This window comes from Salinigranum halophilum (assembly GCF_007004735.1).
GTDB lineage: Archaea > Halobacteriota > Halobacteria > Halobacteriales > Haloferacaceae > Salinigranum > Salinigranum halophilum.
Window position 1 is genome coordinate 529740 of the sequence record NZ_ML660182.1, and the last position, 56002, is coordinate 585741.

The following is a 56002-nucleotide window of genomic DNA, read 5'->3' on the forward strand; positions in this document are numbered from 1 at the left end:
CCCCTCCGGCATGTGCTGGACGACGAGGATGCGGAGCCCCGCCTCCCGTGGGAGGCCGGTGAGCACCTCCTCGACCACGTTCGGCCCGCCCGTCGACGCACCGATGATGACCGTCCCGCCGTCGGGGAGCGACCCGGGGGCGACAGCACCGCCCGCCGGGCCCGCTGCCGACGGTGTCCGTGTCACTTGCGTCGGCGCGGCCGTCCGCTCTCGGGCCGTGAGGTCGACGGCAGCGGCCGACCGGACCTTGTCGACCAGTTCGCGCTTGACCCGCGGCATCTCCGAGGTGACCTCGCCACCCGGCTTCGTGACGAAGTCGACGGCCCCACGGTCGAGCGCCTCGAACGTCACGTCGGCGTTCTCCTCGGCGTGCGCCGACAGCATCAGTACGGGCGTCGGGCGGGTCGACATGATCTCCTCGACGGCCTCGATTCCGTTCTTTCGCGGCATCTCGATGTCCATCGTCACCACGTCCGGGTCGTGTTCGGCGACGACATCGACGGCCGCGACACCGTCTTCGGCGTCGGCGACGACGTCGATTCCGCCGTCTTCGAGGAGTTTCGTGATGAGCGTCCGCATGAACCGCGAGTCGTCGACGACCACCGCCCGCGTCGTCCCCGCAGCCACGCTCATCGACACCTCTCGACAGCGCGTCCAGTGTGCCGGCCGCTCCCATGCGGGAGCGCTCGGCGTGACGGTCCGATTCGCATCTCTGTCCGTGCTTCGACGATACGCTACATAAACACACCTCGGCGACAATCAGTTGTGATAACGCTAGGGGTAGGTTTAGGTAGCGACTCACCGACCGCTGCGATAACAGGCGCGCCGACGCGTCAGACAGCCAGACCCATGCACTCCCAGAAGACCCCGACGAACCCCCAGCCCGCGGCGCACGACCACGAGGAGGCAGAGAGCGCGACGGAGATTCAGGTGCTTGAGTTCAAACTCGGTTCCGAGACGTACTGCGTCGACATCGACTACGTCTCCGAGATCGTCGACAAGGGCTCGCTCACCACGGTCCCGAACGCGCCCCACTACGTCGACGGCGTGATGGACCTCCGCGGGCGGACCACCTCCATCGTCAACCCGAAGAGCCTGCTGAACATCCGCGAGGAGAGCGAGGCCAAGCGGATTATCATCTTCGACTCCGGTGGCTTCGAAGACGACGCCGCCATCGGCTGGGTCGTCGACGAGGTGTACCAGGTCGTCCGTGTGTCGATGAACGACGTGGAGAAGCCGCCGCTCGACAACGACCCGTCCATCGAGGGAATCATCAAACGTGACGACGAACTCGTCATCTGGATCTCACCCGTCGCGGCGCTGGGGTGAGCCGGCGCGATCAGCCGAACAGCACACCGCGAACCGCCTCCTCCGTGACCCAGACGAGCGCCGCGGCCGCCGCGGTGAGCACGACGAGAGAGACGAGGTCGACCTCGCTCTGGCGGTGCTGTGCGACCTTCGCCCGGACGGCGGCCGCGAAGTACCCACCCAGCGCGACCACGAGGACGAACACCGTCGTCGGCGCGATGGACGCGACGCCCGTCCCGGGTAACGCGACGAGCGCGAGCGACGTCCCGAGCCACTGGACGACGAACGCCGTCGGGAGCGCGAGGCGGTCCGGAACGCGGGGGAGACGCGTCGTCACGCTATCGAACGGCGGGGCTTCGAGCAGGCGGCGCGGTGCAAGGGACAGTGCCGTCAGCCCCACCATCGCGACGAGCGGCACGACCGGGCTCGACCCGGGGGCCGACCCGGGATAGAGGACGAACACCGCGGCCACGAGCGCGAGCGCCTGCGGGACGAGGACGCCCGGCGGTCGGTCGAGCCGCGATGGTTCGGCTCCCGCCTGCCGACCCGCCTCGGCGAACGTCGGAAGCCACCGCGCCGCACGCGTCCAGAAGTGTCCGACGGTCGCCGCGTACACCAACAGCGCGACGACGACGACTCCCTCCGTGAGGACGCCCCAGGGCGACAGCGAGAGCGTCGCGCCGAACGCGACGGCGCGCCGGACAGCCGAGGCGGCGACCGCGACGGCGAGAACGGTCACGCTACTGCCGAGGAGGAAGCCGGAGGTGACGAGGAGCGTCGCCGCCATCCCCCGAAGCGAGGTGAGGAGGCTTCGGACGAGCCACCCCAGTCGCCGGACACGCCGGGTCGACCGCCGCCATCGGAGCCGCCACATCGGCGGCAGGTGTGCGAACAGTCGTCGCCCGGCGACGGCGGCGAGCCCTCCGAGAACGAGCAGTTCGAGCGCGGGGAACACGAGCGTCGGAAGCGCCGCGAGTGTCCCGGTCACGAGGACGAACCCGGCCGTGACGAGGCCGAACACCGCCTGGAGACCCACTCGTGCGCGCGGGTCGACCGTCGCGGTCTGAAAGAGCGCGGCGAAGTCGGTGAGTCGGTTCGTCGGGACGAACGACGAGAGCACTGCGAACGCGGGGCTGACGTACGGCGTCGTGAACGCCCAGTCGTTCGTCCACGAGGTCGCGACGACGGTGACGACGACCGTCGCGACGACGACTCCAGCGAACGCGACGGCCGGGACCCGCCCGGCGACGACGAACCGCGCGAGCGCCGCCGTCACCGTCGTGAGTGTGGCCACGCCGACCCGGAACGGGAGCGCCGCGGTCAGCCCACGAGCGCGCTCGGGATACAACTCGGGGAGCACGAGGAAGGCGACCACCCAGATGAGAAGGAACTCGAGGCCGACGCCGACCGGCGACAGCAACGGCTGTGTGGGTTCCAGCCAGCCGAGCAACGCGCCGACGAGGGGGACGTCCTCGGTCGAGAGACCGGCACGTCCCCATGGGAGACGCACGAGGAGCGCACTCGTGGCGAGGACGGCGAGCACTGGCCCGCGTATCGACGCCGCTGTCCGTCCTGCATCGTACGCCATCGAGTAGCCGGATTCGACGGAGATGTATCAAACTTTTTACGGAACTACTGAAAGTCAACGACACTGATATCGCACCCTCGGCTCACGCGCCACGATACCGGCTCACAGCGACGAGCAGAAGGTAGCCGACGAGACCCAGACCGAACAGTGCGACGGGGATGAGAAACGGTCCGAACGTCGAGACGAGCGTGTCGACGACCATATCCGTGCTGTGTGGCCGCGGGTAACAGGTCTTCCGCCTCGGTCGTCTCGTTTGGTTCGTCCCCGTTCCAAACGAAACAAGTCCCTGGAGCGACGACCGCCGACCGAGATGGACGAAGCACTCGAAGCCGCCGAACTCGTCGCCGAGTCGGAACTCGAGGGTGCCGTCACCTGGCTCCTCCGCGTCGTCGGCCTCCTCGCCGTCGTGGCCGGGGTCGGGCTCTGGCTGTTCACCGAGATGGGTCTCCTGGTTCTCCCTGCGCTTCTCATCGCGGGTGGGCTGGTGCTCGTCGTCGCACCGACCGTCCTCCTCGCGCTCGCCCAACTCGGCTGAGCTACCGTTCTTCGCGTCCGCCGTCGGTCTCGCTCGGCACGCCGTCACCGGCCTCGCCGTCGAACGGTGCCGTCGGAGTCACCGGGTTGTCTGTCCCACCCGGCGTGTTGGTGACCGTGAGGTCCCGCTTCGGGTACGGGATTTCGATGCCACTGGCGGTGAGTTCCTTGTAGATGGCCCGGTTGAGTTCGTGCGTCGCGCGGGCGCGGCGGGTCGGACTCGCCACCCAACAGAGGAGTTCGTACTCCAGCGCCGAATCGCCGAACCGACGGAAGCGCATCCGTGGTTTCGGCGACTCGAGGACGAGCGGTTCTTCCTGGGCGATCTCGGTGACGAGGGTCTCGAACGCGTCGACGTCGGTGCCGTAGGCGACCCCGATCGGTACTCGGATACGGCGACGACGCTGAGGGGCCGACTCGTTGATGATCTTCGCGGCGTTCAACGCCGAGTTCGGAACGGTCACGAGCACCTCGTCGCGTGTCATGAGCGTGGTCGAACGAATCCCGACCTCGACGACCGTTCCGGCCTCGCCGGAGTCGAGCACGATGTAGTCGCCGATCTTGTACGTGTCGTCGAAGTACAGCGCGATGCCACCGAAGAAGTTGGCGACGGTGTCCTTCGCGGCGAAGCCGACGGCGATGCCGGCGACGCCGGCGGCACCGAGGAGCGGCGTGATGTCGATGTCGTACAGTCGAAGGAGCGCGGCACCGGTGCCGACGGCGACGACGAGCGTCCAGACGTTCGAGAAGACGGGTGCGAAGTCGAACCGACTCCCCCGCTCTTTCACCTCCTCGACCGCTTCGGTGACGAGGGTGTTGAGCGCCCACGCCCACGTGACGATGATGACGACGAGCGACGGCCGCCCGAAGAAGGTGTTCAACTGGTCGGCGGTGACGAGCGTGCTGTCGACGACGGCCGGGGTCCGGGTCAACACGTAGATGCCCGCGAGGCCGACCGAGATGACGAGCGGCCACCGGACGTTCCGCACGAAGATGTTGTCGAACTGCGTGTCCGTCCGCTTCACGAGGCGAGACGCCCCACGGATGACGACCATCTCGACGACGAACGCTCCCCCGACCGAGAGCGCGAGGACGACGAGCGTCGCTTGCCACGCCGTCAGTCCGTCGAGGAGCCGGGTTACCGCATCTAACACGAACCCAATCATGAACGCCGACTGACTAACCGTTTTCGCCTCGTTCACACCGCCGAACACCGGATAGAGCGGCGGTACGGGAATCGACGGCGTCCCGAACGTGTATGAACGAAGACGACCCCACCCGCGGCCCGTGACCTGATACGAGCCACGGGACGCTCAGCGGTCGTGTGGCACCTCGTCCCGTGTCGGCACTGTGCCGCCTGTTCGCGAGAAGTCGCCCCGTCGCCCCTCAGTCGCTCTCGACGTCGTCCGCGCCCCGGACGGCCTCGAGTGTCTCACGGGCGTTCGCCAGCGCCGCCTCGCGCTTTGCAGGGTACGCCTCGACCTTCGCGCGGAAGGTGATGCCGCTCCCGAGGCGGACCTCACCGCGGAACGCCGCCTGCTTGTCGAATCGGAGGAACAGCTCGCAGTTGTCGGTGATGCGGTCGTCGAGTTCGTCGAAGATGCGGTCGTACTCGGGCGCCGCCCCGACCTGCGCGAGGACGTGTCGGACGTCGTCCGCGCGCTCGACGCGTGCCGAGCGGACGACGATTCGGTCGCCGTGGTGCCCACGGCTCTCTGCCCGCTCCACCTCGAACTCCTCCGGGAGGAACGTCCGAAGCGCCGCTTCGACCCGCGCTTCGTCCTCCGTCTCGTAGGAGAACGCCCGGAGGTCGATGTAGTGGAACGGGACGCGAGCCACGGTTACGCGTCGTCTTCCTCGGCCGCTTCGAGCTGGTCCTCGGGCACGCCCGTCTCCTGTCCGTCCTCGAAGCTCACGGTGTAGGTCGCGTCGCCGAACATCGTCTCCATGACCTGTGTCACCGTCCCCTCTTGGCCGTCGAACTCGCTGTGTTTGTCGTTCAGCACGACTGTATCGTCTTTCTCGAAGCTCATACCAACTCCTCGGCGTGGCCCGAATAAAAACTCGGTGATACGGTGACGTGTGGCCGTCGAGCCGACGGGGAACGAAGGGCTTTGGCCCACCCGGTGACTACCACCGGTATGGAACTCGTCTCCGTCGCTGCGCTCACCGACGACCACGTCATCGGGAAGGACGGCGAACTGCCGTGGCCGAGCATCCCGGCCGACAAGAAACAGTACCGCGCACGTATCGCTGATTCCCCCGTCATCCTCGGGCGACGGACGTTCGAGTCGATGCTCGACGACCTCCCCGGCGAGCGACAGATCGTCCTCAGTCGTTCGACCCGGTCGTTCGACGTCGACACCGCCGTCCACGCCGCCGACGTCGACGAGGCAATCGAACGCGCCGCCGAGACGGGCGCCGAAACCGCCTACGTCATCGGCGGTGCCGGCATCTACGACCTGTTCCAGCCGCACCTCGACCGGATGTTCCTGAGCCGCGTGCCTGGCACGTACCCCGGCGACACCCACTATCCGCAGTTCGACGAGTCGGCGTGGACGCTCGCGGCGGAGACCGCATACGAGGGGTTCACGCTCGAAGAGTGGGTCCGCTCGGACTGACTACCGCCGAACGTTTAAGTTCGCCATCATCTAAGTTGAAGCGCATGTGTCGCCTGTTCGTGTCTGTGTTCGTGTCCGTGGTCGAGGTGCAGCCGTGACGACGAGCACGCTCTGGTTCTTGGCCGACCAGGCGACGAGACGAGCGGAGGCCGCGTACTACCGCCTGCGTGACGATTACGCGGGGTTCTTGGAGTGGAACCGCTCCCGCCGCGTCTCGCGGTCGTACTTCCGCACCCTCGCCAACCGGACGCGGCAGTCAGGCGCGCCGTTCGGCTCGCACACTGTCGTCCGCGACGACGACCGGCTCCTCCTCGTCCGTCACGAGGGCGTCGACCGGTGGGTCGTCCCCGGCGGCGAGGTGGAGTCCGGCGAGTCGTACCGCGCGGCGGCCGAGCGCGAACTGCTCGAGGAAGCCGGCGTCGAAGCCACGTACGACGGACTGGCGATGACGACTCGCTTCGATATCCGGTGCGGTGAACACACCATGTGGGGTGTCCTCCCCGTGTTCGCGGCCGTCGCCCCGGGGACAGACCCGACCGTCTCCGACCCCGACGGCGAGATAAGCGACGCGCAGTGGTTCCCGGTCGACGCGCTCCCCGCAGACACCAGGAGCCGAGCGGAACTCCTCGCGTGGTACGACCAGTGCGTATAACTGCCACGTCGACGTCACCCCGCCCGTGCCACTCGTCTCCGTCACCTGTCCCGCGTGCGGTGTCTCGACCTACGTCTCGCTCCCCGACGGCCATCGGTTCGTGACCGCAGAACCGGACGGCGACGAGCCGACCCGCGCCGGCAGAACGGTCTCCGAGGAACCCTGCACGGCGTGTGGGTCCACGATACCGGTCGTCCACGCCCCACAGCGCGACCGCTGAGCACTACTCGCCGTCGTCGTCTCCGTCCACACCATCGTCCTCGTCGTCGACGTGTTGCCCCCAGAACCCCGCGTGTTTCTCGACGGTGACGTCACCGAGGACTCGGGTCTGACAGGCGAGTCGGAGGCCGGACGCCGGGTCGTGCGGCGGGACCCGCAGTCGCAGTCGCTCCCGCCGCGTGCTGTCGGAGACGGGGCCCGAAACCGAAACCGCACACGTCCCACAGGAGCCGAGGCCGCGGCAGTTCAGCGACCCCGACGCGCCGTTGTGTGGCGTCTCGTCCCCGGCGAGGAGGACGTCTCTGAGGACGGCGCCGTGGGCACAGTCGAACTCGCGGGCGCGGAACCGGACAGTCGGCATACGCTCGGAACGGACGGAGTGTACAAATCGGTGTTGGCCCTCTTACCACGTCGCCTAAGTATCCCTGCTGCCTCATCTCCGGTATGCACACCACTCGACGCGCCCTCCTCACCGGGGCCGGCGCGACGCTCGCTGCGACGGCCGGTTGTCTCGGCTCCGTGACCGGGTCCGGCGGCAGTAGCGACACCGACTGTGACCTCTCCGCACGCCCGACGGTCGAGTCGCTTCCGACCCCCGCACTCGGCCCGGAGGACGCCAGCGTGACGGTCATGGCCTTCGAGGACTTCTCCTGTCCGCACTGTCAGACGTACCACCTCGAGGAGTTCCCCGCTATCGAGCGCGACCTCGTCGGCGGGGACGTCCGCTACGAGCACCACGACCTCCCCATCCCGGTGAGCCAGCAGTGGTCGTGGGCGGCCGCGGGTGCCGCCCGGGCGGTTCAGGACTCGACTGACGACGAGACGTTCTTCGCGTACGCGAAGTCGCTCTTCGAGAACCAGGGGTCGTACTCGATGTCGCTCGTCGAGTCGCTGGCGAACGACGTCGGTGCGGACGGGTGCGACGTCCGCGCCGCCGCCGCGAACGACCGGTATCGTCCCGTCTTGGAGGCCGACCGCCAGCGCGGTCTCGACATTGGCGTCCAGGGGACGCCGACGGTGTTCGTGAACGGCCGGGAGGTGAACCCGACGTTCGATGCCGTCCGCTCGGCCGTCGAGGGCGCGCAGTCCTGAGCCGGCCCCGAACACGGCCGGTGGCGTGCGGAGCGCACGACAACGCGTGGCATTTATGCCCAGCGGCCGAACCCCGGGGCGATGACTCACATCGCCGATAGCGGGGTGACGCGATGAACCGACGACAGGTCCTCGCCGCGCTCGGCGGCCTCACGCTGACCGGCGGTGCAGGCTACGTCGCGGTCACCGGTCTCGGGGGCGAACGCGATGCAGTCACCGTCGACACCCTCGATGCCCCCGGGTCGGCGGCCGGGAGCCAGCGGATTCCGGCTCCGGGGCGGCCGACACTCGTCGACCTCTTCGCGACGTGGTGTGTCCCCTGTGAGGCGCAGATGCGGAGCCTCGTCCCCGTCTACGAATCGTTCGGCGACCGCGTGGCGTTCGTCTCCGTGACGAACGAGCGGTTCGGCGGCGGACTCGACGCCGAGGACATCCGGCAGTGGTGGGTCGACCACGACGGCCGCTGGACCGTCGGTCACGATCCCGAGAGTCGACTCATGAGCGAACTCGGGGCGGGCGGCCTCCCGTTTCTCGCCCTCGCCGACGCCTCGGGCGAGGTGGTCTGGACGCACCGAGGCGTAGCGAGCGAGTCCCAGCTCCGCGAGGCTCTCGGGGCCGTCGTCTGATGGCTGCCGCGCTCCAGGTGGATGCGGCCTTCACGGGCACCCTCGCATTCGCCCTCAGCGCGGGGGTGGCGACGTTCTTCGCCCCGTGTGCGTACCCGCTCTTGCCGGGGTACGTCGGCTACTATCTGAGTCGGGAAGAAGCCGACCTCGGGGGGGCCGTCGTCCGCGGTGGCGCTGCGACGGCCGGTGCGCTGGCAGTCCTCGCTGTCGTGGGTGGGGCGCTCGTCTCGCTCGGGACGCGCGTCGTGTCGAACCTCGCCTTCCTCGAGCCGGCGGTCGGCGTCGGGCTCGCCCTCTTCGGGCTCGCTGTCCTCCTCGGACGAGCACCCAGCGTCCACTTGCTCCTTCCGGAACACCGGTCGTCCATTCTGGGCTTCGTGTTCTTCGGCGGCGTCTACGCCGTCGCCGCCGCCGGCTGCGTGCTTCCCATCGTCTTCGGCGTCGTGACGCAGGCGCTCACGCTCCCGACGGAACAGGCGGTCACCGTCGTCGGCGTCTACGCCGCGTCGGTGTCGCTCCCACTCCTGGGCGTGACGCTCCTCTCTGCCGTCGGCAGCGACGCCCTCAGCGGCGTCTCCCGACACGTTGGCACCATCCAGCAGGTCGCTGCCGTCGTCATGGTCGTCGCCGGCCTCGCACAGATCGGCCTGTCGCTGTCGTACCTCGGCTGGGTCTGAGCCGCCGGCGGGAACCGACCCCGTTTTACCGACGCTGTCCCTTCTCGAGCTATGCACCGCAGTCGGCTGACGACGGCCGCGACCACACGGCTCGTCGTCGCGCTGCTCGCCGTCGCCACCGCACTGCTCGCGCTTTCGGCCCCCGTCGCCGCACACGGCCGGGCGGCGACGGCCGACCCGTCACCGTTCGCGGCAGTCCCCGCCTGGGCCGGCGTCGCCGCCGGACTCGCCCTCGCCGCGGTCGGGGTCCTCCTCGTCGCCCGCACCGTCTGCGAGTCGGGCGTCCCGCGCAGTGTCGGCGCGGTCGCGGTCGCCCTCCTCGCGGGGGGCGTGCTCGTCGCCGGCGTCGGCACGACCGGGGTCGGACTTCCCGGCGGGGCAACGACCGAGACGCCGCTGTGGACGAGCGACACCGACCGGGAAATCGGTGGTAACCACCACGCCCCGGCCGTTACCGAGGGGCGTGTGTACGCCCCGCTGAGTGGCCCCGGAACAGACCAGGGGTGTGAGCTGGTCTCTCTCCACAGCTCCGACGGCGGCGTGGTGTGGCGCGCGCCCGTCGACGAGTGTACCATCCACGCCGTCGCCGACCCCGCCGTCGCGGACGCCGACGGCGACGGGACGGACGAGGTCCTCGTCGCCACCACCGCCGACGACCTCCGCGTCTACAGCCAGGAGGGTGACCTCCTCCGACGAAGCGCGCTCGCCGACTACGGCTACACGCGCCCGGTCGTCGCCGACCTCGGCGGAACCGCCGCGCCCGAGACGGTCGTCGTCGACGTCCGTGGGACCGTCACCGCGTTCGACACCGCGGGCACGCCGAGGTGGGAGCACGCGCTGGACGACTACGTCTGGGCGCGTCCCGTCGTCGCCGACGTCGACGCCGACGGCGACACCGAGGTGTTCGTCGCCCAGCGCGACGGGACGCTCACGCTCCTCGCGCCCTCGGTGGGTGGCGTCGACGGCGCAACGGGCGACGCGGAGTCCGTCGAGTGGGCCGTCGGCGTCGGCGACGACCCCGCCGTCTCGTGGGTCGCATCGGGGCAGGCCGACGACGACCCGGCGCTCGAACTGTGGGTGGCGACGGTCGACGGGGGCGTCTACGCCGTCGACGGCGCGACCGGCGAGGTGGAGTGGTCCCGCGACGTCGGGTCACTCGCCTCCGTCGGCGGGTTCGGTGACGGCGACGGCGACGGGGCCAGCGAGGTGTACGTCGCCGACAACAGCGGGACCGTCCGCGCGCTCGACGCGGCGAGCGGCGAGGTGGAGTGGACGACGCGCGTCACCGACGAGGCGGTGCAGATGATGCCGCCGCCCTCGCTCGGTGACACCGACGGCGACGACGCTCCCGACCTCGTCGTCCCCGCCCACGACGGCAGTGTCACGAAACTCGACCCCGCCGACGGCACCGTCCAGGCGCGATACGAACGGCCGGCGACGCCCGCGGAGACGGACGCCGGTATCGACCGCCTCTTCGGGCGAGCCACGCTCGGAGACGTCGACGGCGACGGTGACGACGACGCCGTCGTCGTCTACGCCGACGGGACCGTCGTCGCCCTGGACTTCTGACGTCTGGCTCGCTCGGCGCTGTCGAGAGGCGCGATGGGTCGACGTCTCCACTCGAGAGGGTGGAACGGGCGCTCGGTCACGCGCCGGTCGGCGTCGGCAACGCCCGGAGCGGCCGTGGCGGGACGAGGTAGTTGCCCCGGCGGATGACGAAGATGTACTCGAGGATGCCGTTGTTGACGCGCTGGCGGATGGTGGGAACGTCGGTCAGGTCGGCTCCGTTCATCGCCTCTCTCACCGCCTCGAACGACGCGATATCCCGCTGGAGGGTGGGGAAATGCAGGCTCGCCTCGCCGTCGTCCGTCGACTCGACGTGCCGCCTGAGCAGCAGCGGTCGCCCGTCGGAGTCGCGGTTGGCGCGGGCGGCCTTCTGGGCGTGGCCGACCCGTCCGTACTCGCGCGCCTGCTCGCGGATGGTCGAGACGACCTCCTCGTCGACGCCGCTGAAGTCGCCAAGGTTCTCTCCCGTCCCCTCGACGAGGCCCCGCTCGGCGTGCAGGGGGGAGAACATCTCCATCACCTGTTCTTCGAAGTCCTGTTCCTCGTACCAGTCGTCGAGTCGCTGTCGGATAGTCGAGAGGTGTTTGGTCGTCCCGCCGGCGAACGGTCCGTCCTCGATGCTGACGGCGGCCTCGGTCGCCTGATTCCGCCGGAAGCCGGCCTTGAAGCCCATGAAAAGCGGCGATTCCGCCGGGACGGGACCCCCACGTGGGATGCCCGAGACCTCGCCCTGTCGCTCGGCGGGCATCCCCGCACCCATGAAGCCCGTGCGCCGGCCGACCACCGAGAGGGCGTCCGAGAGGGGCGTCTCGACGTCGAGACCGTTCATGGCGTCCCGTTCGCCCACCAGCGCCTGTTCCGCCTCGAGCAACGCGTCGGGCCGGTCCGAAGCGAGGTGCAAAAGGGCGTCCTGGGTGTCGAGTTCGGGCGTCTCGAACGAGGAGAGTGGGCGGGGGTCGGGCAGTGGATACCGGAGTTCGGCGTCGTAGCGCGCGAAGTACGCCGGCGTGTACGCCAGCGAGGAGAGGACGCCCTCGTGACTCCACTCGTAGGCGCGGTCGAGCGTCCCCATCGCCGACTCGACGACGGCGCGGTCGGCCCGGGTCGGCGCTCCGTCACGGCCGAGCGAGAGCGAGAGGAACACGTGGTGTCGCGGGAGTTCGTGGTTCCCGGCGTCGTCGGTCGCGAGGAAGTCGTTCCAGCGGTGCTGTCCCGTGGGGAGGTCGTCGGAGGGGCTCCCGCGGGGCACCGGTTCGTCGGCCTCGGAGAGACAGGCCGAGAGCGCCGTCGCCCCGCCCGTCGCCACCGCGAGCTTCAGTGCGTCCCGCCGGGACAGGTCGCGGTCGAACACGACCAGCGTACGGACCCGAAAAATAAACCGTTGTCGTCGATTCCGGAGCCGCGGGAAGGGGACAAGCGTCTTTACCTCCACGAACCGAACCACGAGCGATGAACAGACGCAGGTTCCTCGCCAGCGGCGCGGCGCTCGGTGTCGGTGCGACTGCTGGCTGTCTGGGAACGCTTGGCATCGGCGACCAGAACCAGAACGTCGTCCTCGGCGCGCCCGACCGGACCGCCGACGTCTCGAGCGAGGACCTCCCGTACCCCGCGTGGGGCCAGCGTGTCCCCGACGTGACCCTCCCCGCGCCGGTGTCGGGCGAGACCGTCTCGTTCCGCGACGTCGACCGACCCGTCCTGGCGACGTTCATCTTCACCAACTGCATGACGGCCTGTCCGGTGTTGCTCTCCACGCTCCGGGAGGTCCAGGTCCACTCCGTCCAGGAGGGGTACGCCGGCGACGTCGCCTTCCACCCCGTCACGTTCGACCCCGCCCGGGACGACGAGGCGGCGCTGCGAGCGGAACGAGACCAGTTCAACGTCGACACCGACGCCGGAAACTGGGCGTTCCTCCGCCCCGAGGACGAGGCGCGAGCGAAGGCGGTCGTCACCGACCAGTTCGGCGTCACCTTCCAGAAGCAGGAGGTCGAAGAGGGGCCGTACATGTTCATCCACCTCTCGCTCATCCTCCTCGTGAACGCCGACGGCTACGTCGAGCGCGCCTACCGCGGCGAGGAGACGGACGAGGGACGCATCATCGACGACCTCCGGACGGTGCGAAACGCATGACCCGGCCGACTCGTCGGCGCTTCCTCGCCGGCGTCGGTGCCGCGGGCCTGGCCGGTCTCGCTGGCTGTGCGGGCTTCTCGACGACGACGTACAGCGCCGAACCGCCGCTGGTCGAGGACCGGCCGAACGCCGTGTACATCCCCTCGCACGTCGAGGGGATGGAGATGGTGGGGATGGGCATGGCCGGCGACGCGCGGGTGGCGGTCACGTACAGCTACCCGCACCGGTTCTGGACCGTCGAGCAGGACGGAACCGAGTTCGTGACTCAGCAGGTCGACGTCCGAGACGACGACGCGGCCCACCTGATGGCGACGGTGTGGGACCCCGAGACGGGCGTCGTCCTCCCGAACACGGGGCTGTCGATGGAGATTCGGAACGACGACGGCCTCGTGAGCCAGGAGGTCGTCTACCCGATGCTCTCCCAGCAGATGGGCTTTCACTACGGGGCGAACTTCCCGCTGGACGGCAACGACGTCTACGACGTCACCGTCAGCGTCGGTGCCCCCAACGTGAAGCGGTTCGGGTCGCTCGGAAACCGCTTCACCGAGGCGGCGACGGCGACCGTCTCGTTCGACTACCGGGAGGGAGCCCGCAACGAGATCGACTACACCGTGTTCGAGGCGGGCCGGCGGGGCCAGCGCGACGCCGTCGCGCCGATGTCGATGGATATGATGCCCGTCGGACAGGTACCCGACTCCGTCTCGGGGACCGCTCTCGGCGAGGCGACCGTCGGCGACCTCGTCCTCCGCGGCTACGTCGTCACGAACGAGCGGTTCGCCGACGACTCGTACCTCGTCGTCACCGCCGCGACGCCGTACAACGACCTCGTCGTCCCCGGGATGGCGCTCTCCGCTCGCGTGCCCGGCGACGGCCGGGCGGCGTTCGCCGGACGGCTCGACCCGGCGCTCGACCCCGACCTCGGCTTCCACTACGGCGCTCCCGTCTCCGGGGGTGCCGTCCAGGACACCGAACTCACCGTCGAGATTCCCCCGCAAGTCGCCCGGCACGAGGGCTACGAGACGGCCTTCCTCGAGACGGGCACCGTCACGTTCTCCGCGTAGGGAGCAACCCTTTCGTTCGTCCGGCGACTTCCCCCTCTCACGGATGGGTACCGAACGCCGCGACAGGGTCGTCCTCGCGCTCGTCGTCTGGAGCGTCCTCGTCTCGCAGGTGCTCCTCTACCCGGGGCTCGCGGACCTCGTCCGCGCGCTCGGCGGGCGCGGACTCGACGCCGCCACGGCCTTCCTCGTCGCGGAGGTGGCGGCGTTCGTCACCTTCGCCTCCGTCTGGGGTGCGCTCTCGGACGCGACGGGTCGGCGACTGCGGTGGGTCGTCGGCGGCGCACTCGGAGGTGCCCTCTCGTACCTCCTCCTCGCGGCCCTGCCGACGCTCGGCGTCGGCTTCGGCGTCGCGCTCGTCATTCGCGTCGTGGGCGGCGCGTTCACCATCGGTGCCTTCTCGCTGGCCGTGACGACGCTCGCCGACCTGGGCGGCGGGAACGGTCGGAACATGGGCGTGGCGGGTCTCGCCATCGGCCTCGGGGCCGCCCTCGGTGCCGTCGTCGGCGGCCGGCTCTCAATCCTCGACCCCCTCGCCCCGCTCGTGGCGGCGGCGGGACTGCTGTTCGTCGTCGCCACCCTCTCGCTGTCGGTGACCGACCGTGCCCCCTCCGGGCGGAACCTGGGCGTCGGTGCCATCGTCCGCGGGCTCCGCTCCCGGCCGGCACTGTCTGTCCCCTACGCGTTCGGCTTCGTCGACCGTCTCACCGCCGGCTTCTTCGCGCTCGTCGGCGTCTTCTACTTCCGCACACAGTTCGGCCTCGACGCCGCCGGCGCGGGCGTCGTGCTCGCGCTCTTTTTCCTCCCCTTCGCCCTCTTGCAGTACCCGCTCGGGGTCGTCTCCGACCGGGTTGGGCGCTTCTACCCGGTGGTCGCCGGCTCCGCCGCCTACGGCGTCGCCATCATCGGCGTGGGGCTCGCGCCCTCGCTCGTCTCGGCGGCGAGCATGATGGTCGTGGTCGGCGTCTTCGGCGCGCTCGTCGCCCCGGCGACCATGGCGCTGGCGACGGACCTCGTCCCGGAGGACGAACGCGGCGTCGCGCTCGGCGGCTTCAACGTCGCCGGCTCGCTGGGGTTTCTCACCGGCTTCCTCGTCGGCGGGCTCTCCGCGGATTCGCTCGGCTTCCTCCCCGCGTTCCTCATCGTCGGCGGGTTGGAGGTCGCCATCGCGGTGGTCGCGCTTCGCGCCGTCCGGGAGCTGAAGCCGTTCGAGCGCGCGGTGGGCACGGCGGACGACTGACGCACGCTTTTTCACGGTCCCGGCCGACTCAGCGTGACGCATGACCGACCCGTTCGGCCGTGCGGTCGCCGACCACTACCACGACCGACGCACGGCACCACTCACAGTGCGCGACGGTGACGCGACCCGCGACCATCCGATCGAGTCGTTCTACTTCGAGCCGTTCGACACAGAGAGCGAGGCCGGCCGTTGGCTGTCGTCGTGGGTCCGTGGGCCGCTTCTCGACGTCGGCGCGGGTGCCGGCCGGCACGCGCTCGTCTTTCAGGCCGACGTGGAGACGGTCGCCATCGACGTGAGCGACGCGCTCGTCGCGGTGATTCGCGACCGCGGCGTCCGGGACGCACGCGCCGTCGACATGTTCTCGCTCCGCGAGGCGTTCGACCGCGACCGGTTCGGGTCTGCGCTCGCCGTCGGCACCCAGCTGGGGCTGGCGGGGTCGATGCAGGGGCTCCGGCGGTGGCTGGGCGACCTGGCGTTCGCGACCGACGCCGAGGCGACGGCCGTCGTCGACAGCTACGACCCGAGCCACGAGGCGAGCGACGACCTCCTCGGGTACCGCCCGGACCCGACCCGAGGACTCGCCGGGCGCGTCTTTCACTTCGTGTACGAGGGGGCGGTGAGCGAGACGCTCTGCTTCCGCCTGTTCAGCCCCGGCCGACTCCGGGAGGCGACGGTCGGCACCGGGTGGACGCTCGCAGACGTGCGGCGGAGCGACGCGGGGACGGCGTACTACCGCGCGGCGCTCGCGAAACGGGGGTAGGCAGGGGCGGAGAGCGTGTCCAGAAGCGAGAAGCGGCAGACGGCTACTCGTGGCCCGACACCCGCACCGGCTGGTAGGGCTCCTCCAGCCACTCGATGTCGGAGTCCGAGAGGGAGATGTCGAGGGCTTCGACCGCGTCCTCGAGGTGTTCGACGCTCGTCGTCCCCACGATGGGCGCGTCGACCCACTCCTTGTGGAGGAGCCACGACAGGGCGACCTGCGCCATCTTCACGTCCTTCTCCGCCGCGAGTTCCTGGACCCGTTCGTTGATTTCCCTGCCGCCGCCCTCGAAGTACGGGTGCTGACGGGCGTAGTCGTCCGTCTCGCCCCGGACCGTCGCGTCGAACTCCTCGTGTGGCCGGGTGAGGTAGCCTCGTGCCAGCGGCGACCACGGGACGACGCCGACCCCCTGCTTCGCACACAGCGGGAGCATCTCGCGTTCTTCCTCGCGGTAGAGGAGGTTGTAGTGGTTCTGCATCGTCAGGAACCGCTCGGTGCCGAGCGAGTCGGCGGTGTGCAGCGCCTCGGCGAACTGGTGGGCCCACATCGACGACGCGCCGAGGTACCGCGCCTGCCCCCGCCTGACCACGTCATCGAGGGCGCGAATCGTCGTCTCGAGCGGCGTGTCGTCGTCGAAGCGGTGTGTCTGGAGGAGGTCGACCGTGTCCATTCCGAGCCGCGAGAGGGAGTTCGCCACCTCCTGTTCGATGGCCTTCCGCGAGAGGCCGCCGGAGTTGGGGTCCGACTCGTCCATCTGGAAGTACACCTTGGTCGCGACGACGTTCTCGTCGCGTCTGCCCTCGAGCGCCGTCCCCAGCACCCGTTCGGACTCGCCGTCGGAGTACATGTTGGCCGTGTCGAAGAAGTTGATGCCGAGGTCGATGGCGCGCTCGACCAGTTCGAGCCCCGCCTCCTCGTCGAGCACCCAGTCGCGCCACGACGAGGTGCCGAAGCTCATACAGCCGAGACAGATGCGCGAGACCTCCATACCCGTGTCGCCGAGCGTGGTGTACTCCATGTCTACCACGCTCCACTCGGTGCGGGGACAAAAGTGAACGGGCGGGCCGCACCCGACTGTGGGCCGCGTTCGTCTACGGGTGCCTCGTCGCCGGGGCGTGGCTCCTCTCGCTGGTCGACCGGGAGGGGCGGTGGCTCGCGCTCGGCGTCGGTCTCACCGTCGTGACGCTCGTCGGCCTCGGAGCGTTCGTCCTCGTGGCGCGCGGCGTCCGCAGCGACGACGAGGGTGGCTTCGTCTTCGGCGGAACCGAAAAGGAGCCGGCTGCGGTCTAGAGACGGTCGGGAGGCGCGCTCACACCCCGCAGGCTTCGAGTATCGAAGCCACCCACCCGCGACCCAAATTATTATTCGTCGGGTTTTCGATGTGTGAGCTATGGCACTGGACTACGCCGCCGCCTGTGAGTCGTTCGAGTGGGACATCCCCGAGGGGTACACGCTCCCCGGCGTAATCGAGTCACACGCCGACGCGTTCGGCGACCGGGTCGCGGTCCGTTTCCTGAGCGAGGAGGGGACACGGGTCGAACGGACCTACGCGGACCTCCGCGCGGGGATGAACCGCTTCGCGAACGCCCTCGCCGACCGCGGCGTCGGGAAGGGTGACCGCGTGATGCATCTGTTCCCCCGCCATCCCGACGCGTTCGCCGTCCAACTCGGCGCGCTGAAACGCGGTGCCCTCCTGGTCCCGTGTTCGTCGATGTTGAAGCCGAAGGACATCTCGTTCCGCGCGTCGGACTGTGAGGCGTCCACCATCGTCGCCCACGCGTCGCTCACCGACATGGTCGAGCCCGTCCTCGACGAGACGCCGCTGGAGAACACCATCTGTCTCGACGGCGCGCCCGACGGCTGGGAGGGCTTCGCCGACCTCACCGCGGACCGGTCGGCCGACCACGACGGCCCCGACGTCGGCGCACAGGACCCGATGTCTATCAACTACACCTCGGGGACGACGGGCCAGCCGAAACCCGTGCTCCACAAGCACCGCTGGATGCGCTGTTTCGAGCTCGTCAACGGCCCCTACTGGTGGGGGCTCACGGCCGACGAGGACCTCTCCGACGAGTTGATGTGGGCGACGACCGGGACGGGGTGGGCCAAGTGGTTCTGGAGTCCGGTCGGCGTGGGGCTCACCACGGGTGCGACCCAGCTCATCTACGACGGCGCGTTCGACACCGAGACGTTCCTCGACATCATGGCCGAGGAGGGCGTCACGAAGCTCTGTGCCGTCCCGACCCAGTACCGGCTGTTCGCCCAGGAGGAGCTGGCGGACTGGGACCTCGCGCTCACCGACGCGCTCTCGGCGGGCGAGCCGCTCAACCGCGAGCCGATCGAGGCGTTCCAGGAGGAGGTGGGAGTCACCCCGCGCGACGGCTACGGCCAGACCGAGACGGTCGCGCTCGTGACGAACTATCCCGGCATCGAGGTGAAGGAGGGTTCGATGGGCAAGCCCACGCCGGGCATGGGGACGACCATCATCGACACGGTCGAAGATGAGCCGGTCGAAGACGGCGAGATCGGTGAAATCGCCGTCCCCGTCGACTGCCCGGGTATCTTCGACGGCTACTACGAGAAGCCCGACCTCGACGCCAAGACCTTCGCCGGCGACTACTACCGGACCGGTGACCTCGCCTCGCGCGACGACGACGGCTACCTCTTCTTCGAGGGGCGAGCCGACGACATCATCATCTCCGCGGGGTACCGCATCGGCCCGTTCGAGGTCGAGGACGCGCTCGTCTCTCACCCCGCGGTCACCGAGGCGGCCGCGGTCGCGTCACCGCACGACGACCGCGGGAACGTCGTCAAGGCGTACGTCGTGCTCGCCGAGGGGCACGAGGGCTCTGACGAGTTGGCGACGGAGATACAGGAGTTCATGAAAGAGGAGACGGCACCGTACAAGTACCCACGACGGATCGAGTTCGTCGACGACCTCCCGAAGACCTCCTCGGGGAAGATTCGGCGCATCGAACTGCGAGAGGAGGAACGAGCGCAGTTCGGCTCGTAAGCCGGGGCACCGGGGGTGACGACTGTTCCGCTCGCCACACCGACGATGACGAGCGGCTCGAAGCCGAGCGACCACGACGAGAGCGCGCTGTCGTCCGGTCGACAGTCGCCAGCGGGAACCGACACGGGCCGGCCCTCTGAGCGTTACTCGGTCGAACCGGTCGACTCCGGCGACTCGAACGTCTCCTCGTCGGGCAGTTCGCGGAAGGCCGCCTCGAAGTCGTCGTTCGAGTACTCCGTCAGCGTCTCGTCGAGTTCGCTCCGAAGCTGTTCCATCCGTTCGGTGAGTCGTTTGTACTCCGTCGTCGGCTCGTCCTTCTGGGCGCTCTCGAGGGTGGCTTTCTTCGAGGCGAGCGCGAAGAACTCCTGGGTTCGGCTGTCGAACGCCGCGCGCGAGAGCAGCACCGACACCACCGAGTGCAGTTCCTCGCGGGTGACGGGTTTGACGAGGTAGTCGTCGAACGGCATGTCGACGATGTCGACGTCGGGCTCGACGGCCGTGATCATCGCCACACGACAGTTGATTCCCCGCTCGCGAAGCGCCGCGAGGACCTCGTCGCCGGTCATCATCGGCATCCGTCGGTCGAGCAGGGCCACGTCGACGTCGTCAGTCGCCAGTTCGAGCGCCTCCTCGCCACCGGTGGCGACGCGGACCTCGTACTCGTCGGTCAGCCAGTGGGCGTACAACTCGGCGAGTTCGGCCTCGTCGTCGGCGACCAGGACGACTGGGGGTCCGTCACTGTCGGTGCCTGCCATCTGTTCTCGATACTACCGTCTCACTCCTCGTATATCATGGTGACGACAGCCACAACGAATTACCCCGACCGTTCCCTAGCCGACGCATGACACCGACCGCGCCGACTCGTCGACGGGAACGGGAGCGACCATGACCGTCTGGCTTCTCGGCGACCAGTTAGCACCCGACGCGACGCCGCTCGAGACCGCCGACCACGTGCTCATGATCGAAGCGCACGGCTTCGCCGCCCGTCTCCCGTACCATCCGGCGAAGCTCACCCTGCTCTTCTCGGCGATGCGTCACTGTCGCGACGAACTCCGCGAGCGGGGGTACGAGGTGACGTACGTCGAAGCGGAGACGTTCGGCGAGGGCTTAGACGAGTACTTCGGGGCCGCCCCCGGTGACGCGCTCGTCCTGATGGACCCGCCGAGCCACGGCGCGGCCGAACGGTTCACGGCGATGGTCGAAGACCGCGGTGGCAGCCTCACTCTCGTCGAGAACGACGCGTTCCTCACCACTCCCGACCAGTTCGACCAGTGGGCCGGCGACCGGACCGTCGAGGACGGCTTCAGGCAGGAGCGGTGGTACCGGTTCGTCCGCCGGGAGTTCGACATCCTGATGGACGGCGACGAGCCTGAGGGGGGTGAGTGGAACTACGACGACGAGAACCGCGAGACTCCCGGCCCGGAGTGGACGCCACCGCCGACGCCGACGTTCGAACCCGACGCGCTCACGCGGGAGGTCCACGAGTTCGTCACGGAGCGATACGACGACCACTGGGGTAACCCCGCGCTGGACGCGGTGGTGTGGCCCGTCACCCGGGCGGAGGCCCGGTCGGCGCTGGACCATTTCGTCTCGACGCGTCTCCCCGAGTTCGGCGCGTACCAGGACGCGTTGGTGGAGGGCGAGTGGGCGCTGTCGCACTCGCTTCTGTCCTCGTCGCTGAACCTCGGCCTCCTCCGCCCGCAGGAGCTGGTCGACGCCGCCGTCGAGGCCTACCGCGCGGGAGACGCACCGCTCAACTCCGTCGAGGGGTTCGTCCGGCAGGTCGTCGGCTGGCGGGAGTTCATGCGCCACGTCTACCGGCGGGGGATGCCCGCCATGGGCGAGGCGAATCAGCTGGAACAAGAGCGGGCGCTCCCGCCGCTGTACTGGGACGGCGAGACCGACATGACGTGTCTCTCCGAGGCGGTGTCGCACGTGTACGACCGGGGGTACGCCCACCACATCGAGCGGCTGATGGTGCTCTCGAACTTCGCGCTCGTCTACGGGGCCGACCCCCAGGAGTTGAACCGGTGGTTCCACCTGGGGTTCGTCGACGCGTACCACTGGGTGACGACACCGAACGTCGTCGGGATGGGCTCGTTCGCCACCGACGTGCTCTCGTCGAAGCCTTACGCGTCGTCGGGCAACTACATCAACAAGATGAGCGACTTCTGTGCCGACTGCGAGTACACCGTCTCGCGCACTACCGGCGAGGGGGCCTGCCCGTTCAACGCGCTGTACTGGGACTTCCTGAAGGAGAACGAGGAGACGCTGCGGGGGACCGGCCGCATGGGCCTGATGTACTCGCACGTCGACCGGAAGGACGACGAGGAGTGGGCGGAGATTCGAGAACGCGCGGCTGACGTGCGGGAGATGGCTCGAGAGGGGACGCTCTAACTCGACGTAGGGTGTGAGCGCGCCGAACGCCGCCAGCCCGGTGTCGGGCACGTCTCGGCGGGCCGCCCGAGCACGCCGCTCGACGGCCGCGCTCGTGAACCGAAAGAGAGACAACCGGAACCGGTTATCCCCGAGTATGCGCCCCTCACACCTCGAACTCCTCCCGGAACTGCTCGAACTGCTCGTGTTCGGACTCGGGAGCGTGCTTCTCTCGGCCGCCGGCGTGTACATCGAGCGGTTCGCGCTGCTCACGGTCGAGGGAGGACAGCTCGCACTCGGTGCCTGGGTGGCACTCATGGGTGTCATGGCCTTTTACTTCGCCTATCTGACCGTCACCGAGAAGTTCCGTCCGCGGTTCGTCCGGTTCGTTCGGACCGTCACCGGCCCCTGAGCGTCGACTGTCTCGACCGACGCACCTCGATTCGGTCGGCCGGCCGCGATGTCACCGTCACCTGGCGTCTCACCGACCCAGCCCGTGGAACTCGTCGTTGGGCCGCATGTCGGCGAACATCGCCATCCGGTTCGAGAGGTTGAAGAACGCCGTCACCGCGGCGATGTCCCAGATCGCCTCCTCGGAGTAGCCCGCGTCCTCGAGCAGTGCGATGTCTTCCTCGGTCACCTCGGCCGGGGATTCGGTGAGCTTCACGGCCACGTCGAGCATCGCCATACGCTCGTCGGAGACGTCCGCCGTACGGTAGTTCGCCACCAGCTGGTCGGCGAGCGTCGGGTCCTTCGCGTAGATGCGCGCCAGTGCGCCGTGGGCGACGTTGCAGTAGTAGCAGTGGTTCACGCCGGAGACGGCGACGACGATCATCTCGACCTCCGCTCTCTCCAGGGCCGTGTCCTCGACGAGCGCGTCGTGGTACGCGAAGAACGCGCGGAAGTGCGAGGGCTTGTAGCCGAACGCCGAGAAGACGTTGGGGGTAAAGCCCGCGCGTGCGGTCTCGTCGGCGATTCGCTCCTGCAGGTCCTCGGGCAGGTCCTCGAAGTCGGGCACGGGGAAGCGTCGCATCGCGTCGTCGTCGAGTTCCGGGGTCGAATCTGCCATAGTCGGCGTTCGACGGGAGGGGTCAAAGGTGCAACGGCGAGGACGAGGGCGAGTGTTCGGGTGGTGGTCGCGGGCTCACCCCACGAACAGCACGCCGACCCACGCCGCGGTGACGAAGACGCCGAGCGAGAGCAGGCTGTAGTTGCCGAGGGTGCTGTCGGCGGTCCACAGCGAGAGCGTGAACTTCCGGCCGGAGAGCGGCCAGAGGGGCCTGATGCCCATCGGCGTCAACACGTCGGCCAGGAGGTGCGAGCCGACGCTCACGAGACCGACCGCGGCACCGACCGTCCCCAGCGTCTCGGGACCGTACGGCGCGCCGAGGCCGAGGCGACCGACGGCGACCCCCGCCGCGCCCAACACGCCCCCGAGGAGAAGCGCGAACCAGACCGTGTGCGTCACGCCGCGGTGTGAGAGGCCGGGGACCCGGTGGTCGAGGTCGGGGAGCATCGCCAGCCAGAGCGCGCCCGCGCCCACGACGAACGCGAGGTCGACCAGCCCAGTCATCACGAGGGCGACGCCGACCGGCGCGAAGGTGAGCAGTGCGACACCGTAGTGGCCGTTGCGGTACACAGTGAATGGGGAGCGTCGAGCAACGAGTACCTGACGACTCGCCGCGGCGGGCCCGACGTCGGTTCAGTCGCGCCACTTGATGCTACAGCCGCGGGAGGGGACGACCTCGACGTCGACGGCCTCGTCTGCGAGCACGGCCTCGACGGCCTCGCGCATGACGTACTCGTCTGCCTCCTCGTCGGGGCTCATCGCGTCGTCGATGCGCCCGTGGTACCGGAGACGGAAGGTGCCGTCGTCGTTCGCGAAGAGGAACGGGTCGGGCGTACACGTCGCGCCGTACGTCTCGGCGACCTCCTGTGACTCGTCGCGGAGGTACGCGGTGTACTGGACGCGGCCGTCGTCGACGTACTCGCGCATCTTCTCGAAGGAGTCGTCGGGGTACTCCTCGGCGTCGTTCGGATTGATACCGACGACCGCGAGGTCGTCGTACGCCTCGGCGAGGTGGTTCAGTTCGTCGAACTTCGCCTGCGCGTAGGGGCAGTGGTTACACGTGAAGACGACGAGCAGCGCGTCGTACTCGGCGAACGAGCCGAGCGAGTACGTCTCGCCGTCGGTACCGACGAGGCTGAAGTCGGGCGCTTCGTCACCGAGGTCGAGGTTCCCTTCGGACTCTGTTAAGACCATACCACTGGTTAGGAGTCGTGGAAAAAAGTCGTTGTGTGTCCACGGTCGGCCCGGACGGGGTCGCCTCGCTCAGGGCGGGGTGATGACGGCGCGTCCGTCGATCTCGCCGTGTTCGAGCCGTTCGGCGACGGTGTTCACGTCACCCAGGTCGTACCGCTCGGTGTGGAGGTCGACGGCCCCGCGGTCGACGAGCGCGACGAGTTCCTGCAGTTCCGCGTAGCGGCCGACGAGCGTGCCCCTGAACGCGAACTCGCCGTTGACGAGCGCCTGTGCGGGTTCGTGGATGTGACCGCCGTAGCCGATGATGTGGTGGTCACCGCCGGCGGCCGTGATGTCGGGCGCGAGCGCCGTCGTCTCGTCGCGGCCGACGAAGTCGAGCACCTGCTGTGCGCCGACGCCGCCGGAGAAGTCCGTGACGGCGTCGGTCACGTCCTCGGTCTGGGGGTCGACGGTCTCGTCGGCTCCCAGGTCCGACGCGAGGGCGCGCGCGGACTCTTTGAGGTCGACGGCGACGATGTCGGCGGCGGACATCGCCCGGAGGCACTGCAGGCCGATGTGGCCGAGGCCGCCGACGCCGATGACGACCGCCGTGTCGCCGGGGTTGAGTTCGCGGACGGCCTTCTTCGCGGCGTGGTAGGCGGTGATGCCCGCGTCGGCGTGCGGGGCGATGTCCGTCGGGTCGACCCCCGCCGGAAGCGGAATCACGGCGCGTTCGGAGGTGAGGAGATACTCGGCGAACCCGCCGTCGTGGGTGAGCCCGTTGAACTTCGAGTCCTCGCAGTACATGTCCTCCCCCAGGCGGCAGGAGCGGCAGGTCCCGCAGGTCTGTACCGGATGACAGATGACGGGGTCGCCGACTTCGACGGTGGTCACCTCGTCGCCGACCTCGCTCACGATTCCGGCGTTCTCGTGGCCGAGTGTCATCGGGAGGTCCTGCGGGGCGTACTCCGTCCACATCCCCTCGATGATGTGATTGTCCGTCTGGCACCATCCCGCTCCCTCGACCTCCACGATGACGCCGTCGGAACTGTCGATGGTCGGGCGGTCAATCTCGTCGACCGACAGCGCCTGGCTCATGTCGTGGGTGTACTCGTGTAGACGCGCAGCTTGCATAGCGATTAATCATGATGGAGCTCGGACAAAAAGCCCTCGTCTAGCGGAGATGTGTGTCCGCCACTGTACTGTCCCGCCCGGTGGGGCGCTCGCGCGGACGAGTGCTCCCGACAGTATTCACGGGAGAAATGATGAATAATTATGTTAATTATTTATCGGTGGTGTCCTCAGGCAGAATCGCATGTACACCTACGAAGGCGAAGACGTGTTCGTTATCGACGGACACACGCACATGTGGGACGCGACGGAGGAGAACATCAAACACGAGGGTGGCGAGCAGTTCATCCAGTGTTTCTACGACTATCACACCGGGTTCACACCCGAAGACCGCCAGCGCGACATCGACGACTACCGGAAGTTCACGCCACAGGAGATGAAAGAGGACCTCTTCACGAACCACGTGGACATGGCGGTGTACCAGCCGACCCACCTCCACGAGTTCTACACGGAGGGGTTCAACACCGTCGACGACCTCGGCCAGACGCTGTATCAGGACCACCCGGACCGGTTCGTGCTCAACGGACGCTGGGACCCGCGCGACGGTGAGGCCGGGCTGAAAGAACTCGAGCGACAGAAAGACGAGTACGACGTCAAGGGCGCGAAGGTCTACACGGCGGAGTGGAAGGGCGACTCGAAGGGGTGGCGCCTCGACAGCGAAGAGTCGTACGAGTTCCTCGAGAAGTGCGTCGAACTCGGCATCGAGAACATCCACCCGCACAAGGGGCCGACCATCCGCCCGCTGAACAAGGACGCCTTCGACGTGGGTGACGTCGACGACGCCGCGACGAACTTCCCCGAACTGAACTTCATCGTCGAGCACGTCGGGCTCCCCCGACTCGACGACTTCTGCTGGATCGCCACGCAGGAGCCGAACGTCTACGGCGGTATCGCCGTCGCCGCCCCGATGGCGCTCGGCCGCCCGAAGAAGTTCGAGGAGATCATGGCCGAACTGCTGTTCTGGCTCGGCGAGGACCGCATCACGTTCGGCTCGGACTACGGCATCTGGGACCCCGACTGGCTCATCGAGGCCATCATGGACCTGGAGTTCTCCGAGGAGACGGTCGAGGAGTTCGGCGTTGAGTTCGACCTCGAGACGAAGAAGAAAGTCATGGGCGAGAACATCGCGGAGCTGTACGACATCGACATCGAAGAGCGGAAGGAGCAGTTCCGAGACGACGCCATCAGCCAGGAGTTCGGCCTCGGTGACACCTACAGCGCGCCGGCCTCGGCGGACGACTGATGTCCGCGACACCCGCCGACGTCCGCGCGCGACTCGACCGTGTGACGGACCCCGAGCTGGACGAGTCCATCGTCGACCTCGACTACGTCGACCGCATCGACATCGACGAGACGTCGGTGACCGTCCACTTCACACTCCCGACGGCGTGGTGTTCGCCCGCCTTCGCCTGGATGATGGCGACGGACGCCCGTGACGAACTCGAGTCGCTCCCGGACGTCGAGACGGCCGCGGTGTACCTCCGCGACCACATGCACGAGACGGAGATAAACGAGGGGGTCAACGAGCGCCAGTCGTTCGAGGAGTCGTTCCCGGACGCCGACGGCGAGGTGGCCTCGGTACGTGCCACGCTCGACGACAAGGCCCGTCTCTCCCGGCAGTACGCGGCCGTCGAGGCGCTGCTCGACGCCGGGGTCTCTCCGGAGCAGCTCTGTGAGCTGACGCCCGCCGACGTCGACATCGAATCCGCTCCCCGCCGTGAGGGCGCTCGCGCCTCGGTCTACCTCGCCGACGGTGCGTTCGCGGTCACCGTCGACGCGCGGCCGCTCGACCGCTACCTCTGTAAGGCGCGCGCCGTCGACGCGGTCACCGGCGACGACGACCGGCTGTTCCGGACCCCCGAGGGCGACCCCATCGACCCGGACGCGTTCGAACTCGTCCACCAACGCGGTCGCCTCGCGCAGACGAACATGACGGGACAGGGCGGCGTCTGTGACGCGCTCAACGAGAGCCGACGCCGGAAGCTGAACCGCGACAGCCCGACGGTCGTCGACGCCGACTGAGTCGGCCTCACGACGCTCTACTTTTACTAAGTATATTATACTACTCTCTTCGTCTAATCATCTACTCTCTGGTGATGACGAGCGTCGAAGCGCTAGAATCAGTAGATTATGCTAGCTGTATTCTATCATCGAGTATATTTTACAATCTTTAGTCTGAAACTGTACTGTCGATTAATTGTTTTATCTAATTAGTTCTATCTAAACTGCGCGGCGGTCGGACCGACACGGAACGAGAGGCCGTCGCCGTCCGTGGGCCCGGTCAGCTCACGTAGATTACACCGATATGTGTGTAATCTCTCGGTGTCGAGCGTCGGGCTCAGAGGTACGTGATGTTCAGTTCGATGACGTTCGCGGCGCTCCGAAGCTGGTCGGGGAGCTCCGACTGGAAGCGGTCGCCGCGCAGCCTGCTCGTCGGGCCGGCGACGCTGATGGCACCGAGGACGTCGCCGTCGTCGGTCCGAAGCGGCACGGCGACGCTCCGCAGGCCGTTGATGCGTTCCTCGTCGTCGAAGGCGACCCCTTCCTCTCGAATCTTCCCGAGTTCCTCGGCCAGCGCGTCCGCGTCGGTGATGGTGTGGTCGGTCAGCGCCGGGAGCCCCCGCCAGTCGATGACCTCCTGGACGTGGTCGTCCGACGAGAACGCGAGCATGGCCTTCCCGAGGGCAGCACCGTGGAGGTGGATACGTTTGCCGACGTGCGTGTCGACGTGGACCGCCTGGTCACCCTTCGCCCGGTGTAAGAACACTCCGTAGCCGTGTTCCTCGACGACCAGCCCCGCGAGTTCGCCCGTCCCCTCCGCCAGCGCCGTCACCTCGTCGCGCGCGATCCGGTAGACGAGGTAGCGCTCACGAGTCATCGACCCGAGTTCGAGAAACCGACAGGCGAGGCGGTACTGGTCGTCCGTCTTGACTACGTAGCCCCGGCGGTTGAGCGTGTCGAGGTGGTTGTACACGGTGCTCTTCGGCTCGTCGAGTTGCCGGGCGAGTTGGGTCACGCCCGCGGTTCCGATGTCGTTGAGCGTCTCGACGATACGGAGCGTCGTGTCGACGGCACCGATGAGCCCGTCGGCGTCGTGGTCTCGTTCCATGAGTACTGGTACCACGTATGTCCTGATACAAAAAACATCTGTTCTGTCTGATTGAACACGACGTCAGCCGCCACCGGTCGTGACTTGTACACGTCCCACATACGTTCTACCCTGCTGAACACCTGTCTCACGAGAGAAGCCGCGACCCACTCGCTCGATATGTGGGCACGAACACACCTCAGGAGCGCCTATCAGGTGAGAAATTGTCTCACGTCGAATCGAAATAAACCGCTCCACAGCGCGGGACTGCTCGAGACGTGCGTTCCACACTGATGAACAGCGGCGAACCATTTCTGGACGCGTGTCGACGTCGACGGCGCACACGTGGAACAACACTTATCACCCTCCTGCGGGAGGTGCACGTGTATGCTCGACGGATACGAGATGTACGATCTCACGCAGCCGTGGTCGCAGGACACGCCCGCGTGGCCGACGTACGACAACCCGAAGATCTGGTACGAGAAGTCCCTCGACACCGAGAAGGTCAACGGCCAGAAGATCGAGTTCATGAACCACACGGGAACGCACCTCGACGGCGAGAAGCACTTCATCGCCCACGGCCGGGACATCGAGCAGATGCCGCTCGACGAACTGGTGAGCGACGCCGTCGTCGCCGACATCTCGGACAAGGTGGGCGAGTACGACGTCTACACCTCCGAGATGATCGAAGACGTCTGTGACGTCCGCGAGGGCGACATCCTGTTCGTCCACACGGGCTTCCAGAAGTACGCCTGGCACAGAGAGGAGGCCGACCCGCACGCCTTCTTCTGTAAGCATCCCGGGCCGAACATGGAGTTCGCCGAGTGGTGTCGCGAGATGGACATCAACTACCTCATCCTCGACTGCGGGAGCGCCGACCACCCGATGAACACGGTCGTCCGTGACGTCCGCCCCGAACTGGCCGCGGAGGCGCGCGACCACCTCGGCGTCGACGACCTCGACGAGATATTCCCGCCCGAGGGGTACCAGCTCATGCACACGGAGCTGTTCCCCCACGGCATCGTCCACGTCGAGAACGCCCAGGTGCCCGAGGAACTCCTGAACGAGCGTGTTCAGATCGGCACGTTCCCGTGGCGGTTCCGCGGTGGCGAGTCCTCGGTCTGTCGGTGTGTCGCGTTCAAAGAGGCGTAACCACACCGTCGGGCCGTCTCCGCTCTCTGGTCGGAGCAGTCGACCTGCCGTCCACCGTCCGGCCGGCGGACGACCGTCTCCTGTGGTTCGGTCCCCATGACGACTCGGCCCTCCGTCACCACGCCGGTCCGCGCGGCCCGGGGCCAGAGCGCATCGAACGGTCCGGGCTGTCGTCGACGAGCGACCCCCCGTTCTCTTCTACCAGGCCGCACGCGTCGACGCCGAAGACGGGACGCGCTCGCCTCGGTGAGCATCCGCCAGCGCGTCTCGACGTTCCCTCGACCGCTCGTCCGCGCGCGTACTGCGACAGGACGCAGGCCGCGTCGAGCGGGTCGCCGACTCGAGTCCGTCTGCGCCCGTCGGACGCCTCTCTGCCCGTTACGACTCCTCCGCACCGCCGTCCGTCGTGACGGCCGCAGGCTCACGCACCGGCGTCTCGTCGGACGGCAACACGAGGTTCAGAACGAGCGCCGTCACACCGCCGGCGATGAGTCCCGACCCGGCGAGCAAGCGGAGGTCCTCCGGGAGGCTCGACAGCACGTCGGGCCGCACCTCGACGCCCAGGCCGAGGACGATAGAGGTGGCGACGATAGTCAGGTTCCGCTGGGTGAGCTGTGCGCCTCTCGTCAGGATGCGCACCCCGACCGAGAAAATCATGCCGAAGAGGACGATGGCGGCCCCACCGAGGACGGGGTTCGGCATCGCGGCGACGACGGCGGCGACCTTCGGCACGAAGCCGAGGAGGATCAAGAAGACGCCACAGATGGCGACGACGTATCGGCTGGCGACCCCGGTGAAGCTGATGAGACCGACGTTCTGCGAGAACGAGGTGTTCGGGAACGCCCCGAAGACGCCGGCGATGCCGCTCATGACGCCGTCGGCGACCAGGCCGCCTTTCAGTTCGTCCCCCTCGGGGTCGCGACCCACGGACTCGGTCGTCCCCGAGATATCGCCGATGGTCTCGATGGCCGTGATGATGTACGCGAAGGCGACGACCAGGATGGCGCTCGGGTGAAACTCCACGCCGTAGCGGAGCGGCACGGGGAAGGAGATCCACCCCGCCGTCGCGACGCCGCTCAGGTCCAAGAGGCCGAGCGGAACCGCGGCGACGTAGCCGACGACGACGGCGATGAGCACGCTCGTCATCCGGAGGAAGCCGTCGAAGAACTGGTTGACGCCCACAGCGACCAACAGGACGAGCGCCGCGAGACCGACGTTCTCGACGTTCCCGTACGTCGCCGCACCGGGACCGCCGGCGGCGTAGTCCATGGCGACCGGGATGAGCGTGAGGCCGACGAGCATCACCACGACGCCCGTCACCAGCGGGGGGAACAGGCCCCTGAGGTCGTCGATGAAGTAGCCCAGGACAATCTCGACGGGGGCGGCGAGGATGACCGCACCGAAGATGGCGGCGAGTCCGAACTGGCTCCCCACGTCGATGAGGGGCGCGACGAAGATGGCGCTCGTCCCCATGACGATGGGGAGGCGCGCACCGACCGGGCCGATGGGGTACGCCTGCACGATGGTCGCGACCCCGGCGACGAGCAGCGCCATCTGGAGGAGGAACGTCGTGTCGGACTGTCCGAGACCGATCGCCCCCGCGATGACGATGGGGAGTGCGACCGTCGACAGGAACATCGCGAGGAGGTGCTGGACGCCCAACGGGACCGCCTCGCCCGCGGGTGGCTTGTCTTCGATATCGTACTCGACGATACTGGTACTCGACGCTCCGCCGCCGTCGATGGTGTCACCACTTGACATGGTGTCTCACTATCGAGACGACGGTGGTATAACTGTTCTGCCGACATATCCTGGTACGCGCGGGACGACCGGAGACGGCGCGTCCGCCGACGCCCCCCCGCACACCAACGCTTTTGACCCCCTGACCCGCACCTCGTCGCATGACTCAGATGAACGCCGTCGTCCTCGACGAGTGGGGCGGCGACCTCACCATCGAGCAGGTGGACAGACCCGAACCCGGACCCGGCGAGGTTCGTGTCGACGTGCGGGCCTGTGCCGTCACGCGAACCATCGAGAACGCCGTCCAGGGCGGCCTCGCCGCCGACCCCGCTCTCACCCCGCGCATCCCCGGCCACGAGTTCGCGGGCGTCGTCGAGGCGGTCGGCGACGGCGTCGACCTCGACGTTGGTGACCGCGTCCTCGCGTACTTCTACCTCACCTGCGGCGCGTGCGACCACTGCCGCCGCGGGGAGACGAACCGCTGTACGTCGTTCGGCGGCTGGTACGGCGTGAACTGCGACGGCGCCTACGCCGAGTCCGCGGTCCTCCCGGCCACGAACGCGCTCCCCCTCCCCGACGGGACTGGTTTCGCCGCCGGTGCCATCGCCGCGGACGGTCTCGCGACACCGCTTCACGTCTGTGAACGGACCGACGTCGACGACACCGACACCGTCCTCGTCGTCGGCGCGGCGGGGCGCATCGGCGTCCACCTCTCACAACTGGCGGCCGCGCGGGGGGCTCACGTCGTCGCCGCCGACATCGGGGCCGAGCGGCTCGGCCACGTCGACGACCTGACGCCGGACACGGTCGTGCCCGTCGACGCCACCGCGGACGACTTCGTCTCTCGGGTCTGCGACGCGACGCCCGGGGACGGCGGCCCCACCGTCGTCGTCGACACCGTCGGCGACACTGACACGCTCCGCGACGCCTGGGACGCGATGGCGATGGGCGGACAGGTGGTCTCGCTCACTACCCACCACGACCGGACGTTCGACGTCCCGATGACGGAGTACGTCGTGAAGGAGGCGTCGTTCGTCGGGTCGCGGTACGCGACGAAGGACCAGGTGGTCCGCGCCGCCCGACTGTTCGCCGACGGTCGCGTCGAACCGGTCGTCCGGCGGCGCGTCGGCCTCGACGAGGTGCCCGCGGTCCACCGGGAACTCCGCTCGGGGGCGACGTTCGGGACCACCGTCCTCGAGCCCTGACGGTGGCACGAACCACCCGCCGACTGCCGCGTCGGGCGCTCGCGACACTCGGGACCGGCCTGTTCGGGCTGGGTGTCGCCGTCGGCTCCTACGGCGCTGTCGTCTCGCTCCTCATCGACCGCGGGGTCGCGCCGGACGCGGCGGGGTTCGGCATGACGCTGTTCCTCCTCATGCAGGGCGTGGCGGCGCTTCCCGCCGACCGGCTCACGCGCGTTGTGTCGGTCCCGCGGGCCTGCGCCGCCGGGTTCGCGCTGACGGCACTCGGTGCACTCGTCGGTGGCTGGGCGACGCTCCCGGCCGCGCTCGCGTCGAGAGCCCTGCTCGGCGTCGGCCAGGGTGTGGCGTTCGTCGCGTCGATGAAGTACGTCGGCCGGCGCGTCCCCGACCGGACGGCGACGGCGCAGGGGCTGTTGGGCGCGTTGTTCACGCTCGGCTTCGCCGTCGGTCTCGCCTCCGCGCCGGGACTGCTCGAACGGGTGGGCCCCGTCGTCCCCGCCGTCGGCGCTGCCGCGCTCATCGGGGGCGGGGCGCTCGGCACCGTGACGCTCCCGGACGTCCGGACCGACGCACCGGTCCCGATGGGGGCGTACCTCGCGCCGCTCCGCACGCCGACCGGGCTCGCCCTCGGCCTGGGCAACATGGCCACGTTCGGCTTCCTGATGGTCGCCGGGACGTGGTATCCGGACGTGCTTCGCGGGGCCGGTGTGCCCGTGACGGCGACACTCGTCGGCTTCTCGCTGGCGACGGTCGCTGGCCGGGCCGTCGGCGGCCGGCTCTCCGAGCGGGTGGGCGACCGGCGGACCGTCCTCGTCTCGTTCGTCGGCAGCGTCGTCGTCCTCGCACTCTTGGCCCTCGCGCTCCGGATGGGGACACCGTGGCTCCTCGCCGCGACGATTGTCGGGACGGGCCTCGGCTTCGGCGTCCCGTTCGGCCCGCTGTTCGCCCTCGCCTTCTCGGAACTCGCCGACGATGCCGGCGTCACGCTGGTGGCGATGATACTGGTCGGCAACGTCGGGGCCGTCGTCTACCCGTGGCTCCTCGGACGGACGCTCCTCGATACGGACTCGTTCGCGCTCGGGTTCGTCGCGATGGCGGCCACCGTGCTCGCCGTCGCCCTGTTGTGGCTGTCGGCCATCGGGACGGACGCGCCGACGGTGACCCGACCCGTCAGCGAGTGACGGTGATGACAACGGCGAGGGTAACGACAACGCTTTTGCCCCGTCCACGAGGCTACGTCGCATGGACACGAACGGCACACGCATCCTCGACGGCGTGACGGTGGTCGACCTCTCGACGTTCGTCACCGGCGGGTTCTGCTCGCTCATGCTGGCGAACCAGGGTGCCGACGTCATCAAGGTCGAGCGTCCGGGCACTGGCGACGACATCCGACACTCCGGTCCGCCGTTCATCGACGGGGAGTCGCCGTACTACTGGACGCTCAACTACGACAAGCGCTCGGTCGAACTGGACCTCAAGAGCGAGGCGGGCGTGGCGGCCCTGTACGACCTCGTCGAGGAGGCGGACGTGTTCGTTCAGAACTTCCGGCCCGGCGTCGCCGACCGCCTGGCGGTCGACTACGACACCCTCTCCGAGTTGAACCCCGGCCTGGTCTACTGCTCCATCTCCGCGTACGGCGACAGCGGCCCGTGGAGCCAGCGTCCCGGCTACGACCTCCTCATCCAGGGGATGAGCGGTATCATGAGCGTCACGGGGGAGGCACCCCCGGAGGGGCGGCCGGTGAAAGTCGGCCTCCCACAGACCGACCTCATCACGGGGATGTGGGCCGCCTTCGGCGTCGTGAACGGGCTCTACAAGCGTGAGCTGACGGGCGAGGGCGACCGGGTCGAACTCGGGATGCTCGACGCGACGCTCCCGTGGCTGACGAAGCAGGCGGGGAAGGTGTTCGCCGGCGAGGAGCCCTCCCGGATGGGGACGAAAGACCCCGTTCTCGCCCCCTACCAGACGTACGCGACGAAGGACGGCCACCTCAACGTCGCCTGTCTGAACCAGCGGCTCTGGCGCGACTTCTGCGACGCCATCGACCGGCCCGACCTGCCCGAGGACGACCGCTTCGAGACGAACGCCGACCGTGTCGAACACATGGACGAACTGGAGGCCGAAATCGAGGCGGCCCTCGCGAAGCGCTCGACGAGCGAGTGGATGGACGTCCTCGTCGACGCGGGCGTGCCCGCCGGGCCGGTCCAGTCCGTGGAGGAAGCGCTCTCCAACGAGCAGACCGAGGCGCGCGGCGTCGTGAGCGAGGTCTCCGACGGGGAGCGGACGGTGCCGACCATCGAACACCCGCTGAACTTCACGCACGCCGAGAGCGGGTTCCGCTCGCCGCCGCCGCGACTCGGCGAGCACAGCCGCGAGGTGTTCGCGGAACTTGGTTACTCGGCCGAGCGCCTCGACGAACTCGAGGCCGCGGGCGCGTTCGGCGACCCCGACGCGTAACCGCCGAACCGAACGACCCGGGTTCCCCGTCCGCCACGCGCCTCGACGCAAGGATTATCACACGAGGCTCGTAACGTAGCGTCATGAGTACCGGTACCACAGATGGTGATGAGGCTCGCCCGACCGAGACCGTCACCCTGACTGTCAACGGTGAGGAACTCACCCGCGAGGTCGAACCCCGTCTGAAGCTCTCCGACTTCCTGCGCGAGGAGTGTGGACTCCGCGGCGTCCGCGTCGGCTGCGAACACGGCGTCTGCGGGGCCTGCACGGTCATCATGGACGGCGCGACGACGAAGTCGTGTCTCACGTACGCGGTCCAGGCCGACGGCCTCGAACTCGAGACGGTCGAGAGTCTCGCCGACGACGGCGAACTCCACCCCCTCCAGTCGGCGTTCCACGAGGAACACGCCCTCCAGTGTGGCTTCTGCACCAGCGGCTTCGTCATGTCCGCCGTCGAGTTACTGCGAGAGAACCCCGACCCCGACAGGGACGAGGTGAAGACGGCACTCTCGGACAACATCTGCCGCTGTACGGGGTATCACAACATCTACAGCGCCGTCGAGCGCGCCGCCGCCGACCTCGCGGTCGAGAGCGGGGAGGGAGAGTAGATGTCCCGAGCCGAGACCGAATCCGTCGGCGACGCCACGCCCACGAGCGAGCGCGAGTCGTACACCGGCCAGTCGGTGAAGCGCGTCGAGGACTACGACATCCTCACGGGACGTGCGGAGTACATCCACGACATCACGCCCCCGGACTGCCTCCACATGGCGCTCGTCCGGAGCGTCCACCCCCACGCCCGTATCGAGGAGGTCGACGTCTCCCGGGCGCTCGACCACCCCGACTGCGAACTCGTCATCACCGGCGAGGACCTGAAGGCGGACTACAACCCGATGCCATCGGGGCTGCCGGGGTTCGAGGAGTGGTCGCTCGCCACGGACAAGGTGCTGTACTCGGGCGAGCCCGTCGCGGCCATCGTCGCCTCCGACCGCTACGCCGCCGAGGACATCGCCGACCGCGTCGTCGTGAACTACGAGAAGCTCGACGCCGTCGCCGACGCGATGGAGGCGCGGACGGACGAGCACGTCATCCACGAGGACATCGGGACGAACGTCCCCGACTCGGAGCGGTTCGAGTTCGGCGACCCACAGACGGCGTTCGAGGCGGCCGACCACGTCGTCGAGGGCGAGTACTCGTGGGGGCGCATCTCGGGGGTCCCCCTCGAGACCGCGGGCGTCGTCGCACAGTACGATACCGAGAACGACTCGTTCGACATCGACTGTAACATCCAGCTCCACACGCTCGTCGACGACACCGTCTACGACACCCTGGGCTACCCGCCCGAGAAGGTCCGGCTGAACGTTCCCGCCGACGTCGGCGGGAGCTACGGGACGAAAATCGCCATCCACCGCTACTGCTGTCTGGCGGCGATGGCGTCGCAGTATCTCGACGGCCGCCCCGTAAAATTCGTCGAGGACCGCGTCGAGAACCTCCAGGGCGGCGACATGCACTCCTCGGAGCGCGACTACAAGGTGAAGCTGGCCGTCGACGACGACGGCACCATCAGCGGCCTGGACGTCTGGTTCGTCGACGACTTCGGTGCCTACCCGCGATATCCGGTGAACCAGGTGCTCAAGCCGCTGGCGGTGCTGACGAACGCCTACCACATCGAGGACGTCGGCTACGAGTACGAACTCGCCCTGACGAACAAGACGTGTCAGACCGCCTACCGGGGCTTCGGCGTCCCGTCTCACCTCTACGCCCTGGAGATGATCGTCGACGAGGCGGCCCGCGAACTGGGGATGGACCCGACGGCGTTCAGGCGACAGAACCTCATCCCGCCCGAGGAGATGCCGTACCTCATCCCCTCGAAGAACATCTACGACTCGGGCGACTTCCCCGCGGCGTTCGACCGCATCGTCGACATCGTCGACGAGGAAGAGCGCGTCGAGGGGGGGCTGCTCGACCCCGAGGTGGTCGACCAGCGCCGCGAGGAGGGGTACATCCGCGCCGCCTCGCCCTCGATCCACGTCGAGCCCGGGGTCTCGGGGTCCGACTGGACCGACCGCCAGCGTACCGACCGCGACACGCTCGAAGCCCGCGACCGCGACGACGTCGAAGAGCTCCCCGAACACCTCCGCGGGAGCATCCGTCCGGACGGCAGCGTCGAGGCGTTCATCGCCACCGACTCGCAGGGGCAGGGCCACCGGACCATCGTCGCCCAACTGCTCGCGGACGCGCTCGAACTCACCCCCGACGACGTCGAGGTCTCCTACCTCGACAGCGTCGAGGCACCCACCGAGTACGGCACCGCGGCCTCGCGGATGGCCGTGATGCTCTCGGGCGCGTCCGAAGGACTCGGCGAGTTGCTGAAGACGAACCTCCGCGAACTCGGGGCGCGCGAGTTCGACGCCGAGGTCGAGGACGTCGTCTACCGCGAGGGTGGTGTCGAACACGTCGAGACGCGCGAGCGCCTCACCCTCGCGGAACTGCGCGACCGAGACGACGGCGAGTACACCGCCGCCGCCTACGACTACCAGCACCCCGCCTCCGTGCGTGAGGAGTTCGACGACGCGCTCACTGGGAAGCTCCCGGTCTACCCGACGGCGGCGTTCGCCGCGAACGCGCCGATCATCGAGGTCGACACCCGGACCGGACAGGTCGAGATACTGAAGTTCTACACGCTGCGCGACTGCGGGACCCGACTGAACCCGATGATCGTCGACGGGCAGGCGATGGGCGGCCTCGCACAGGGCATCGGTGCCGCGCTGTACGAGGAGTTCGGCTACGCCGACGACGGGCAACCGCAGGCCATCACGCTGTTCGACTACCTCCTCCCGTCGGTGAAGAACATGCCCGACCTCGAACTGTACCACCAGGAGACACCGTCGCCGTACACGGCCACGGGCGCGAAGGGGACCGGCGAGGGGGGGATGATCGACGGCCCCGCCGCCATCGCCACCTCGCTCAACACCGCGCTCGCCGAGTTCGGTATCGTGACCGACACGATTCCCGCGACGGGCCACCGCGTCCGCCGCTGGCTCCGCGACGCGGGGGTCGGGACCGAGGGGGTGGGCCGATGAAGCCCACCCAGTTCGAGTACGACCGCCCCGACTCGGTGGAGGCGGCGCTCGAACTCCTCGAAGAGCACTTCGACGCGGAACTGCTCGCGGGCAACCAGTCGCTCGGCATCATCATGGCGAACCGCTTCGCCTCGCCCGAGCGCCTCGTCGACATCAACCGTCTCGACGAACTCGCCTTCGTCGACATCCGCGCGGACGAGGTCGAAATCGGCGCGATGACCCGACACCGGACCCTCGAGCGACACGACGACCTCCGGGGGGTCCTCGAACTCCTCCCGGAGGCGGCCGAGCAGATCGCGGGGCCCGCGGTCCGAAACCGTGGCACGATGGGCGGGAGCATCGCCGAGGCGGACCCCGCCGGTAACTACCCGACCGCCCTCTCGGCGCTCGGCGGCGAACTCCACGTCGTCTCCGTCGACGGCGAGCGAACCATCCCGGTCGACGACTACTTCATCGGCTACATGTTCACCGACTTAGAGGAGAACGAGCTCATCGCGAGCGTCTCGTTCCCGCGAGAACCGTTCCCGGTCGAGCGAAGCGGGAGTGCGTTCGTCGAACTCAAGCGCGGCGCGCAGACGTGGCCGACGGTGAGTGCCGCCGCCGCGGTCACCGTCGACGACCCCGCGAGCGACGACCCGCTCGTGGAGACGGCGCGACTCGCCGTCGGCAACGCCGGCGGCATCCCCCTCCGCGTCGACGACACGCTCGAAGCGCTCGAGGGTGAACCGCTCACCGACGGGGCGCTCGAGACAGTCGCCGAGGCGGTCCGCGACGACGCGGACCCCGCCGACGAGATGCACGCCGACCGCGAGTACAAGATCGAGATGGCCGGCGAGTACGCCGTGCGGTCGCTCCGAAAATCGTACGACCGGGCCTGTGCGGGCGGGAGCTGACCCCGAGACGGTCTCTCGACTGTCCCCCCGCATCTCGTGCCGAGCCGCAGACGCGGGCACACCAGAACCGAGCGTGGACAGTCTGGCGCACAGGAGCGAGTGAGTACAACGACCGAGGGACTCCCGCTCGGTTCGAGCGTGGTCCGCTCCGCACCCCGGTCGGCAAAATCAGTTCCACTGCCGCTGATTTCCGCAGGGCGAGTGCTCGACGCCGCGACTAGCGCGGCTGAAGCGGGAGTTCGACGTGCGTCGGGTGCGTCGCGCTGTGGTGGACGGTGTTGGTCGCCACGACGGGGTCGGCGTCGTCCGCGCCGCCGTACAGCGCCTCGCCGGTGTTGTGGTTGACGTCGTACCGCGGGAAGTTCGACGAGGAGACGTCGAGTCGGATGCGGTGGCCTTTCTCGAACACGTTCGCCGTCGGGTACGGCTCCATGTAGTACTCGTACACCTCCCCCGGTTCGACGGGGTCGGGTTCGTCGCGGTAGCCGCGGAAGCGACCCCGGCAGATGGAGTCACAGAGGTTCAGCGCGTAGCCGTCGGGGTAGTCGTCGCTCGCGGGATACTCGTCGATGAGCTTCGCGGTGAAGTCGGTGTCCGCCGCGTCCGTCTCGCCGTAGACGCGAACCCGGATGGGGCCGGCGACGACGACGTCCTCGTCGAGCGGTTCGGTTCGGAACGTCAGCACGTCGTCGCGGGCTTCGAGTGGTTCCCCCTGGCCGTCCCCCCAGACCCACTCGTGCTCGCGCTGGTCGAACGGCCCCCGACCGACGAAGTCGATGAGCTTGCGGTCACCGAGCGGGTACGCACCCACCGACTCCTCGCGCGGTTCGTACGTGAGATACGACGAGGAGTTGCCGCCGACCGACGGAACCGGGTCGAGCGGGTCGTACTCGTAGCTCGTCGACGAGTCCTCCTCGTCCGGTTCCTCGGCTGTGAGCGTCCCGTCCGCGTGAGCGTAGTACCGCGTGAACTCGGTCTCCGCGGGCGGCCACTCCTCCGACGAGCGCCACTCCCCGCCGTGGAAGAGCAGGCCGTCTTCGGTCTTCCGGCCGTCGCCAGTCCCCATCAGGAAGTACTGGACGGTCGGTTCGTCGGCGAAGGCGTCATCGCCCTTGAGGTACTGGTCGAAGAAGCGGAGGCGTGTCTCTCGGTACTGCTTGACGGCGTCGTCGCCGAACGCGAGGTCGCCCGCGGTCGGGACTTCCCACGTCAACGGGGGATACAGAAGGGTCTCGGAGTGGTCGTGCCCACCGGGGAGGCGTGCGAGGTGGGTCCACGGGCCGACAATGAGGTAGTGGTCCTCGTCTTTCCGCTCGCTCAACCCGACGAAGTTGTCGCAGGTCGCCTTGGTGTACGAGTCGTACCACCCGCCCGAGTAGACGGTGGGGACGTCCGCCGACTCGTCGTAGTAGCGCTCGAAGTTGACGCCGGGGTTCTGCCACAGGTCGTCGCTCGCCGCGCCCGTCTCCATGATGTCGAACGCCCACTCGTCGTAGTCGGGCAGTTCCGCGAGGGCCGTCTCGCCTCGCCGGGGTGGCCAGTCTTCGAGTACCTCCCGGACGTCGACGTCGGCGAAGACCTGCTGGACCTCGGGGTCGGCGAGCGACTCGTGGGCGAACCCCGCTCCCAAGGTGTAGGCCCAACAGAGCCACCGGAGTTCGAAGGCCCCGTTGTGCCGGAACGTCGCCTTGCGCGCGTTGGCCGCGCCCATGTTGACGAACATTCCACTCAGGCCGTCGGGGTCCTGTGTGGCGAGGGCGTTCTGGACCCACGCGCCGTAGGAGGTGCCGAGTGTGGCGACCTGGCCGTCACAGAACGGCTGGTCGGCGAGCCACTCGACGGTGTCCGCACCGTCTTCGGCCTCCGTCGCACAGATGTAGAAGTCGCCCTCGCTGTCGAACCTCCCCCGGACGTCCTGGATGGCGACGACGTAGCCGCGAGAGGCGTACCACTCGCCGTGGCGGCCCTGCGCGCCGCGCTTGCCGTACGGCGTCCGGTCCAAGAGCACGGGGAGTGGGTCGTCGACCGGTTCTCGGGTGTCGGGGTCCGCAGGTCGATAGATGTCCGTCGCGAGACGCGTACCGTCGCGCGTCTCGATCATCACGTCGAGGTCGGCGTGGACCTCGTACTCCGGTTGTGAGACCATGATGTCACGGACCAGGGAGACCGTCAAGTAACTTGTGACCGGGGCCACCTGCACGGGTCCCCGTCCGTTTTATCTCAGTACCAACAGGAAGAACGCTGAATAAAAGCCGAGTCGTGGCGTAATAAGTCGTATTCACCAATAGTTTTATCAGGAGAATCGGGGTAACGTACTGTCGACGTTTAACATATGACGCACCATAGCCCAACTCATCGGTCCAGCGAGGCGGAACCATGAGCGACGACGCGGCGCTCCGAACCGACGGCGGGTCGTCGAGCATGGTCGAGTACGGTATCGACGACAAGCCACCGCTCGGGCAGTCGATTCTGCTCGGCGTCCAACACTGGCTGACGATGGTCGGGTCGACCATCGCCATCCCGCTCGTCCTCGCGGGGGCGGTCGGATTCGACCCCGCGAACACGGCACAGCTCGTCGGGACGTTCTTCGTCGTCTCCGGTATCGCCACCCTGGCGCAGTCGACCATCGGGAACCGCTACCCCATCGTCCAGGGGGGGACGTTCTCGATGCTCGGCCCCGCGCTCGCCATTATCGGCGTGCTCGCGGCGAGTAACGCCTCCCCGACGGTGATGATGCGCGAACTCCAGGGAGCCATCATCGTCGCCGGGGCCGCCGAGGTGCTCATCGGCTATCTCGGCATCTTCGGCCGGCTCAAGCGGTTCATCGGCCCACTCGTCATCAGCGTGGTCATCGCCCTCATCGGACTGGCGCTCATCAGCGTCCCGCAGATCATCAGCGCCTCACAGAACTGGTACCTCGCGGGGCTGACGCTCGTCCTCATCGTCCTGTTCTCACAGTATCTCGACGGCTACTCGCGCGTGTTCAAACTGTTCCCCGTGCTGTTGGGTCTCGGTGGCGCGTACCTGCTCGCGGTGGTGCTCTCCGTCGCCGGCGTCGCGAACCTGGTCAACCTGGGCGTTGTCGCGGAGGCACCCGCCGTCCGACCCATCGTCCCCTTCCAGTGGGGGATGCCGCTGTTCACCGGGTCGTTCGTCGTCGGTATGTTCGCCGGGATGCTCGCGTCGGCCATCGAGAGCTTCGGCGACTACCACTCCGTCGCCCGGATGGCCGGTGAGGGTGCGCCCAACTCCCGTCGGGTCAACCACGGCCTCGGCATGGAGGGGTTCGGCAACATCTTCGCGGGCATCATGGGCACTGGTAACGGCTCCACGTCGTACACCGAGAACATCGGTGCCATCGGCATCACCGGCGTCGCCTCCCGGTACGTCGTTCAGGTCGGGTCCGTCGTGATGATCGTCGTCGGCTACGTCGGCGCGTTCGGCGCGCTCGTGACGACCATCCCGAACGCCATCGTCGGTGGGCTCTTCCTGGCGATGTTCGCACAGATCGTCGGCGTCGGGCTCTCACAGCTCCAGTACGTCAACCTCAACCAGAACCGTAACGTGTTCGTCCTCGGCTTCGGGCTGTTCGCCGGGCTCTCCATCCCGCAGTACATCTCGAACGTCCAGGGCGCGGAGACGACGCTCCAGGCCGGTCTCTCGTCGGTGCCGGTCCTCGGTGCCGTCCTCGGTATCCCCGCGGTCGCAGAGACCATCGGTATCATCATGGGTACGCCCATCGCCGTCGGTGGCATCGCGGCGTTCGTCCTCGACAACACCATCCCCGGCAGCCGCGACGAGCGCGGACTGACCGCGTGGGAGGATATCACCGAGGACGACGACGCGTTCGTCCCGCTCCACGAGCGCCTCCTCGGCCGGGAGACGCCCGAGTCGGACATCGCCGGCGACTGAACGAACGAGACCGTCGCCGTCGGCAGCACTCCTTCGTGACCGTCTCACAACTGCAAAGTGCGTCCACGCCGACGCCCGAGTATGAACGACGACGCGGAGCGGGCGACGGAGACGACCATCACGCGGATGGCACTCCGCCCGGGTGGCTGGATCGGCTACGACGACGACACCGTGTTCGTCCAGCCGGCGGACGAACAGGGGTTCAAAGTCACCCGGGGCGACATCGCTCGTATCACGCTCAATCCCGTCGAGTGGGACCTCGCCGTGATGAGCCTCCTGCTCGTTGGCATCGGTGCGTACGTCGTCGCGACGCGGAACCCGCTGGTCGGCATCGGCTTCGTGCTCGTCGGCTGCTGGAGCCTCTACCGGACGTACACGAAGCGATACGAGCTCGTGCTGTACGTCGACGACCAGCCGAAGCCCGTCTCGGTCTACCCGACGTACCCGAAAGAGTGTCACCGGACGCTCGGGGAGTTGATTCGAGCGGCGGACGGAAAAGAACACGCTGGGGCCGAGTCGACGTGACTCGCACCGCTCGCTACACGTAATTATATATACTCTTGCGGGGAACTGCGCATGTCATGACAGCCGAGGCTGCGGACTTACGAGTCACGAACGCGCGGGTCGTCACCCCGAGCGGGACAATCGACGGCGGCGTCGCCGCGAAGGACGGGAAGATCGTCGCGGTCGGGACCGAGGCGAACCTGCCCGACGCCGACGAGGAGATCGACGCGGAGGGGAACTACCTCGTGCCGGGGTTCATCGACCCCCACGTCCACTGGGGGCTCTCCCGATACGAGTTCGACTACCACGAGGGCCTCGCCCACGACTTCGAGACCGAAACGAGAGGAGCGGTCCACGGCGGCGTCACCAGCGTCGTGAACTTCCTGCTGCAACCCGACCCCTACCTCCCGGACATGGACTTCTTCCGTTCCGTGGGGGAGGAGAACTCCTACATCGACTTCGCGTACCACGCCATCGTCCACCAGGACCACCACGTCGCAGAGATCGAAGGCCTCGCCGAGGAGGGTATCCGCTCGTTCAAGGTCTTCTTCAACTGGTACAAACACGCCTCGCCGGAGTTAGGCATCGACCACTCCGACGCCGGTCGAACCTACAGAGTCCTCGACAAGGTGTCGGAGATGCCCAACGGCATCGTGATGTTCCACGCGGAGAACGAGGACCTGGCGTACGAACTCCGCCAGGACCTGATGGAGGAGGGACGGAACGACCTCGAAGCCTGGACCGAGGCCTCGCCCAACGTGGCGGAGGCGATGCAGATCGAGCAGATCGCCATGCTCACCGAGTACACCGACTCGCGGTCGTACATCGTCCACATGAGCACGGGCGAGGGCGTCGACATCTGCGAGCGCTACCAGGACAAGGGCGTGAACATCCACGCCGAGACCCTACCCGCCTTCTTATCGCACACGAAACACGACACCGAACTCGGCACGTGGGGGAAGATTTCGCCGCCGCTCCGAGGCGACGCGAGCGTCAAGCGACTCTGGGAGGGCATCCGCACCGGGGTCGTCGACTACGTCGGCACGGACCACTGCCCGCACAAGATCGAATTCAAGGAGAAGGGTGAGGGTAAACACGGCGACATGTGGGAGGCCATCCCCGGCGACAACAACGGCATCGAGTACCTCCTGCCCGTGATGATGTCCGAGGGCGTGAACAAGAACCGTATCTCGATGGAGCGTTGCGTCGAGGTCTGTTCGACGAACAACGCCAAGCGCTGGGGGCTCTACCCACGGAAGGGTGCCATCGCCGAGGGCTCCGACGCCGACATGGTCATCGTCGACCTCGAGAAGTCGGCTGTCGTCGACGACGACTTCTACCACACGATGGAACCGGGCTACTCGACGTTCCACGGGATGGAACTGACGGGCCTCCCGACCCACACCATCGTCGGCGGTGAGGTCGTCGTCGAAGAGGGCGAACTCCTCGCCGACAAGGGTGGCCGCGACTACCTGCCCCGGTACGACGAGGGCGTCCCGAGTAACTGAGCGCGTCTGCGACACCCGCCGAAGTTCATTTATTTCTGTATAGAAACGGCCCAGCCGTCGATTTCACACCGACGCATCGCGGAATCGGCGAATCGCCGAGAAACCGGCCGAAACACCGTTTTGCGGCCTGTGACGTCGCCTCTTAGGTCGTCAGTGCGCCGGTGTCTGTGCTCACAGTGATACTCCTCGCTCTGGCGCAAATCAGTTGACGTGAGCGTCAAGCAGGCGAGATGCGAGCGTCTGCGACACACGACGCGGTCTCCGCTCGACGGCCTCGTTCTCCGAAAGCGTTAGAGAAGTTCTTGTACTACTCGGTCGTCGCGGCCTACTCCACCCACAGCGACGCGAACGAGTCGAAGAAGTCCTCGCCGGTGTTCACGAGCGCGTGTGTCGCCCGGAGGTCGCTCGCGCGCTCGGCCACCTCCCCGGTGAACTGGTCGAGACGCGACCGGTACTGCTGGGCGAGTCGCCCGCCGAAGTAGGTGCGGAGTTCCTGTTCGGTCTCGGGCTCCTCGAAGACCGTATCGCCCATGACGTCGGGGTCGAGTTCGTCCGGAGAGAGGACCTGTGCCGTCACGAGTTCGTTCCGCGCGAGCGCCGCCAGCCCCTCCTCGATGTCGTCGAGGTCACCGAGGAAGTCAGAGAGGACGACGACGAGCGACCGGCTGGAGATGCTCGTGGTGTAGCTCTCGAGGGCGTTGCGGAAGTCGGTCCGTCCGCCGAGTTCCTGTTCGTTCAGGAGGTCGATGACCCGGAGGAGTTCGCCGCTGTTGGAGCGGCCGGTGTCGAGGCGCTCGTAGTCGTCGCCGAACACCGAGAACCGAAAGTCGTTGTTCTCCTGTGCGGTGAGGTAACAGAAGCCGAGCCCGAGCTTCGCCGCGTACTCGAACTTGTGCTCGTCGCCCGCGCCGAAGTCCATCGACGACGAGGAGTCGACGAGGACGTGCACCGTGAGGTTGCGCTCTTCTTCGTACTGTTTGATGAAGTACTCCTCCGTCCGCGCGTAGAGCTTCCAGTCGATGAGGCGCGTGTCGTCACCGGGCGCGTAGCGTCGATAGTCCGAGAACGTGAGTCCCTCGCCGATGTCGGGCGACTCCTGTTCACCCTGATGCTGAGAGGTGGTCTCGCGCTTCATCGACGAGTCGAAGCGGTCGAGTTCGTCGAGGAAGCCGGGGTCGATGGTCATCTCAGCTGGCCTGTGCGACGATGGATTCCACCACGTCGTCGGCGTCTAGCCCCTCGCGTTCGGCGCGGAAGTCGATGATGATGCGGTGACGGAGGACCGGCGCGGCCATCGCCGCGATGTCCTCCCACTTGACGTGGGTCCGCCCCTGCAGGAACGCCCGGGCCTTCCCCGTCAGGACGAGCGCCATACTCGCCCGCGGACTCGCGCCGTACTCGATCTGGTCGTGCTCGCGGGTCGCCCGCGCCAGGTTCACCGCCCGGTCGCGGAGGTCGTCGGCGATGGGCACCTCCCTGACGAGCTGTTGGACCTCCTGAATCTCCTCGCGGCTGAGCACACGCTCGACGTCGGGGACCCGTCCGCCTTCGGTGTACAGGCGGACGATCTGTCGCTCCTCCTCGAAGGAGGGGTAGTCGACGAGTATCTTGAGGAGGAACCGGTCGGTCTGGGCCTCGGGCAGCGCGTAGGTACCACCCTGGTCGATGGGGTTCTGGGTGGCGAGGATGAAGAAGGGCCGGGGGAGGTCGTACGTCTCGCCCGCCGCGGTCACCTGTTTCTCCTGCATCGCTTCGAGGAGCGCCGCCTGCGTCTTGGGTGTGGCGCGGTTGATCTCGTCGGCGAGGACGATGTTCGCGAACACCGGACCCTTCTCGAAGACGAACTCCCGGTCGCCGTCCGTCTCGCGGATGATTTCGGTACCCGTGATGTCGGAGGGCATCAGGTCCGGCGTGTTCTGAATGCGCGAGAACTGCAGGTCCGTCACCTCCGAGAGGGTCCGGATCATCGACGTCTTGCCGAGTCCGGGGTTCGATTCGAGCAGCGCGTTCCCGTCGGCGAGGACACAGACCAGGAGTTGTTCGATGACGTCCGTCTGGCCGACGATGCGCTTTCCGACTTCTTCACGGACCTGACTCAGCTTCGACTGGAGATGTTCGATATCACTCATGTATCGCTATCGTCTGTTTCGCGTATCTGCAGGTTGTACTCCCGGATGAGTTCGGCGTCCTCGAGCTGTTCGCTCTCGGCGAACCCGGCCTCCTGTCCCTCGACGTCGCCGCTGCCGGCGAACCCACTCGAATCGTACGCCGCGGCGGCGCTCTCGCTCCCGTCGTCGCCGCCTCCCTGTGTCGAGAGCGTCGTGTTCAACGTCTCCTCGCCCGCCGAGACGTCTTCGGGGTCGCCCAGCACACCGCTGGCGTCCTGGAGCCCCTCGTACTCGGAGGTCCTGTCGCTCCCGTCGACGCCCTCGTCGGCGTTGAAGTCGCGGACGTCGAGGTCGACCACCGCCACCTGGATGCTGGCGAGGCTCACCACGGAGATGACGACCACGGTCAGGAGGACGCGCTTGACGTTCACGAGGCCGATGCTCGACGTCCGACCGAGGCGTGCGAGGACGTCCTCGTAGAGCGCGAGCGCCATCCGGGAGTCCCGGCCCGCCCTGACGGTGTCGCGGGCCGTCCGCAACGCGTCCTGCACGCCCGGGTTCGCCCCCTCGAACTGCTCGACGAGCGGGCGGCGCGTCCGCGCGATGACCTCGCCGACGAAGACGGCGACCCCCGCGAGGAGGCCGACGACGACAGACGTCTGCAACGGTGCGGGCGGCGCGCCGGTGTACCCCACGATGGCGTCGAAGACGACGCGCGGCCACGGGAGCGTTGTCGGGAGCTGTTCGGGCTTCGTCACTTGGAGGAGGAGGTTCACCACGAGCACCGCGAGGGCGGCGTCGACGGCGGCGTAGATGACGGCGACCTTGTACCCCTCACGGCGGACCTCCGCGAGCGCACGCTGCATCCGGGTCTCGGGGGAGGCTCCCGACTCGGTGGCCGCGCGCTGCTTCTGGAGGGCCGCGCGGTACTGGTCGTCCTGTGCGGCCTGGGCACGTTCGCGGCGTTCGGCCTGGTCGCGCTCGCTCGCGGCACGGTTCCGCTGGCGACGGCGCTCGAGCCAGCCCTGGTTCTCACCCCCGTCCTGTCGGGGGGCGTCGTTCCCGTCCATCAGTTACACGCAGCCGGCTTGGGCTCGACGGCCTGGCTACAGATGCGGTTGATTCGGTCCTGTAGGGTATCCACTCGGTCCTCCAGCGTGTCCCGCTCGTTCCGCAGTTCGTCCCGCTCGTCCTCTAGTCTGTCCCGCTCGCTCTGCAGTTCGTCTACCTGCTGTTCGAGCTCGTTCCGCTCGGCTTCCAGGTCCTCCTCTCGCTCCTCGAGCTCTTGGACCTCCGACTGGAGCGAGTCGGCGCGGCTGCGCGCCTCCGAGAGGTCCTCTCTCGTCGCACTGAGCTCAGAGGAGGTCTGTGAGAGTTCGCTCTGGGTCGACTGGAGCTGGTCTTCGGTCTCGTCGAGACTCTCTGAGACCTGTGAGACGTCGCCCCTCGTGGTCTGGAGGCTCTGGTTCAGCTCGCGCAGCTGCGTCCGTGTCGCGTCGAGCCGTTCCCGCGTCGTCTCCAGCTCGCTCCGGAGCTCGCCGTTCCGCTCGCGGAGCTCCTGGTTCTGCGTGTCGAGTTGCTCGACGGAGTGCTGATAGTACATCGTGGCACCCGCCGTCCCGACGACTGACGTGGCGACGAGGACGACGAGGGCGAGGTTGATGGAGGAGCCGAGGGCGCTCATGTCAGACCACTCTCACTGCGGCTTCGGCCCCGGTACACTTGAAGACGACGGAGCACGACTTCGCTGAAGTACAACACGAGCGCGAGCAGAATCGCGAGCCAGGTCCACGACTGCTCCAGTTCGCGGACGCGGGTGGACTCCTGGCGAGCGAACTCGACGATGGCCGCCGCCTCGTTCGGCTCGAACTGTCGTCCGCCCGTCGACTGGACCACCGAACGTAGCTCCGCGGCCTGTCCGAACGCGCCGTACTCGCGGGGGTAGTTCACCGCGTACGTGGCGTCGAGGACGTCGTCGTATCCCGCTTCGGTCGGCGTGAGCGTCGCCTGATAGACGCCCGTCGACGTCTGTCTGAACTCGACCTCGTCGCTCTCGGGGCGAGTGGTCCCCCGGAAGGTCACCGTCGTCGACTCTCCAACGCGGGTGTCCGTGACGTCCGCGACGCCCTCGGTCTTCCGTTCGGGGTCGCCGATGGCGTAGTTCACCGTCTTGGTGACGAGCAGCGAGTCCGGTTGCTGGAGGAGCCCGTCGAGGGTCCCGTCGGAGCCGTAGGCCGTGACGGTCGCGACCCGCCCCAGGCCGTAGCGCCACGAGGCGACGGCCGGGGTCCCGTCGCCGGTGGCGACGAGGAAGTCCGCCCCGCGCCGGATGGCGACGTCGTTCGCTGCGCTCGGGTTCGATTCGAGCGTGACCCCGCTCGTGATGAACGAGTTCGGGTCGACGATGGTGAGTCCCTCGCCCTCGAACTGCCGCGAACTCCCCCCGAAGAAGAGCCGGAGTCGGTCGGTTTCGGTGGCGCGGAAGTACGTCCCGCCCGACTGGGAGGCGATGCGCTGGAGGGTCCGCTCGTCGATGGAGCGGCCGGCACCGACGGTGATGACGCGGGTCCCCCGCGAGCCGAGTTGGTTCGCGACGGTCGCCGCCTCGCCCACGCTGTCCTGACCGTCCGAGAGCAGGATGACCGTCCCCTGCTCGCCGCCGAGCATCTCCTCGGCCCCGCGGAGGCCGGAGGAGATACTCGTCGCCCCGCCGCTCTCCAGCCTCCGAATGCGGTCCTCGAGGAACCCGCGGTTCTCCGCGAGCGACTGGGGCTCGGCCACCGAGTACGCCTGGTAGTTGAACGCGACGATGCCCACGGTGTTCTCGTCGCCGAGCTGGTCGAGCGCGTCGAGCGCGATGGACTTCTGGAGGCGCATCCCCGACTCGGCGCTTCCCGAGATGTCGATGGCGAGGACGACCGTCGCGCTCCCCGCTGAGGCCTCGCCGAACGTGACGGGCAGCATCGACGCGACGGAGGAGCCCTCGTACCCGCCGTTCTCGAAGGAGTTGTCGCCACCGACGACCACGAGGCCGTTGCCGTCGATGACGAACCGCTGGAGGGTGTCGACGTTCCCGACGTCCTGTGCCCGCGTGTCCTGTAAGACGACCGCGTAGTACTCGTCGAGGTCCTCGGGGACCGACTGGGCGCGTTCGACGTCGTACAGCGACGAGAGGTAGTCCTGAAGCGGGTAGCGACCCCGCGAGACGTACAGGACCTTCGGCCGCTGGACGACACGGACGGTCTTCCGGTAGACGTTGTTCTGCTCGAACGTGTCGGGGCCGGAGACGTTCGCCGTTATCCGATGGGAGCCGACGCTGTCGAAGGTGTACGAGAAGTCGACGGAGCCGCTGCCGTTGATCTCCCGAGAGAGCACCTCCTCTCCGTCGGCGGTGACGGTCAGCTGTGAGATGCCGCCGTCCGCGCCGAGTTCCGTCCCGTCGACGCGGACGAGGAAGGTGCTCTCGACACCCGCGGCCGCCTTCGCCGGCCCCGACACCGTGACGTACCGCTCCGGCTCGTCGGTGTCGAGGTCGACGGTGCTCACCGTCGCGTTCAACGAGGTCGCGAGGTCCGCGGCGGAACCGAGGCTCCGCCCGTCGGTCACCCGTCCGTCGGAGACGAGGACGACGCTCCCGTTCTCTCTGAGGTTCGCGGCGACGCCGTCACCGATTCGCGACTGTGTCCCGTCGCCGATAGTCGCGACGGTCACGGGGACGCCCTCCTCTTCGATGTTGGTGGCGAGCCGCTCGGTGACGTTCTGGTTCACCTGCATGCTCTCGGAGCGGTCGGCGAGCAGCGTCACTCGGGGGTCGCCGGTGGTCTCTCGCGTCACCACGGTGAACGGCCCGGCGGCGGCCGTCACGAGGAGGACGGCGACGAGCACCCGCGACGCGAACACGAGCCGGCGACTCCGCGTCGAGGCCGTCCCCTCCCCGCGCATGACGAGCCACCAGAGCGCGGCGAGGACGACGGGGAGCGCGACGAGCGCCAACGGGCGTTCGAGCCCCACGACGGCGTCGCCGAGCGTGACCTCGGTCTGGAGGGCGACGACGAGCCCCTCCATCAGAGGTCACCCCGTCGCCGCAGGTAGGCCAGTTCGAGCAGGGTGACGAGGAGCGCCGCCCCCGCCACGAACTCCGTCACCGGTCGCGGCACGAGCCGGGTCTCCTCGCGCACGGAGACGCCGGCACGCTCGCTCCGTTCGTCGAGCGACGTCGCCCCGACGTCCGACTCGGGCTCGCTCAAGAGCGAGACGCCGATGCGGCGCTCGCCGACGCGGTAGTAGCCGGTCTGGTCGAGGACGACTCCCGTCTGGGTCACCGTCCCGCTGGGCGTCTGGATGCGCGTCTCGCCGTCGAACTGGAGCCTGTCGCCGGCTGGTCGGTTCAGCTCAGGGAGGGTGTCGCGACCGGCCAGGTAGAACACCGACCGCTTCCAAAACACCGGGTACTGGAAGTTGAACTTGAACGACGACGACTCCTCGATGTAGCCGTAGTAGAGGAGCCGGCCGGAGCCGCGGTCGGCAGTGGCGATGAGCGGCGAGCCGTCGCCCAGTTCGACGGCGGGTTGCCCCGCTCTGAGCGGCCCCGAGATGTACGTCTCGGGCGGTGAGAACGTGATGTCGCGCGTCAGCGGGCCGGAGGCGGTCCGCCGGATGGCGGGGCTCTGGCCGGTCCCCGTCGGCTCGATGAGGAGCAGGTCGCCGTATCTGTCGGGGAGGTTCGGTTGCGCCTGGATGGCGACCCCCCCGCCGGCTTCGAGCAGGTCGCGGCCGGCCGCGACGTTCCCCCGGAGGAGCCGTGAGGGGTCGACGTTGCTGTAGACGATGACGTCGTACGCCCCGCTGTCGACTGTCGTCGGCGGCTCGTCGACCGTCAGTTCGACCTCGGGGATGACCGACAGCGCCGTCGCCAGATACCGGTTCCGGTCGTTCGTCAAGAGGAGCACGTCGATGGTCGCGTCCTCCGGGGCGGCGAGGTAGACGGTATCGTCGAGGCTGAACGAGTCGGTGGGCGTCAGCCGGAGCTGCCCCCCGCCCGCCGGAACGGTGAAGGTCGCCGTCGTGACGTCGCCCGGTGCCAGCGTGAGTTCCGCGCGCTGATTCCCGACGGTGAGCGCGCGCTGGACACGTTCGCGCCCGTAGTTCTTCACGGAGACCGTGACCTCTCGACCCGTGAAGCGCGCGTCGATGATGCCGACGTTGTCCGCGCCGCCGGCGGCGAACTGGCGGAGTTCCACGCGGAGCCCCTGTGCCCGCGCGGCCTGAACGGCGTCGGGCCAGTCGGACTCGTCGGCGAAGTCGCTCAGTACGACGATCTGGGCGTTCTCACCCGCGATGGCAGACGCCGTCGAGAGCGCGGCCCGGAGGTCGCCGTTCGTCGCCGTCACTTGGAGGTCAGAGAGCGCCGTCCGCGCGTCGTCGGGCGGGACGGCGCGGGCAGCGATGCGCGGTTCACCCGCCGCGTACACCACGCTCGTCGTCCCCGTGACCTCCTCGGTCGCGGCCGCGACCGCCTGTCCGAAGCGGGTGGTGCCGCCGTCGGACGCCGTCATCGACCCGCTCCCGTCGACGACGAGCACCGTCTCCTCGACGGTCGTCTCCTCGGAGACCGAGATGTACGGGGCCGCGAGCGACGTCGCCAGCAACACCAGCGCGACCACCTGGATGACGAGCAGCAGGCTCCGGAGCAGTCGCTCGAGGAGGGGGCTCGACGCCGACTGGCCCAGCTGCTCCGTGAGAAACTGCAGCGTGGGGAGCTCGACCCGCTCGGGTTCGGGCTTGACGAGGTACAACACCACCAGCGGCGGCACCGTCAGGAGGGCGAGGAGCCCCAGTGGCGCGAGAAAGACGTCGGAGAGGACCATTGGAACGGTGAATGAGCCCGGTACGTATTGGTTTTGTGCTGTCCCTGCGCTGCCGCCCACCGCAGCCGACACCGGTCACCGACCGGAGTCTCGCCCGCCTCCGAGCCGAGTCCCCCGCGACGACGCCTCTCGCCCGAGCCCTGACGGTTCGCAAACGCTTTACTGCATGCGGGCACGCGGATTCGTATGGACGAGAAGCGGGAACTGCTCGACCTGCTGCAGCACAGCGCGCGCGAGAGCACCGCCGACATCGCTCGGCAGCTCGGCATGGAGGACGCAGCAGTCGAAGCACTCATCGCGGAGCTCGAAGACGAGGGCGTCATCCGTGGCTACCAGGCCATCGTCGACTGGGACAACATCGAGGGCGAGCGGGTGACAGCGATGGTCGAACTCAACGTGGAACTCGACCGCGAGACGAAGTACACGGACATCTCCGCCCGCATCGCGAAGTTCCCCGAGGTCTCGGATCTGAAACTCGTCTCCGGCGACTACGACTTCGCCGTCGAGGTGGTGGGTGACTCGATGCACGACGTGTCGATGTTCGTCTCCGAGCGCATCGCGCCCATTCCCGAGGTCACACAGACGGTGACGCACTTCGTGATGGACACGTACAAAGAGCGCGGCATCGAGTTCGGCGACCACACCGACGACGACCGCCTGAGTTTCTCGCCATGAAGCGGTCCCAGCGCGTGGAGGCCATCCCTCCGTCGGGCATCAGGCGCTTCTTCGAGATCGCCGAGGAGATGGACGACGTCATCTCGCTCGGCGTGGGCGAGCCCGACTTCAGCACGCCGTGGGCCGCTCGGACCGCGGCGATCGACTCCCTCGAACAGGGGAAGACCTCCTACACCTCGAACCGCGGGATGAAGCCGCTCCGCGAGGAGATTTCGAGATACGTCCGCCGGTGGGACCTCGACTACGACCCCGACGAGGAGGTGCTGGTGACGACGGGCGCGAGCGAGGCCGTCGACCTCGCGGTTCGCTCGGTCGTCGACCCCGGCGACGTCGTCGCGGTCCCGCAGCCGTCGTACATCTCGTACGTGCCGACGGTGACGTTCGCCGGCGGTGAGGCGCTCGGCGTGCCGACCGTCCGCGAGGACGACTTCGTGCTCACGACGGAGGCCCTCTCCACGGCGGGTGCCGAGGACGCCGACGTCCTCATGCTCTGTTACCCGAACAACCCGACGGGTGCGGTGATGACCGAAGCCGAACTGGCTGAGGTCGCGTCCTTCTGTCGCGAGCACGACCTCGTCGTCCTCTCCGACGAGATCTACGCGGGACTCCGCTACGACGACGAACACACCTCCATCGCCTCGCTGCCGGGGATGCGCGAGCGGACCGTCGTCTTCAACGGCTTCTCGAAGACCCACGCGATGACCGGCCTTCGACTCGGCTTCGCACTCGGCCCCGCCGACGCCGTGACGGCGATGAACCGCATCCACCAGTACACCATGCTCTCGTCGCCGACGACGGCCCAGCACGCCGCCGTCGAGGCGTTGCGGAGCTGCGACGACGACGTCGAGGAGATGCGCACCCAGTTCGACCGCCGCCGGCGGTTCGTCATCTCGCGATTCAACGAGATGGGGCTGGACTGCTTCGAGGCGAAGGGTGCGTTCTACGCGTTCCCCTACTGTGGCGGCGATGACGAACAGTTCGCCGAGGCGCTACTGCGAGAACAGGAGGTCGCGCTCGTGCCGGGGAGCGTCTTCGGTGAGGGTGGCGAGGGACATCTTCGCGTCTCGTACGCGACGGGGATGGGCGAGTTGAAAGAGGCGCTGAACCGTATCGAGGCGTTCGTCGCCGAACAGTGGTCGGTCGCGTAACGGGCGTCTCCGCGTCGTCTGCTCCTCACTCCGTCTCGTCGTCGCTCTCGAACTCGACACCGCGGCCGAGGTCGCGGTAGAGCGCGGAGACGTCGTCGCCCTCGTCGAACTGACTGAGCGTCTCGTCGAGTTCGCTCCGGAGCGTCGAGAGCTGTTCGTCGAGTTGTCGGTACTCCTCGCTCTCCGAGAGCGCCGTTGGCCCTTTCTCAGACTCGAGCAGCGCCTTCTTCGAGGCGAGCGAGAACAGTTCCTGGACGCCGCTGTCGTACGCGCTCCGCAAGAGGAGGTTCGAGGTCGTCTCGTGGAGGGCGTCCTTCGAGACGGGCTTGACGAGGTAGTCGTCGAACCCCATCGCGACGATGTCGAAGTCGGGTTCGACGGCCGTGACCATCGCCACCCGGCAGTCGAAGCCGCGCGAGCGGATCTCGGCGAGGGCTTCGTCGCCGGAGAGGTCCGGCATCCGGCGGTCGAGGAGGACGACCGAGACGCTCTCGTCGAGTTTCTCGAGCGCCTCGCGGCCGCCGTAGGCGACCCGGACGTCGTACTCGTCGTCGAGCCAGGTCGCGTACAGGTCCGCGAGGTCGGGCTCGTCTTCAACGATGAGAACGACGGGTTTCTCGTCACTCATTGGTGAGGGGATGTCGTACCTCTCGAAGACTCGTCGAGGGAGCGGTGGTGAGCCGGTGTGAACGCGCCTCGCGCTCGAGAGGGGTGGTCGTCGTGTCGAGACCCGACGGCGGGGTTCGCATGGGTGTATCGCAACGTAGAGCGGACAACATATAATTATTCCTGCCCCGGTCCGCTCGCTTGTTATGAACCCACTGACAGCTCACCGCATCTCGGTCATCTCACGAACGGTAATGCGCGTCGCCTCGACGTCCTCGAGCACCGATCCCCAGCCGCCGACGGAGTACGCACGGCCCTCGGAGATGACAGTCAGGCTCACCTGTCCCGCCAGCTGTGACAGCGCCGGAGCGCCGTTCGATGAAGCCCCGCCCGAGTAGCGGACGTCGGTGACGTGACCGATGAACGACATCGGCTCGCCCGTCTCCGTGTCGAACCCATCGACGGCGACCCGGATGCGCGCCCCATCGTTCAACAGCGGCTCGATTTCGCGAACGCACTGGCGGATGTCGGCGTAGTCGAGAGGGAGCGACGCCGACCGCGAGGAGTAGACCGTGTCCCACACCTCCCACAGACAGGTGAGGAAGTACCAGTGAAAGACGTACGTGAGCGTGTAGTCGTCGACCAGCACCCCGTACTGGTTCAGCGAGTGTGCGTGCGGCGCGAAACACGTGGTGGTCCGGTCGACGAGCGCGACGAACGGCGTCGGGAGCGTCCGGTTCCGGACCTCGGTGACGACACCGTCGAAGCGCGAGACCGCCGGGATGGGGTCGCTCTCCTCGTCGGTGTGTATCGAGAGTTTGATGATAGCGCCGTTGTCGAACGCCCGGCGGAGCGAGGGGCGGAGCTCCTCGAACTGCGCCGGCGTCACCGCGAGTTGGACCTCGTTCTCCGCCTCGCTGATGAGCGCCGCCGCCCTGTCGAAGACGGTGTCGAAGCGCTTGACGATGCTCACCTTGTGCGTGTCGACCGCCGGCTCCTGCCAGCGCTCTTCGATCTCTTCGGCAGCCTCGGTCAGCATGGTCGCGCGCTCGCGGAGGTCGGCGAGTACCTCGTTCGGGTCACGTGCGCGGGCGTGGAGGCTGTCCTGCTCGTACGTCTCGATGTACCCCTTGCCCTCGAGGTCACGGAGCACGTCGTAGATTCGGGCAGTCGGGACGGCGCAGGCGTCGGCGATTTCGGTCGCGCTCGCCGCACCGAGTTGCAACAGTGTA

Annotated in this window: 54 protein-coding genes (2 of these 54 only partly in view); 30 read left to right on the plus strand and 24 right to left on the minus strand. The window is 67.9% G+C overall.

Features of this window, described 5'->3' with window-relative positions:
* On the minus strand, positions 1-633 hold the 5' portion of the coding sequence (cheB, locus tag E6N53_RS02775; protein WP_136588914.1) for a chemotaxis-specific protein-glutamate methyltransferase CheB. 453 nt of this gene lie to the left of the window's left edge; the window shows 633 of its 1086 coding nt (coding positions 1-633); its start codon is at positions 631-633; its stop codon lies beyond the left edge, outside the window.
* Between the two features lie 216 nt (positions 634-849).
* Between cheB and E6N53_RS02780 the strand changes: the two genes are divergently transcribed.
* Complete coding sequence (locus E6N53_RS02780) at positions 850-1329, plus strand: chemotaxis protein CheW (protein ID WP_136588915.1); 480 nt, start codon at positions 850-852, stop codon at positions 1327-1329.
* A 10-nt stretch (positions 1330-1339) separates the two neighbouring features.
* Here the strand turns inward: E6N53_RS02780 and E6N53_RS02785 are convergent, their stop codons facing one another.
* Entirely contained in the window at positions 1340-2896 is a 1557-nt protein-coding gene (locus E6N53_RS02785; RefSeq protein WP_142856707.1) for a hypothetical protein, read from the minus strand.
* A gap of 310 nt (positions 2897-3206) precedes the next feature.
* Here E6N53_RS02785 and E6N53_RS02790 point away from each other — a divergent pair, with 310 nt between their 5' ends.
* Positions 3207-3431, plus strand: coding sequence for a hypothetical protein (locus E6N53_RS02790; protein WP_142856708.1), 225 nt, complete (start codon positions 3207-3209; stop codon positions 3429-3431).
* 1 nt (position 3432) lies between these two features.
* Here E6N53_RS02790 and E6N53_RS02795 read toward each other — a convergent pair whose 3' ends face one another.
* The 3 genes from E6N53_RS02795 to E6N53_RS02805 form a co-directional block, all read right to left on the minus strand.
* Positions 3433-4584, minus strand: a complete 1152-nt coding sequence (locus E6N53_RS02795) for a mechanosensitive ion channel family protein (RefSeq protein ID WP_142857252.1) — start codon at positions 4582-4584, stop codon at positions 3433-3435.
* Positions 4585-4816: 232 nt separating this feature from the next.
* A complete protein-coding gene (locus tag E6N53_RS02800) occupies positions 4817-5269 on the minus strand; it encodes an RNA-binding protein (protein WP_136588918.1) in 453 nt (150 codons plus the stop codon).
* A 2-nt stretch (positions 5270-5271) separates the two neighbouring features.
* Positions 5272-5463 carry a DUF1918 domain-containing protein gene (locus tag E6N53_RS02805; RefSeq protein ID WP_136588919.1) on the minus strand — a complete coding sequence of 64 codons (192 nt, stop codon included), beginning with the start codon at positions 5461-5463 and terminating at the stop codon, positions 5272-5274.
* Positions 5464-5571: 108 nt separating this feature from the next.
* Here E6N53_RS02805 and E6N53_RS02810 point away from each other — a divergent pair, with 108 nt between their 5' ends.
* From E6N53_RS02810 to E6N53_RS02820, 3 genes are all read left to right on the plus strand, one after another.
* Positions 5572-6051: a dihydrofolate reductase gene (locus E6N53_RS02810; RefSeq protein ID WP_142856709.1), complete on the plus strand. Its 480-nt coding sequence runs from the start codon at positions 5572-5574 to the stop codon at positions 6049-6051.
* A gap of 94 nt (positions 6052-6145) precedes the next feature.
* The gene (locus E6N53_RS02815; protein WP_142856710.1) at positions 6146-6703 is read left to right on the plus strand and encodes an NUDIX domain-containing protein; all 558 of its coding nucleotides are present in this window, start codon (positions 6146-6148) and stop codon (positions 6701-6703) included.
* A 25-nt stretch (positions 6704-6728) separates the two neighbouring features.
* Positions 6729-6923, plus strand: coding sequence for a hypothetical protein (locus tag E6N53_RS02820; RefSeq protein WP_142856711.1), 195 nt, complete (start codon positions 6729-6731; stop codon positions 6921-6923).
* A 3-nt stretch (positions 6924-6926) separates the two neighbouring features.
* Here E6N53_RS02820 and E6N53_RS02825 read toward each other — a convergent pair whose 3' ends face one another.
* The gene (locus E6N53_RS02825) at positions 6927-7283 is read right to left on the minus strand and encodes a 2Fe-2S iron-sulfur cluster-binding protein (RefSeq protein ID WP_142856712.1); all 357 of its coding nucleotides are present in this window, start codon (positions 7281-7283) and stop codon (positions 6927-6929) included.
* An 83-nt stretch (positions 7284-7366) separates the two neighbouring features.
* On the opposite strand from E6N53_RS02825, the gene E6N53_RS02830 reads away from it, so the two are divergent.
* The 4 genes from E6N53_RS02830 to E6N53_RS02845 all read left to right on the plus strand — a co-directional run bounded on the left by E6N53_RS02830 (position 7367) and on the right by E6N53_RS02845 (position 10886).
* Entirely contained in the window at positions 7367-8014 is a 648-nt protein-coding gene (locus E6N53_RS02830) for a DsbA family protein (protein WP_142856713.1), read from the plus strand.
* A 113-nt stretch (positions 8015-8127) separates the two neighbouring features.
* On the plus strand, positions 8128-8640 hold the full coding sequence (locus tag E6N53_RS02835) for a TlpA family protein disulfide reductase (protein WP_142856714.1): 513 nt from the start codon (positions 8128-8130) through the stop codon (positions 8638-8640).
* The gene (locus E6N53_RS02840) at positions 8640-9317 is read left to right on the plus strand and encodes a cytochrome c biogenesis CcdA family protein (protein ID WP_142856715.1); all 678 of its coding nucleotides are present in this window, start codon (positions 8640-8642) and stop codon (positions 9315-9317) included. The genes E6N53_RS02835 and E6N53_RS02840 overlap by 1 nt, the downstream gene beginning before the upstream one ends.
* A gap of 51 nt (positions 9318-9368) precedes the next feature.
* Entirely contained in the window at positions 9369-10886 is a 1518-nt protein-coding gene (locus E6N53_RS02845; protein ID WP_142856716.1) for an outer membrane protein assembly factor BamB family protein, read from the plus strand.
* Between the two features lie 76 nt (positions 10887-10962).
* On the opposite strand, the gene E6N53_RS02850 is transcribed toward E6N53_RS02845, so the two are convergent.
* Positions 10963-12234 carry a DUF7405 family protein gene (locus tag E6N53_RS02850; RefSeq protein WP_142856718.1) on the minus strand — a complete coding sequence of 424 codons (1272 nt, stop codon included), beginning with the start codon at positions 12232-12234 and terminating at the stop codon, positions 10963-10965.
* A 98-nt stretch (positions 12235-12332) separates the two neighbouring features.
* Here E6N53_RS02850 and E6N53_RS02855 point away from each other — a divergent pair, with 98 nt between their 5' ends.
* From E6N53_RS02855 to E6N53_RS02870, 4 genes are read left to right on the plus strand one after another with little or no spacing between them, the layout of a single operon-like run.
* Positions 12333-13010 carry an SCO family protein gene (locus E6N53_RS02855; protein ID WP_142856720.1) on the plus strand — a complete coding sequence of 226 codons (678 nt, stop codon included), beginning with the start codon at positions 12333-12335 and terminating at the stop codon, positions 13008-13010.
* Complete coding sequence (locus tag E6N53_RS02860) at positions 13007-14071, plus strand: iron transporter (protein WP_142856721.1); 1065 nt, start codon at positions 13007-13009, stop codon at positions 14069-14071. Before E6N53_RS02855 ends, E6N53_RS02860 begins: the two co-directional genes overlap by 4 nt.
* Before the next feature lie 43 nt (positions 14072-14114).
* Positions 14115-15308 carry an MFS transporter gene (locus tag E6N53_RS02865; RefSeq protein ID WP_142856722.1) on the plus strand — a complete coding sequence of 398 codons (1194 nt, stop codon included), beginning with the start codon at positions 14115-14117 and terminating at the stop codon, positions 15306-15308.
* 40 nt (positions 15309-15348) lie between these two features.
* Positions 15349-16068: a class I SAM-dependent methyltransferase gene (locus tag E6N53_RS02870; RefSeq protein ID WP_142856723.1), complete on the plus strand. Its 720-nt coding sequence runs from the start codon at positions 15349-15351 to the stop codon at positions 16066-16068.
* Positions 16069-16111: 43 nt separating this feature from the next.
* Here E6N53_RS02870 and E6N53_RS02875 read toward each other — a convergent pair whose 3' ends face one another.
* Positions 16112-17086 (minus strand): aldo/keto reductase, encoded by a 975-nt coding sequence (locus E6N53_RS02875; RefSeq protein WP_142856724.1) that lies wholly within the window; start codon positions 17084-17086, stop codon positions 16112-16114.
* 372 nt (positions 17087-17458) lie between these two features.
* Between E6N53_RS02875 and E6N53_RS02880 the strand changes: the two genes are divergently transcribed.
* Positions 17459-19081, plus strand: a complete 1623-nt coding sequence (locus tag E6N53_RS02880) for an acetate--CoA ligase (RefSeq protein ID WP_142856726.1) — start codon at positions 17459-17461, stop codon at positions 19079-19081.
* A 143-nt stretch (positions 19082-19224) separates the two neighbouring features.
* Here E6N53_RS02880 and E6N53_RS02885 read toward each other — a convergent pair whose 3' ends face one another.
* On the minus strand, positions 19225-19836 hold the full coding sequence (locus tag E6N53_RS02885) for a response regulator transcription factor (protein WP_142856728.1): 612 nt from the start codon (positions 19834-19836) through the stop codon (positions 19225-19227).
* A 130-nt stretch (positions 19837-19966) separates the two neighbouring features.
* Here E6N53_RS02885 and E6N53_RS02890 point away from each other — a divergent pair, with 130 nt between their 5' ends.
* Both E6N53_RS02890 and E6N53_RS02895 read left to right on the plus strand, forming a co-directional pair.
* Positions 19967-21478 (plus strand): cryptochrome/photolyase family protein, encoded by a 1512-nt coding sequence (locus E6N53_RS02890; RefSeq protein WP_142856730.1) that lies wholly within the window; start codon positions 19967-19969, stop codon positions 21476-21478.
* A gap of 136 nt (positions 21479-21614) precedes the next feature.
* Positions 21615-21869 carry a DUF8151 family protein gene (locus E6N53_RS02895; protein WP_142856732.1) on the plus strand — a complete coding sequence of 85 codons (255 nt, stop codon included), beginning with the start codon at positions 21615-21617 and terminating at the stop codon, positions 21867-21869.
* A gap of 69 nt (positions 21870-21938) precedes the next feature.
* Here the strand turns inward: E6N53_RS02895 and E6N53_RS02900 are convergent, their stop codons facing one another.
* From E6N53_RS02900 to E6N53_RS02915, 4 genes are all read right to left on the minus strand, one after another.
* Positions 21939-22526, minus strand: a complete 588-nt coding sequence (locus E6N53_RS02900) for a peroxidase-related enzyme (RefSeq protein ID WP_136588937.1) — start codon at positions 22524-22526, stop codon at positions 21939-21941.
* Positions 22527-22601: 75 nt separating this feature from the next.
* Positions 22602-23096: a metal-dependent hydrolase gene (locus E6N53_RS02905; RefSeq protein WP_142856734.1), complete on the minus strand. Its 495-nt coding sequence runs from the start codon at positions 23094-23096 to the stop codon at positions 22602-22604.
* A 63-nt stretch (positions 23097-23159) separates the two neighbouring features.
* Positions 23160-23720, minus strand: a complete 561-nt coding sequence (locus E6N53_RS02910; protein ID WP_142856737.1) for a thioredoxin family protein — start codon at positions 23718-23720, stop codon at positions 23160-23162.
* Positions 23721-23789: 69 nt separating this feature from the next.
* Positions 23790-24833: an NAD(P)-dependent alcohol dehydrogenase gene (locus tag E6N53_RS02915; RefSeq protein ID WP_136588940.1), complete on the minus strand. Its 1044-nt coding sequence runs from the start codon at positions 24831-24833 to the stop codon at positions 23790-23792.
* 181 nt (positions 24834-25014) lie between these two features.
* Here E6N53_RS02915 and E6N53_RS02920 point away from each other — a divergent pair, with 181 nt between their 5' ends.
* Both E6N53_RS02920 and E6N53_RS02925 read left to right on the plus strand, forming a co-directional pair.
* A complete protein-coding gene (locus tag E6N53_RS02920) occupies positions 25015-26073 on the plus strand; it encodes an amidohydrolase family protein (protein ID WP_142856739.1) in 1059 nt (352 codons plus the stop codon).
* A complete protein-coding gene (locus tag E6N53_RS02925) occupies positions 26073-26852 on the plus strand; it encodes an iron-sulfur cluster assembly protein (RefSeq protein WP_142856742.1) in 780 nt (259 codons plus the stop codon). Before E6N53_RS02920 ends, E6N53_RS02925 begins: the two co-directional genes overlap by 1 nt.
* A 316-nt stretch (positions 26853-27168) precedes the next feature.
* On the opposite strand, the gene E6N53_RS02930 is transcribed toward E6N53_RS02925, so the two are convergent.
* Positions 27169-27939, minus strand: coding sequence for an IclR family transcriptional regulator (locus E6N53_RS02930; RefSeq protein ID WP_136602378.1), 771 nt, complete (start codon positions 27937-27939; stop codon positions 27169-27171).
* A 366-nt stretch (positions 27940-28305) separates the two neighbouring features.
* Here E6N53_RS02930 and E6N53_RS02935 point away from each other — a divergent pair, with 366 nt between their 5' ends.
* Positions 28306-29070, plus strand: a complete 765-nt coding sequence (locus E6N53_RS02935; RefSeq protein WP_136602379.1) for a cyclase family protein — start codon at positions 28306-28308, stop codon at positions 29068-29070.
* A gap of 378 nt (positions 29071-29448) precedes the next feature.
* Here the strand turns inward: E6N53_RS02935 and E6N53_RS02940 are convergent, their stop codons facing one another.
* A complete protein-coding gene (locus tag E6N53_RS02940; RefSeq protein ID WP_142856744.1) occupies positions 29449-30831 on the minus strand; it encodes a uracil-xanthine permease family protein in 1383 nt (460 codons plus the stop codon).
* Positions 30832-30971: 140 nt separating this feature from the next.
* On the opposite strand from E6N53_RS02940, the gene E6N53_RS02945 reads away from it, so the two are divergent.
* The 6 genes from E6N53_RS02945 (at position 30972) to E6N53_RS02970 (ending at position 38442) form a co-directional block, all read left to right on the plus strand.
* Positions 30972-32015 (plus strand): alcohol dehydrogenase catalytic domain-containing protein, encoded by a 1044-nt coding sequence (locus E6N53_RS02945; RefSeq protein ID WP_142856746.1) that lies wholly within the window; start codon positions 30972-30974, stop codon positions 32013-32015.
* A gap of 2 nt (positions 32016-32017) precedes the next feature.
* The gene (locus E6N53_RS02950; RefSeq protein WP_236642298.1) at positions 32018-33193 is read left to right on the plus strand and encodes an MFS transporter; all 1176 of its coding nucleotides are present in this window, start codon (positions 32018-32020) and stop codon (positions 33191-33193) included.
* Positions 33194-33254: 61 nt separating this feature from the next.
* On the plus strand, positions 33255-34469 hold the full coding sequence (locus E6N53_RS02955) for a CaiB/BaiF CoA transferase family protein (RefSeq protein ID WP_142856750.1): 1215 nt from the start codon (positions 33255-33257) through the stop codon (positions 34467-34469).
* Between the two features lie 83 nt (positions 34470-34552).
* Positions 34553-35077, plus strand: coding sequence for a (2Fe-2S)-binding protein (locus E6N53_RS02960; RefSeq protein ID WP_136588949.1), 525 nt, complete (start codon positions 34553-34555; stop codon positions 35075-35077).
* Positions 35078-37549, plus strand: coding sequence for a xanthine dehydrogenase family protein molybdopterin-binding subunit (locus tag E6N53_RS02965; RefSeq protein ID WP_142856752.1), 2472 nt, complete (start codon positions 35078-35080; stop codon positions 37547-37549).
* A complete protein-coding gene (locus tag E6N53_RS02970) occupies positions 37546-38442 on the plus strand; it encodes an FAD binding domain-containing protein (protein ID WP_142856755.1) in 897 nt (298 codons plus the stop codon). Before E6N53_RS02965 ends, E6N53_RS02970 begins: the two co-directional genes overlap by 4 nt.
* 217 nt (positions 38443-38659) lie before the next feature.
* Here the strand turns inward: E6N53_RS02970 and E6N53_RS02975 are convergent, their stop codons facing one another.
* A complete protein-coding gene (locus E6N53_RS02975) occupies positions 38660-40588 on the minus strand; it encodes a CocE/NonD family hydrolase (protein WP_142856757.1) in 1929 nt (642 codons plus the stop codon).
* Between the two features lie 230 nt (positions 40589-40818).
* Between E6N53_RS02975 and E6N53_RS02980 the strand changes: the two genes are divergently transcribed.
* The 3 genes from E6N53_RS02980 (at position 40819) to E6N53_RS02990 (ending at position 44366) form a co-directional block, all read left to right on the plus strand.
* Positions 40819-42354, plus strand: a complete 1536-nt coding sequence (locus E6N53_RS02980) for a uracil-xanthine permease family protein (protein ID WP_201741057.1) — start codon at positions 40819-40821, stop codon at positions 42352-42354.
* A gap of 81 nt (positions 42355-42435) precedes the next feature.
* The gene (locus tag E6N53_RS02985; RefSeq protein ID WP_142856759.1) at positions 42436-42879 is read left to right on the plus strand and encodes a hypothetical protein; all 444 of its coding nucleotides are present in this window, start codon (positions 42436-42438) and stop codon (positions 42877-42879) included.
* A gap of 56 nt (positions 42880-42935) precedes the next feature.
* Positions 42936-44366, plus strand: a complete 1431-nt coding sequence (locus E6N53_RS02990; RefSeq protein WP_142856761.1) for a dihydroorotase — start codon at positions 42936-42938, stop codon at positions 44364-44366.
* Between the two features lie 325 nt (positions 44367-44691).
* Here the strand turns inward: E6N53_RS02990 and E6N53_RS02995 are convergent, their stop codons facing one another.
* From E6N53_RS02995 to E6N53_RS03020, 6 genes are read right to left on the minus strand one after another with little or no spacing between them, the layout of a single operon-like run.
* Positions 44692-45552 (minus strand): DUF58 domain-containing protein, encoded by an 861-nt coding sequence (locus E6N53_RS02995; protein WP_136588955.1) that lies wholly within the window; start codon positions 45550-45552, stop codon positions 44692-44694.
* 1 nt (position 45553) lies between these two features.
* Entirely contained in the window at positions 45554-46495 is a 942-nt protein-coding gene (locus E6N53_RS03000; protein ID WP_136588956.1) for an AAA family ATPase, read from the minus strand.
* Complete coding sequence (locus E6N53_RS03005) at positions 46492-47544, minus strand: DUF7502 family protein (RefSeq protein WP_142856763.1); 1053 nt, start codon at positions 47542-47544, stop codon at positions 46492-46494. Before E6N53_RS03005 ends, E6N53_RS03000 begins: the two co-directional genes overlap by 4 nt.
* A complete protein-coding gene (locus tag E6N53_RS03010; protein WP_142856765.1) occupies positions 47544-48158 on the minus strand; it encodes a chromosome partitioning protein in 615 nt (204 codons plus the stop codon). The genes E6N53_RS03005 and E6N53_RS03010 overlap by 1 nt, the downstream gene beginning before the upstream one ends.
* Positions 48155-50539, minus strand: coding sequence for a VWA domain-containing protein (locus E6N53_RS03015; protein WP_142856767.1), 2385 nt, complete (start codon positions 50537-50539; stop codon positions 48155-48157). The genes E6N53_RS03010 and E6N53_RS03015 overlap by 4 nt, the downstream gene beginning before the upstream one ends.
* Positions 50539-52341 (minus strand): vWA domain-containing protein, encoded by a 1803-nt coding sequence (locus E6N53_RS03020; RefSeq protein WP_142856769.1) that lies wholly within the window; start codon positions 52339-52341, stop codon positions 50539-50541. The genes E6N53_RS03015 and E6N53_RS03020 overlap by 1 nt, the downstream gene beginning before the upstream one ends.
* A 186-nt stretch (positions 52342-52527) precedes the next feature.
* On the opposite strand from E6N53_RS03020, the gene E6N53_RS03025 reads away from it, so the two are divergent.
* Both E6N53_RS03025 and E6N53_RS03030 read left to right on the plus strand, forming a co-directional pair.
* The gene (locus tag E6N53_RS03025) at positions 52528-53016 is read left to right on the plus strand and encodes an Lrp/AsnC family transcriptional regulator (protein ID WP_142856771.1); all 489 of its coding nucleotides are present in this window, start codon (positions 52528-52530) and stop codon (positions 53014-53016) included.
* Positions 53013-54164, plus strand: a complete 1152-nt coding sequence (locus E6N53_RS03030) for a pyridoxal phosphate-dependent aminotransferase (protein WP_142856773.1) — start codon at positions 53013-53015, stop codon at positions 54162-54164. The genes E6N53_RS03025 and E6N53_RS03030 overlap by 4 nt, the downstream gene beginning before the upstream one ends.
* Positions 54165-54189: 25 nt before the next feature.
* Here the strand turns inward: E6N53_RS03030 and E6N53_RS03035 are convergent, their stop codons facing one another.
* Positions 54190-54792, minus strand: coding sequence for a response regulator transcription factor (locus tag E6N53_RS03035; protein ID WP_136588963.1), 603 nt, complete (start codon positions 54790-54792; stop codon positions 54190-54192).
* A gap of 201 nt (positions 54793-54993) precedes the next feature.
* Positions 54994-56002, minus strand: the 3' portion of a protein-coding gene (locus E6N53_RS03040; protein ID WP_136602395.1) for a TrmB family transcriptional regulator. The gene runs 71 nt beyond the window's last position; only the last 1009 of its 1080 coding nucleotides appear in the window; its start codon lies beyond the right edge, outside the window; the stop codon is at positions 54994-54996.

Excerpts from the sequence above, each read along its gene's own strand:
- E6N53_RS02890 (WP_142856730.1), top strand. The coding sequence starts at position 19,967 with ATGACCGTCTGGCTTCTCGGCGACCAGTTAGCACCCGACGCGACGCCG.
- E6N53_RS02805 (WP_136588919.1), bottom strand. The coding sequence starts at position 5,463 with ATGAGCTTCGAGAAAGACGATACAGTCGTGCTGAACGACAAACACAGC.
- E6N53_RS03020 (WP_142856769.1), bottom strand. The coding sequence starts at position 52,341 with ATGGTCCTCTCCGACGTCTTTCTCGCGCCACTGGGGCTCCTCGCCCTC.
- E6N53_RS02870 (WP_142856723.1), top strand. The coding sequence starts at position 15,349 with ATGACCGACCCGTTCGGCCGTGCGGTCGCCGACCACTACCACGACCGA.
- E6N53_RS02965 (WP_142856752.1), top strand. The coding sequence starts at position 35,078 with ATGTCCCGAGCCGAGACCGAATCCGTCGGCGACGCCACGCCCACGAGC.
- E6N53_RS02985 (WP_142856759.1), top strand. The coding sequence starts at position 42,436 with ATGAACGACGACGCGGAGCGGGCGACGGAGACGACCATCACGCGGATG.
- E6N53_RS02930 (WP_136602378.1), bottom strand. The coding sequence starts at position 27,939 with ATGGAACGAGACCACGACGCCGACGGGCTCATCGGTGCCGTCGACACG.
- E6N53_RS02875 (WP_142856724.1), bottom strand. The coding sequence starts at position 17,086 with ATGGAGTACACCACGCTCGGCGACACGGGTATGGAGGTCTCGCGCATC.
- E6N53_RS02810 (WP_142856709.1), top strand. The coding sequence starts at position 5,572 with ATGGAACTCGTCTCCGTCGCTGCGCTCACCGACGACCACGTCATCGGG.
- E6N53_RS02980 (WP_201741057.1), top strand. The coding sequence starts at position 40,819 with ATGAGCGACGACGCGGCGCTCCGAACCGACGGCGGGTCGTCGAGCATG.
- E6N53_RS03030 (WP_142856773.1), top strand. The coding sequence starts at position 53,013 with ATGAAGCGGTCCCAGCGCGTGGAGGCCATCCCTCCGTCGGGCATCAGG.
- E6N53_RS02960 (WP_136588949.1), top strand. The coding sequence starts at position 34,553 with ATGAGTACCGGTACCACAGATGGTGATGAGGCTCGCCCGACCGAGACC.
- E6N53_RS02860 (WP_142856721.1), top strand. The coding sequence starts at position 13,007 with ATGACCCGGCCGACTCGTCGGCGCTTCCTCGCCGGCGTCGGTGCCGCG.
- E6N53_RS03010 (WP_142856765.1), bottom strand. The coding sequence starts at position 48,158 with ATGAGCGCCCTCGGCTCCTCCATCAACCTCGCCCTCGTCGTCCTCGTC.
- E6N53_RS02840 (WP_142856715.1), top strand. The coding sequence starts at position 8,640 with ATGGCTGCCGCGCTCCAGGTGGATGCGGCCTTCACGGGCACCCTCGCA.
- E6N53_RS03025 (WP_142856771.1), top strand. The coding sequence starts at position 52,528 with ATGGACGAGAAGCGGGAACTGCTCGACCTGCTGCAGCACAGCGCGCGC.
- E6N53_RS02970 (WP_142856755.1), top strand. The coding sequence starts at position 37,546 with ATGAAGCCCACCCAGTTCGAGTACGACCGCCCCGACTCGGTGGAGGCG.
- E6N53_RS02880 (WP_142856726.1), top strand. The coding sequence starts at position 17,459 with ATGGCACTGGACTACGCCGCCGCCTGTGAGTCGTTCGAGTGGGACATC.
- E6N53_RS02790 (WP_142856708.1), top strand. The coding sequence starts at position 3,207 with ATGGACGAAGCACTCGAAGCCGCCGAACTCGTCGCCGAGTCGGAACTC.
- E6N53_RS02955 (WP_142856750.1), top strand. The coding sequence starts at position 33,255 with ATGGACACGAACGGCACACGCATCCTCGACGGCGTGACGGTGGTCGAC.
- E6N53_RS02895 (WP_142856732.1), top strand. The coding sequence starts at position 21,615 with ATGCGCCCCTCACACCTCGAACTCCTCCCGGAACTGCTCGAACTGCTC.
- E6N53_RS02825 (WP_142856712.1), bottom strand. The coding sequence starts at position 7,283 with ATGCCGACTGTCCGGTTCCGCGCCCGCGAGTTCGACTGTGCCCACGGC.
- E6N53_RS02865 (WP_142856722.1), top strand. The coding sequence starts at position 14,115 with ATGGGTACCGAACGCCGCGACAGGGTCGTCCTCGCGCTCGTCGTCTGG.
- E6N53_RS02945 (WP_142856746.1), top strand. The coding sequence starts at position 30,972 with ATGACTCAGATGAACGCCGTCGTCCTCGACGAGTGGGGCGGCGACCTC.
- E6N53_RS02935 (WP_136602379.1), top strand. The coding sequence starts at position 28,306 with ATGCTCGACGGATACGAGATGTACGATCTCACGCAGCCGTGGTCGCAG.
- E6N53_RS02915 (WP_136588940.1), bottom strand. The coding sequence starts at position 24,833 with ATGCAAGCTGCGCGTCTACACGAGTACACCCACGACATGAGCCAGGCG.
- E6N53_RS02835 (WP_142856714.1), top strand. The coding sequence starts at position 8,128 with ATGAACCGACGACAGGTCCTCGCCGCGCTCGGCGGCCTCACGCTGACC.
- E6N53_RS03005 (WP_142856763.1), bottom strand. The coding sequence starts at position 47,544 with ATGGACGGGAACGACGCCCCCCGACAGGACGGGGGTGAGAACCAGGGC.
- E6N53_RS02855 (WP_142856720.1), top strand. The coding sequence starts at position 12,333 with ATGAACAGACGCAGGTTCCTCGCCAGCGGCGCGGCGCTCGGTGTCGGT.
- E6N53_RS02925 (WP_142856742.1), top strand. The coding sequence starts at position 26,073 with ATGTCCGCGACACCCGCCGACGTCCGCGCGCGACTCGACCGTGTGACG.
- E6N53_RS02990 (WP_142856761.1), top strand. The coding sequence starts at position 42,936 with ATGACAGCCGAGGCTGCGGACTTACGAGTCACGAACGCGCGGGTCGTC.
- E6N53_RS02910 (WP_142856737.1), bottom strand. The coding sequence starts at position 23,720 with ATGGTCTTAACAGAGTCCGAAGGGAACCTCGACCTCGGTGACGAAGCG.
- E6N53_RS02940 (WP_142856744.1), bottom strand. The coding sequence starts at position 30,831 with ATGTCAAGTGGTGACACCATCGACGGCGGCGGAGCGTCGAGTACCAGT.
- E6N53_RS03000 (WP_136588956.1), bottom strand. The coding sequence starts at position 46,495 with ATGAGTGATATCGAACATCTCCAGTCGAAGCTGAGTCAGGTCCGTGAA.
- E6N53_RS02885 (WP_142856728.1), bottom strand. The coding sequence starts at position 19,836 with ATGGCAGGCACCGACAGTGACGGACCCCCAGTCGTCCTGGTCGCCGAC.
- E6N53_RS03015 (WP_142856767.1), bottom strand. The coding sequence starts at position 50,539 with ATGGAGGGGCTCGTCGTCGCCCTCCAGACCGAGGTCACGCTCGGCGAC.
- E6N53_RS03035 (WP_136588963.1), bottom strand. The coding sequence starts at position 54,792 with ATGAGTGACGAGAAACCCGTCGTTCTCATCGTTGAAGACGAGCCCGAC.
- E6N53_RS02830 (WP_142856713.1), top strand. The coding sequence starts at position 7,367 with ATGCACACCACTCGACGCGCCCTCCTCACCGGGGCCGGCGCGACGCTC.
- E6N53_RS02785 (WP_142856707.1), bottom strand. The coding sequence starts at position 2,896 with ATGGCGTACGATGCAGGACGGACAGCGGCGTCGATACGCGGGCCAGTG.
- E6N53_RS02995 (WP_136588955.1), bottom strand. The coding sequence starts at position 45,552 with ATGACCATCGACCCCGGCTTCCTCGACGAACTCGACCGCTTCGACTCG.
- E6N53_RS02845 (WP_142856716.1), top strand. The coding sequence starts at position 9,369 with ATGCACCGCAGTCGGCTGACGACGGCCGCGACCACACGGCTCGTCGTC.
- E6N53_RS02780 (WP_136588915.1), top strand. The coding sequence starts at position 850 with ATGCACTCCCAGAAGACCCCGACGAACCCCCAGCCCGCGGCGCACGAC.
- E6N53_RS02900 (WP_136588937.1), bottom strand. The coding sequence starts at position 22,526 with ATGGCAGATTCGACCCCGGAACTCGACGACGACGCGATGCGACGCTTC.
- E6N53_RS02920 (WP_142856739.1), top strand. The coding sequence starts at position 25,015 with ATGTACACCTACGAAGGCGAAGACGTGTTCGTTATCGACGGACACACG.
- E6N53_RS02975 (WP_142856757.1), bottom strand. The coding sequence starts at position 40,588 with ATGGTCTCACAACCGGAGTACGAGGTCCACGCCGACCTCGACGTGATG.